Source organism: Hyphomonas sp. NPDC076881 (genome assembly GCF_050269995.1).
GTDB lineage: Bacteria > Pseudomonadota > Alphaproteobacteria > Caulobacterales > Hyphomonadaceae > Hyphomonas.
In genome coordinates this window covers 277,426-333,324 of record NZ_JBNNJJ010000003.1, presented here as the reverse complement: position 1 = coordinate 333,324, position 55,899 = coordinate 277,426, and the positions used below count along the sequence as shown (strand labels likewise).

Sequence of the window (55,899 nt, the reverse complement as noted above, 5' to 3'; positions counted from 1 at the left end):
TTTGCCGAAATCTCAAGCCTGTGCCATGGTGGCCAGGTCCAACTTGCCGCTGGATTTTAACGTCAGGGCCGGACCACCGATCCCAAGCGCGTCAACCGCGATCAATCCGAACAGCCGATCTGGCCCATGGATGGGGATCATGCAGCCCCAAAGGGAACATCACGATAAATTGGCAGCTGATTTTTGCGCCGCGCAAGGTACTGGAATATGTCGTGCTGCATGAGCTTGCCCACTTAAAGGTCCGCAACCACGGCCCTAAGTTCTGGCGTTTTCTTTCAACACTCGAACCCGACTATCAGCGATCAAAAACGTGGCTGGAGAAACATCAGTCCACTCTGTCTGCTGATTTTCTTAGGCGCGGGTAGGACTAAGCTGCGCATGACAACTGGCTATTGCCTTCTCAAGCCCTGGTTTTGCTATGGGGCAAAGTGGTCTGAAATTTCCTGGTTCGCCCATTGGGCGAGCTTGCCAAGAACGCCTTCAGCATGATTTTCATTCCACTGATTCCAAAGATCATCCTTGATTATGCCAATATGGGCTTTTCGAATTTCCGTGAAAGTGGAGGGCATGCCAGGATGGAGCTTGCTTGCGGAAGCGATTCCCCGAGCACTTATACTGTCTGCATACTGAAGCCACTGCTCTTTCGTGAAGTCCTGTGTCTTGGACAGAAGAACAATTGTCCATCCACCAAAGGCAGGCTTCAGTTTAAGTAGGTCTTCGACCGGCTGCTTAGTTACCTGTGATCGTTCGATGCGGATATGTGTTGAATCCCCGTACGGTGGTTCTAGATTTTTTGCGATTTGTTCTGCCCGCTTATCGTAAACTGTCAGGTGGGCTCTCCCGTTCGGTCGAGAAAAGGGCGATTTTTGGTTGCTGTGCTTTATGTAAAATTGTTTTGTCTGAACGCCGGTATCTGGATGCGTCGCAATCCAAATTTTCCAGACTTTTTGGTGGTGAATGAGTATATCGCTAGCATCGCAACCAAGGAGATCGACTGCGGTATCCAAGCGAGTGACTATCGCTTCCTTGAACAGAGCGCGGAAGGGTATGAACTCACCCACTACTGCATCCCAGGTCGATTCCAATTTTATCAGACCATCGAGACCGAGCTTGGCCGGGTTGATCTGCAATCTGACTGGAGCCTTCTTCAAGTTGGAGGGAAAGCTCAGCAAGGGTTGCGTGGATACGCCAGGTAAATTTGCCACAATGTTGTTGCGATATTGAGGGAGCTTACGTTCTTTTGGAGCTGGGAGAAGCTGTTCAAACTCGTCTGAACTTGCAGCTAGTTGCAATTGTTTCCAGATGTGGAGCCAAAACTTATTTGGATCTGTCAGTTGGGTGGGAAGTTTAGCCTCCGCCGTATTGTTGACGATGTAGTCGTATGCAGCTTCTGCCCGGCACGTAATGGCGATGGTGTCGATTATCGGCTTCAGAACGTTTACCGTTGGAACCAACTGAGCCTTGTATGCGATTGGTTTGGGCGGACCGTATTTTATGGTGACTGCCATGGCCCCTCGCATCGGATGCCGTGAAGCTGGCGCCCCTTTGGCAAATTGTGTTTGAGGGGCAAATCAATATTCGTGCCAGTTTAGCCAGCATGGCTGACCCGTCAGTAGGTGCGCAGCAACTGATTGTTTTACATCGCCCGCACCACGACATGTGTGACCATACAGCGGTCAATGTCGGCTGTTAGAAGTATTCACTATCGTTTTCGGACCGTTGCTGCCGCGTGCAACTAGTTGCACGACGTTGCAAAGCACCAAACGCTTCACAATTCGAACCTTAGTGTGATTTGCGAAAGCGCAAAACTCTATTTTTATTTCTGTAAAAACAAGGAGTTACCGCGCGCCAGAAGGACTAGCCCCTCATTGCAGCGAACTGACATCTGAGAAGACGTGCGTGAACGCTGCTCCTATAACCGGACGCCGTTCAAAAAGTGCAACTAGCTGCAATTGCCCTAAAGAACTGAGTTTGCGTCGGTAGGGATAAGGGTGGCCAAAGGGTGGCCACCCCATGTCCACGGTCGCGGACGACAAATTACTGACCAGCCATTTCGGTCTGGCCGTTCTCCCAACGGCAGAGATTGGTGCTTCCCCAGGGGGCGTTTCCGAAGTCGTCGTTGTCAAACCGCTTAAATATGGCGCCGTCTCTCCACAGCAGCGTGTACGGCTGAAACCCGGTATAACCTCCGTAGGAATTCTTGGCATTCACATAAATGTTGGCGGCATAGCCGGTCCAGATGACATCGCCTCCGAGCATATAGCCCTTGTTGCAGTAGGCTTTGCCGACGTAACCAATTCTGAATTGAGCCGATGCGGGGTCCTTGAGCGTTAGCTCAAAATGCGCCTTTGCCTCTTCCTCTACATTTGGCTCCACACCGTAGTCAGCATCCGCCGCGGGCTGTTGAAAGCCACCCGAACCTGAGGCCCCACCACTGGCGCAAGCCGTTGCAACAAAAGCCAACCCAATCAGTCCCAGCCGCATTCTGTACTCCCAATATAATCCTAAAATGGGATTATCCCCAATCAGGATTACGAGGGCAACAGTTTTTTTGTCCTCGAGGCGGCTGTGGGAAAATCCCTACGATCAAAAGCCCATGTTGCCCTTATTGGGGAACTAAAGAAGGCACGCCTGGATGCTGGTCTTTCTCAGCAACAGGTCGCCGAGCGCCTTGGACAGCCGCAGTCCTACGTTGCCAAGATTGAGCTTGGTGAGCGACGTGTGGATGTTGTTGAGTTTCTTCAGCTTACGGCCGTTCTAGGCGCATCGTGGAATGCCATCCTGAAGCGTGTGATTGCAGAATAAAAATTCTGGTTCAACGCTCCCAGAGCGCAAGCCTGGAACTTCCCCGGAAAGTAGCGCATGCGCCTGATTGAAAAAGCCGGGCACGCCTATCTATTTCTTGCGCAACTTGGCCTTCACATCCTCCGAAAGGCCGAGGTCCAGTTGCTCGACATAGCTCCACAACACGTCGATCTTGCTTCCAGAGCCATAGTTGTGCGCCGCTTCACTGTCCGAATGGCCCATAATGAAATGCTGTTCGCCTTCCGGAACCTTGGCATTTCTCAACGCATCCTTGAACGTGTGCCGGAAGCTATGTGCGACGATGCGCGGATCTTTCAGCCCGGCCCGGTCGATATACCGTCCAATGACTTTGGAATAGTAATTCGGAATGGAAGTACCTTCAGAGGTGATGCCTCGAAACAACCGCTCTCCCGGCTTCTGCTTCTGACGATTGCGGACAAAGTCTCCAAAACCGAATGCGATAAGGTCGGGATGGATTGGAACAAGCCTGTCTGACACATCCTGCTTCAGCGTCAGCTTCGCAAGGTCGATATTGAAGTGTGGATGATCACAGTCGACAAATACATCTTGCGCCGCAATCTGAAGGGGTTCCGCCAGCCGCATCCCGGAATAGAGCAGCACCAGCGGCATCCAGAACTGATCGTCCTTGACGCGGTACGGTCCTGGAACATGGCGCTTCTTGGCACTCTTGTATCCAGTGAACATTGGCGAAGAGAACAGCTGATTGACTTCATGCGGCTCAAACGGACGGCGCTTTTCGCTATTCGGCGTCTTCTTGACCTTAACCTGCAGCTTGTTGCCAGGGGCGACATTCACCGCGCCCATTTTCTCAAGCCAGCGGAAGAACGCTTTCGCCGTGTCGAACTTCTTTTTTGCCGTCTTGGTATGGACGCGCTTCGAGCCATCCGGCGTCACTGCCTTCGCCAGAGGCGTTTCGGACGGCGTATTCACCTTCAGCTGAACCAGCAGTTTCTGGAACTCCAGAACGTGTTCATTGGTGATGGCGCGTACATCCCGCTCGGGGCCAAGGTGTTCAGCTAACCAGTTCAGAACCACCCGCTTTTCGCGGATCGTCGCTGGCCTGCTTTCATCTGCCTCCAGGTATTGCTGAATTCGAACGGAGAGTGTTCCGCCTGTACCGCCCTGGAAATAGTCTGATGACGGTGTTGGTGGTGCTGGATTGGCTGAAGCTAGTTGCACGACCTTCTTTTGGAACAAGTTGTCTTCAGGCGAATACGCGCCGAACAGGTCATCCTCCCGATAGATACCGTGGCGAATTTCCTCCATCCTTGCACGGACAATACCCTCCAGAAGTCTCGCGGCCGTCAGCGCTGAAACATCGGCTAGACTGAGCCCCTGATCGGAGAGGAGCTGTTCTGCATCTGCCTGGATGTATGCTGGATAATCGTTCTGCTCCAGCATAGCCGCATACTTGCCGCTTTGCCGTTCTGCAGCCCCCTCTATGTGTATCCGGTGATCAGAACGCTCTCCGGGGGCAAAGCCGCCAGGCGGGGAATAATTCGCCAGCAGGGACTCAAAGAAGCGGTTGAGCAGCGGCTTTACATCGATTTCTATCGTCGGCTTCATGGCATGGAGGCTGGCACAAAAGCCAGCGAAGCGCGAGTGCGACTCAAGGGAAAGCAATCTGGCCTGGGCGTAGTTGCTGGTCCGCAGAGACCGCTGGACCTCCTTGCACCCGAGTACGGCATGGAGATTCTTCGGAACAGACAGGCGCACCTGATACACACCGCCTCGGCGCACGAGGCCTGGAACCCGCCGCCCAGTCATGAGCTCGCCCCGTCACGCACGCATTGGGACAGCCCATCGTGACAGTGTGGTGTTTTCTGTGCCGCCTGAATTTCTAGATCGCTGTTATAAAACGCTTTTCCAGAAAAGTGGCGGAGGGAAAGGGACTGGAATCCAACGTTCTCCACATGCGCGCCAGCGCCAGAAACTCAGGTGGCAGCCTGTAATCGTCTGATCTGCATACTCAGTCGCGCGAGCGCTGATCGGTCGTCGGTGCGCGCGTGGCGGTGGTTTCGTGCTGGAAGAACCAAGCCTTCGCGATCTCCGTGGCCACCATGTAGCCACCGACGATCGCCACCACGGCGACCAGCTCCGTGGCCGAAAGGGGCACGAAGCCGAACAGCGCACTTGCCGCGCCGAGGAACGGCACAGCAGGTGTCGCTGCCGCGACAGCGAGGGTTAACCACAGCAGCAACCGGCTGGGCCGACTGCGGAAGGCTGGCTTGCGGGTCCGCAGGACGAGCATCACCGCCAGTTCGGTCAAGAGCGAGATCATGAACCACGAGGTCTGGAATACCGCCTGTCCGGCGTGGAAGACATAGAGCAGGACGCCGAAGGTCAGCAGGTCGAAGACCGAGCTAATCAGGCCGAAGACGATCATGAACTTCCGGATGTCCCTGACGTTCCAGCGCTGCGGGCTGGACAGGCGCTCGGGGTCCACATTGTCGCTGGAGATGGCCAGCGAGGGCAGGTCCGACAGGAAGTTGTTGAGCAGGATCTGCTTGGCCGCCAGCGGCAGGAACGGCAAGAGCGGCGTCGCGAGCGCCATGCTGATCATGTTCCCGAAATTGGCGCTGGTGGTTATCGAGATGTATTTGAGCGTGTTGGCGAAGGTGCGTCGCCCGTCTTCGACGCCCTGCCGCAGCACATCGAGATCGCGACTGAGCAGGATGATGTCGGCGCTTTCGCGGGCGACATCGACCGCCTCTGCGACCGAAATGCCGACATCGGCGGCATGCAGCGCCGGTGCATCGTTGATCCCGTCACCAAGATAGCCCACCGAGTTGCCGGTCCGCTGCAGCGCGCGGACGATGCGCTCCTTCTGCTGCGGGTCGATCTCGACGAACAGATCGGTGCGGGGGGCGAGGTGCCAAAGTGCCTCGTCCTTCATCCCGGCCAGATCTTCACCCGTCAGCATGTATCTGGCATCCAGCCCGACAGCCTCGGCCATGTGGGCGGTGACATGGCGGTTGTCGCCGCTGATCACCTTGATGGCGATGCCGAGCCGGGCGAGGTCAACGATCGTTTCCCGCGCTTCGGGCTTCGGCGGATCGAGGAACACGAGGAAGCCGCGAAACACCATGTCGCGCTCGTCGTCGCGCTCATAGTCGGGCTTGGAGGCAACCCGGCGTGTGGCCAGCGCAAGAACGCGGAAACCTTCTTCGCCCTTTGCCCGGAAGACTGCATCGAGGTCGGCGCGCGCGGCGGCGTCAAGCGGCAGCTCGGCCCCATCGCGCTCGAATGCCGTGCAGCTGGCCAGAACATTCGAGAACGCACCCTTGGTGACGATCAGGTGATTTCCGGGGTCGGCGCTTTCGGCCACCACGATGGTCAGCCGCCGGCGCACGAAGTCGTAGGGGATCTCGTCGATCTTGGTCAGAGCCGCGGTCGTCAGTCCGGCCGATGCACCGGCAGCAATGATGGCGGCATCAAGCGGGTTATCGATCCCGGTCTCGAGTGCTGCATTGACATAGGCGAGCTGCCGAACCGCGTCCGAAGGTCGGGCCGTCGCATCCAGGACCTCGCTCAGAACAATAGTGCCTTCGGTCAGCGTGCCGGTCTTGTCCGTGCACAGGACGGTCATGCTGCCAAGGTTCTCGATGGCATCCAGCCGCCGCACGATCACCCCGCGCCTGCCCATCGCACGCGCCCCTGCCGACAGCGTGACGCTGATGATCGCGGGCAGAAGTTCTGGCGATAGTCCCACCGCCAGCGCTGAGGCGAACAGCAGCGACTCGACCACCGGGCGATCCAGCAACAGGTTCACCGTCAGCACGAAGAGGACGATCACCACCATGACCCGGATCAGCAGAAACCCGAACTGGCGCACGCCGCGCGCAAAATCCGTCTCGGGCTGGCGCGCGTGCAGCCGTGCCGCGATGGCGCCGAATTCTGTCCGGCGGCCTGTCTTGACGACCAGAACCCTTGCGGTGCCACTGCGCACCGATGAGCCCAGGAAAACCGTGTTCGTCCGCTCGGAAAGCGGGGCATCGGCAGCGGCGATGCCGGGCCGCTTCTCAACCGGAAAGGACTCGCCCGTCATGCTGGCCTCGGTGACGAGGAAATCCTGCGCCTCGAGGATGATTCCGTCGGCAGGGATCAGGTTTCCCGCCGACAGCAGGATCACGTCGCCGGGCACGATCTGCGTCACCGGCAGCACACGTTCCGCACCGCCGCGCAGCACCCGTGCCGTCAGCGCAAGGCGTTTCTTCAGGTCCTCGACGGCCGCCGAGGCGCGGTATTCCTGAAAGAAGCCGAGCAGCGAACTCCCCAGCACGATGGCCAGAATGATCCCCGCATCGACCCATTGCTGAAGGACGAGAGACATGGCCGCCGCGAAGGCCAGGATCAGGACGAGCGGGCTTTCGAACTGTCGCAGAAGAAGGCGCAGGGCGCTCAGGCGCGGCGCATCCTCGACTCTGTTCGGGCCCACGATGGAAAGCTGTGTTGCTGCCTGATCAGGGGTGAGGCCACCCGGTCCCGCGCCCAGGGCCGCTGCCAGCGCGGCCGCATCCAGGCTCCAGTAGCTTGCGTCGCGGGGCGGATCGGCCATCGGACCCTCTTGCACCAGTCGGGGCATGGGCACGGGCGTCATGCGACCACGGTGCCGAAGACGGCGCCGATCCCGGCCGTCAGCGCCATGGCAAGCGCACCCCAGAAGGTCACGCGCAGCGTTGCCCTGGTCACGTTCGCGCCGCCCGCCCGTGCGCCGATGGCTCCGAGCAGGGCCAGAAACAGCAGGGACGCGACCGAAACGCCGACCACCAGCGTCTCTCGCGGCATCACCGGCACCATCGCCAGCGGCATCGCGGCCCCCAGGGCGAAGGTCGCGGCCGAGGTCAGCGCAGCCTGGATGGGGCGCGCCGCCGTCACCTCGGAGATGCCGAGTTCGTCGCGCGCATGCGCCCCGAGCGCATCCTTCGCCATCAGTTGATCAGCCACCTGGTGCGCCAGATCGACCGACACGCCGCGATCGATATAGATCCGCGCGAGTTCCTCGCGCTCGAACTCGGGCTGGGCGACCAGCTCGGCCCGCTCGCGGGCGAGGTCGGCCCGTTCGGTGTCGGACTGCGAGCTTACCGAGACATATTCGCCGGCTGCCATGGACATTGCGCCCGCCACGAGCCCAGCAACGCCCGCCACCAGCACCTCAGGCGTCGCGGCCGAGGCCGCGGCCACGCCGACGATCAGGCTGGCGGTCGAGACGATTCCGTCATTGGCGCCCAGCACCGCCGCCCGCAACCAGCCGATGCGCGAGACGAGGTGGGATTCGGGCTGCGTGTGAAGTCGCGGCATGTCTTGTCCCGGAAATGATTTCGTTCTTTCGCTTCTACGCTTGCTGCCTTGGCTTTGATAGCTGGCGCAGGAGAACCGGGAACAAGAAGGCAATCGAGAAACCGGAATGGACGGGTCAGGCAAGAAAGCCGGCAAATTCGGCGGTTCCGACTTGCGATCAACTCTCGGGTAAACTCCCGCCCGTCGGGAGCTTGCCTTCATCTGCCGCCTGATCTCCCTTTTTGCCAGCCGACCCGTGTAACGGAATCAACCCGGCGATGGTAAGAGCCGCAAACACGGCCCCGGCCAGAAAGGTCCATTCCGCGCCGAAGGCATCCCACAGCACCCCGGCGATGACGCTTGCGGCCAGAAGCGCCGCGCCGGTCACCAGATTGAACATGCCGAAGGCCGTGCCCCGCAGTTCCGGCGGCGCGCTGTCGGCCACCAGCGTGGCGAGGATGCCCTGGGTGAAGCCCAGGTGCAGCCCCCAGAGCACCAGACCGGACATGATGCCCCAGAGGCCCGGCGCAAAGGCCAGCACCAGGTCGGCGGCAATCAGCAGCACCAGGCCGACGATCAACAGACCGATGCGGTTCATGCCGTCCGACAGCACACCCACCGGATAGGCCGACAGCGCATAGGCGATGTTCAGCACGACCAGCACCAGCGGCACGAACATCAGCGACAGGCCCATTCCCTCGGCCCGCAGGATCAGGAATGCCTCGCTGAACCGCGCCAGCGTGAACACCGCCGCCACCGCGACCACCCACCAGTAGATCGCGCCCAACCCCCCGAGTTCGTGGTGGCTGAGCGGGTTCCTGACCTTCCGCAGCCCCGCGGGGCGCGCGGGTTCGTGCACGACGAACAGGATCAGCGCCAGCGCGGCAAAGGCCGGGATCACCGCCACCCAGAAGACCGAGGCGAAATCGTCCGCGAAAAGCCACATCAGACCGATGGCGAGCAAGGGCCCGATTAAGGCCCCGACAGTATCCAGCGACTGGCGCAGCCCGAAGGCGGCGCCGCGCAATTCGGGCGGGGCGATATCGGCCACCAGCGCGTCGCGCGGCGCACCGCGGATGCCCTTGCCCACCCGGTCGATGAATCGCGCCGCCACAAGCCAGCCGACGGACGGCGCCAGAGGAAAGATCGGCTTGGTGATCGCAGCCAGCCCATAGCCGAGCGCCGCGAGTTCCTTGCGCTTGCCGATCCGGTCGCTGAGCGCCCCGGAAAAGACCTTGGTGATCGCGGCGGTTGCTTCCGCGATCCCTTCTATGATGCCGACCGTCAACGCGGTCGCTCCAAGGCCCACGACCAGATAGACCGGCAGCAGCGCGTGGATCATCTCGGAGGAGACATCCATCAGCAGCGAGACGAACCCCAGCGCCCAGATCCCGGCTGGCAGGCGGCGCCAGGCCGCGCGGCTGTCGCGGCGATCGCCCGGTTCGGATGTCGATCCGCCGTCAGTCATGGTGGCGGCCTTCGCGCTCGGCCTGCTCGCGGCTCAACCCGACGTCGCGCAGGAGGCGGGCGTCGAGACCCCCAGGTGCCGCCCTCTGCCTCCGGCGGTCCTGCCAGGGCAGGAACCGGTCGAGCCGCGCGCGGCCCTGGCGTCCGCCCGCGGACAGAAGGATCGCGCCGGCCCCGGCAAGGCCGACGACGATGGAAACCGGAACAGTTGGCGACAGCAGCATGACACCCTCACTTGTTCTCGTCATGGGCGTCGAAGACGCGGTGGGCATAATCGTCGAGAACCGCCTCGCAGCCCGTCAGCCGGCTGCGGCGTGCTTCCTCGGCCTTCTCGCCGCCGTAGAATCCAGCTTCTCGATCCTGGAAAGCCAGCCCTGAAGCTTCTTCAGGTCGCGATCGCTCTCGTCGAGCTCGGCGTAGGTATAATGGCTCAAGGCGAGTCAGTCAAGGCGAGTATCTGCCGACCGGGGAGAGAGTTGTCTTCACTTCCTGGTCAACCAACGCAGTCATGGCACTCCAACCAGAAGTGGAGATGCATGACCATGACCGACACGGTTCTGGCCCGGCTGGCGGCTTTGAAGGCCACGCCCACGCCGGACCTCAAGAAGCTCTGGCGCGATCTCTTCGACGCTGAGGCGCCACCTTACAATCGTCGTTTCCTCGAAAGCCGACTTGCCTATCGGATTCAGGAACTGGCCTATGGCGGGCTGAAGCCCACCACCGTCGAGCGCCTCGAGGCTTTGGGCGAACAACTCGACGGCGGCAACATCGTGCTGCGGCGGGTCCGCGCCGATGACAAACCGATCACCGGCACCCGACTCATTCGCGAATGGCAAGGGGTCGAGCACACCGTCACCGTTCTGAATGTTGGATATGAATGGCAGGGAAGGCCCTATCGCTCCCTCTCCGCCATCGCCCGCGCCATCACCGGCACGCGCTGGAACGGCTGGGTCTTTTTCGGCCTCAAGAACCGGCGAGGTCAGGCATGACGAGATCGCCCGCATCCGCCAAACCCATCCGAAAGCTGCGCTGCGCGGTCTATACGCGCAAGTCGACGGAAGAAGGGCTGGAGATGGAATTCAACAGCCTCGACGCCCAGCGCGAGGCTTGTGAGGCCTATATCGCCAGCCAGAAGGCCGAAGGCTGGGTGCTCTATCCCGAGTCCTATGATGACGGCGGCTTCTCGGGCGGCACGCTGGACCGGCCGGCGCTGAAGCGCCTGCTCGCCGACATTGAGGACGGCCGGATCGACGTGGTCGTCGTCTACAAGATCGACCGGCTCAGCCGCTCGCTGATGGATTTCGCCAAGCTGGTCGAGGTGTTCGATCGCGGCGGGGTCACCTTCGTCAGCGTGACCCAGTCGTTCAACACCACTACGTCCATGGGGCGGCTTACGCTCAACATCCTGCTCAGCTTCGCCCAGTTCGAGCGCGAGGTGATCGGCGAGCGCATCCGCGACAAGATCGCCGCCTCGCGCAAACGCGGCATGTGGATGGGCGGCTTCGTGCCGCTCGGCTACGAGGTCAGGGACCGCAAGCTGGTGATCAATGATGCCGAGGCCGCGACGGTCCGGATGATCTTCGAGCGCTTCGTCGAGGTGGGTTCGGCGACGGCGTTGGCCCGAGCGCTCGCTGCCGAAGGCGTGCGGACGCGGCGCGGTCGGCTCGTCGACAAAGGCTTTCTCTACAAACTGCTCAACAACCGGGTCTATATTGGTGACGCCGTACACAAGGGGACTGCTTATCCCGGCGAGCACGAAGCCATCATCTCTCGCGCCTTGTGGGACAAGGTTCACGGAATCCTGCGCGAGAGCCCGAGGGTGCGCGCGGGCCGGACGCGCGCAACGACGCCGGCCCTGCTGAAGGGGCTCATCTTCGGGCCGACCGGCTGCGCGATGACGCCGACGCACACGCGGCGCGGCGACAAGCTCTACCGCTACTACGTCAGCCAGTCCGTTCTGAAGCGCGGAGCCGATGCCTGCCCGGTGGGCCGCGTGCCCGCCGCCGAGATCGAGGGCGCGGTGGTCGACCAGCTGCGCGGCCTCCTTCGTGCCCCGGAAGTGATCGTCGGCACATGGCGGTCGGCACGACCCGAGATCGATAGCTTGTCCGAGGCTGAGGTCAGGGAAGCGTTGGAGGGGCTCGACCCGCTCTGGGATGAGCTATTCCCGGCCGAGCAAGCACGCATCGTTCAGCTTCTCGTCGAGCGCGTCGAGGTCGGACAGGAAGGCGTCGACATTCGCCTCCGCGTCGATGGGCTGGCTTGTCTGGTTCATGAGCTCGGCGGCATGGCCGACAATCCGCGGAGGGCAGCATGAGAGCCGGCGACGCCGCCACCGATGACGGGCGCACACTGACGGTCCGCGTACCCCTGACCCTCCGGAAGCGTGGCGGGCGCAAGCAGGTGGTCATGCCCGACGGGGCGTGTTGGGGCCAGCCCCGCCCGCGCGTCGACAACACCATGGTGAAGGCGATCGCCCGGGCCCACCGCTGGAAGCGCCTCATGGAGAGCGGCCGATTCGCCTCGGTGACCGAGCTGGCCGAAGAGGAGAAGATCAACCAGTCCTATCTGTGCCGGGTCCTGCGCCTGACCCTGCTGGCCCCGGACATCGTGGAGATGATTCTCGACGGAAGGCAGCCGGCCGCCTTGCAGATGGACGCTCTGTTGAAGCCCATGCCGCTAGAGTGGGCGGCACAGCGGGCTGCGCTGGGCCTCTGATGTCGATCGCCGGCCACGAAACCGCGCGCCCGTCAAGTTTCTATTGCCCGGCGATCATCTCTCCACTAGCGTGATCGAAGAGCCCAGTAACTAGGCATGCCTAGTTAACGGACGGATCATGTCATTGGGAGTCCAGGGTGGCGACAGAGAAGGCCGATCTGCGATGGGGGGTCGAGCAACGGCTCGAATTCATCGAGTTCCGGCTGTTTTGGGAGGGGCATGTGAACCGGGGCGATCTGATGGAGGCGTTCGGTGTTTCGGTGAACCAGGCGTCCACCGACCTGAACCGCTATATTGGAATGGCGCCGCAGAACATGCACTACGACAAGAGCGCGCGTGCGTATGTCCGCAGCGCGGAGTTCACCCCACAGTTCCTGAAACCCGACGCGAGCCGCTATCTCGCGCAGCTTAGATCTGTCGCCGACGGAATTCTGGATCGCGCCGATGCGTGGATCGGCCAGTTTCCCCCCTACGATGCGGCGCCGACGCCCGTGCGGGGCGTCAATGCCAAGACGCTGCGCGCAGTGGTCGCTGCGATCCGCCGGTCCGAAGCGATCGAGGTCAAGTATCAGTCGCTGTCGCGGCCGGAACCGCGCTGGCGTTGGATTGCGCCACACGCAATCGGCTTCGACGGGTTCCGCTGGCATACCCGGGCGTTCTGTCTCAGCGACCGAAGCTTCAAGGACTTCCTGCTCTCGCGGATCATCGAGACCCGCGGCACCAAGCCGAGCGAGATCGGAGCAGAGGCGGATCACGATTGGAATGACGAAGTGGTGCTTGAGATCGGACCCCATCCCGATCTCTCGGATACCCAGAAGAAGGTGATCGCCCTGGATTACGGGATGCGTGGAGGAAAAACGAAAATCCGGGTTCGAAAGGCGCTGCTCTACTACGCGCTGCGCAGGCTCGGTCTGGATACCGATCCGATGGCGCGGCGTCCACAGGATCAACAGATCGTTCTGCTCAATCGGGATGCAGCTGGCCCGGGCTTGGCGCGGCGGGACAATGGGGAGGCTCGGGCATGAGCGAGACATTCTTCGAACGCCCGATCCTGAACTCGCCTTACGAGTATCCCCGCCGACATTGGGAGCTCGACGAGGACGGGCAGCCAACCAATCGCGTCATTGAAATACGGCGCCGATCCGACCTCATCACCCCGGTGCCGAAGCCGAAGAAGCGCCGCCAGGGACGCGGCAATCAGGCTCAGATGATCTTTGGCGACGAAGCCGGCCTGTCATCGGAGGAGCAGGAGTACAATCCCACCCCGATCATCAACGAGGTCCGCACCTATGTCGAAACCTGGCGCAGGCTTCCGAACCCCGACCAATGGCTGGTCACGCCGGAAACCGCGCGCCTTCTGACGCATTGGCGTCACCACAACTTCGAGGGCATCCGCCCCTTCTTCTGCCAGATTGAAGCGGTCGAAACCGCGATCTGGCTGACAGAGGTCGCGCCGAAGCTCGGTGCACGGACGAGGAAATTCTGGTCCCATATCGAGGGCGCCAACGCCCAGGCCAATCCGGAGCTCATGCGCTTGGCGCTGAAGCTCGCCACCGGCGCAGGCAAGACGACCGTGATGGCGATGCTGATCGCCTGGCAGACGGTCAACGCGGTCCGCCATCCGAACAGCAAGCAATTCTCGCGCGGGTTTCTGATCGTCGCGCCAGGCATCACCATCAAGGACCGACTGCGTGTCCTGCTGCCCAACGATCCGGAAAGCTACTACCGGCACCGCGAGATCGTGCCGCCCGACATGCTCGCCGATATCGATCGGGCGAAGATCGTCATCACCAACTATCACGCCTTCAAATTGCGCGAGCGGATCTCCGTCTCCAAGGGCACCCGCACCACCCTGGAAGGCTGGCGCGGCGAGACGCTGCAGACGCTGGAAACCGAAGGACAGATGCTCCAGCGCGTCATGCCCGAACTCATGGGGCTCAAGAACATCGTCGTTCTGAACGACGAGGCGCATCACTGCTATCGCGAGCGGGTGAAGGACGCCGAAGGCGAAACCGAGGCCGACCTCAAGGGTGAGGAGAAGGACGAGGCCAAGGCCAACAACGAGGCGGCCCGGATGTGGATCTCCGGGCTCGAGGCGGTCAAACGCAAGCTCGGAATACCGCTCGTCTACGACCTGTCGGCCACGCCCTTCTTCCTGCGCGGCTCGGGTTATGCGGAAGGCACCTTGTTCCCCTGGACCATGAGCGACTTCTCGCTGATGGATGCGATCGAATGCGGCATCGTGAAGCTGCCGCGCGTGCCGGTCGCCGACAACATCCCCGGCGGCGACACCCCCAAGTTCCGCAATCTATGGGACCACATCGGCAAGAAGCTCCCGAAGAAGGGCCGCAGTGCCGGGAAGTCGCTCGACCCGCTGAGTCTGCCGGCCGAGCTTCTGACCGCGCTCGAAGCGCTCTATGGCCATTATCAGAAGACCTTCGAACTCTGGGAGCATGAGGGCATAGGCGTGCCGCCGGTCTTCATCGTCGTGTGCAACAACACCTCGACCTCGGAGCTGATCTACAAGTACGTCTCCGGCTTCCACCGCGAGAATGATGACGGGTCGAGCACGCTGGAGAACGGCCGCCTGGCGCTGTTCCGCAATTACGACGACTACGGAAACCGCATCGCTCGTCCGAACACGATCCTGATCGACTCGGCCCAGCTCGAATCCGGCGAAGCCCTCGACAAGGACTTCCGCGAGATGGCGGGCGACGAGATCGAGCGCTTCCGCCGGGAGATGATCGAGCGTACCGGCGACGTCCACGCCGCCGACAGCATTGACGACGCCACGCTCTTGCGCGAGGTCATGAACACCGTCGGCAAGAAGGGTCGGCTTGGCGAACAGGTGCGCTGTGTCGTCTCGGTCTCGATGCTGACGGAGGGATGGGACGCCAACACCGTCACCCATATCCTCGGCGTTCGCGCCTTCGGCACGCAGCTGCTGTGCGAGCAGGTGGTCGGCCGCGGCCTGCGTCGTCAGTCCTATGACCTCAACGAGGAAGGGCTGTTCAACGTGGAGTATGCCGACGTGCTCGGCATTCCGTTCGACTTTGCTGCCAAACCGGTCGTCTCCCCACCCGCCAAACCGCGCGAGACGGTGCGGGTCCATGCCGTCAAACCGGACCGCGATGCGCTGGAGATCGTCTTTCCGCGCGTCGAGGGCTACCGCGTCGAACTGCCCGACGAGCGGCTGGAGGCGGCTTTCGGGCCGGACCACGTCCTCCGTCTGACGCCGGAGCTTGTCGGTCCGTCGGTCACCAAGAACCAGGGCATCATCGGCGAGGGCGTCGATCTGACGGTCGCGCACCTGGAGGACATGCGGTCCTCGACCGTCCTGTTCCACCTCGCGCGACACCTTCTCTACAACAAGTACCGCGATCCGGGAGAGGAGCCGAAGCTCCATTTGTTCGGCCAGCTCAAGCGCATCACGCGCCAATGGCTCGAAGGCGGCTATCTCAAGTGCTCGGGCGGAACCTATCCCGCGCAGCTGATCTACAAGGAGATCGCCGACATGGCGGCCGAACGGATCAAGGCAGCCATCACCGAAACGCTCGCCGGCGACCGGCCGGTCAAAGCGATCCTCGACGCCTACAACCCCACCGGCTCGACGGCCTTCGTCAACTTCACGACGTCGAAGGAAACGCGCTGGCAGACCGACCCGCGCAAATGCCACGTGAACTGGGTCGTCTGCGACAGCGACTGGGAGGCGGAGTTCTGCCGCGTGGCGGAGGCGCACCCCAAGGTTCGCGCCTATGTCAAGAACCAGAATCTCGGTCTCGAGGTGCCCTACCTGATGGGCTCGACCCCCCGAAAATACATCCCGGACTTCATCGTCCAGGTGGACGATGGCCATCCAGACCCGCTGAACCTCATCGTCGAGATCAAGGGTTTCCGCGGCGAGGACGCCAAGGAGAAGGCGAACACCATGCGCGCCTATTGGGTGCCGGGCGTCAACAACCTCGAGAGATACGGCCGCTGGGCCTTCGCCGAATTCACCGCCGTCTACGAGATCGAGGCGGAGTTCAACAAACTGATCGCTGCGCAGTGCGAACACGCTGCCGCAGACGTCGTCGATCACGAGGTGTGACCTTGGGGAAGCAGGCAGCATTCAAGACCAATCCGGTCAGCCTTGAAGAACTGCTCCGGCATTGCGGAAGCGGGAAGATCCAGCTTCCCGACTTTCAGCGTAGCTGGGTTTGGGACGAGGAACGGATCAAGGGCCTCATCGCGTCGATCTCGCAAGCCTTTCCGGTCGGCGCCTTGATGACGCTGGAAGTGAAGCCGGGAGCCGCCGATACCTTCGCGCGGCGCCCGATCCAGGGCGCCGATCCAATCGCAGCCGCTGGCGCGCCGGACCAGCTCCTCCTCGACGGCCAGCAGCGCATGACGTCGCTCTACCAGACCTGCCTGCGGCGTGAGGTGGTGCAGACGGTCACGCCGCGCCTCAAGCTCGTGAAGCGCTGGTTCTACATCGACATCCGCAAGGCCATGAACCCGTCCGAGGATCGCGAGAACGCCATCGTCTCGGTGCCGGAGGATCGGCGGATCAAATCGGATTTCGACCGGAAGATCGAACTCGATCTCTCCACGCCGGAGCTCGAATACCAGAACCTCATGTTCCCTCTGAACCAGGTCTTCGACTGGGACGAATGGCAGGACGGGTTCAACGAGTTCTGGCTGGAGAAGGACCCAGAGACACGCAAGCTCTTCAAGCCGTTCAAGGACGAAGTCCTCCAGAACTTCAAGGCTTACCAGCTGCCGGTCATCGCACTGGGCCCCGACACCTCCCACGAAGCGGTCTGCCTCGTCTTCGAGAAGGTGAACACCGGTGGCAAGCCGCTCGATGCCTTTGAGCTCGTCACCGCCATGTACGCCGCCCGCGGGCATCGCCTCCGCGACGACTGGCTCGGCGCTGATGGCCAGGCCGGGCTGCAGACACGGCTGCAGCTCTACGGCCGCGCGGCCGAGCAGAAGTTCGGTGTTCTGGAGAAGGTCGCCGCGACAGATGTCCTGCAGGCGATTGCGCTCCTGCACGGCGTCGAGAAGCGCGCGGCCGAAATCGCCGCGGGCCGCAAGGAGTCCGAGCTCTCCGCCGTCCGGGCGACGCGCCAGTCGCTGCTGGACCTGCCGCTGGAGGCCTATCTGAAGCACCGTGGTGCGGTCGAGGAAGGGTTCAAGACGGCTGCCCGCTTCCTCCGCCAGAACCACATCTACCGCGTCATCGACTTGCCCTATCAGGGCCAGCTCGTCCCGTTCGCCGCGATCCTCGCGATCATCGGCCCGAAATTCGACCATGGCGCGGTTCGCGACCGGCTGGCGCGCTGGTTCTGGTGCGGCATCTTCGGCGAGCTGTACGGCTCCGCCATCGAATCCCGCTTCGCGAAGGACGTGCTCGAAGTCCCGGCCTGGCTCGATGGCGGGCCCGAGCCCAGCACCATCACCGAAGGGCGTTTCCGCCCCGAACGGCTGCGCACGCTGCGCACTCGGCTCTCCGCCGCCTACAAGGGCATCCACGCCCTGCTGATGGCCGAGGGCGCGATCGATTTCCGTTCGGGCCAGCCCTACGGCCAGACTGTGTTCTTCGACGAGTATGTCGACATCCACCACATCTTCCCGCAGGACTGGTGCAAAAAGCAGCAGATCGAGCCGAAGGTCTTCGACACCGTCGTCAATAAGACCCCGCTCAGCTACAAGACCAACCGCATCCTCGGCGGGGTCGCGCCTTCGGAGTATCTCTCCCGGCTGGAGAAGGGCGGAAAGGACACGCCGCCCATCGCACCCGACGCGCTGGACGAATACCTCGCCAGTCACGCGATGGACCCTGCACTTCTGCGCGCCGACCATTTCGAAGGATTCATGGCGGATCGTGAGGCGCGCCTCCTCGCCATGATCGCGAAGGCGACCGGCCACCCGGTCATCAAGGCCGGCGTGGCGCCCGAGGAAGGCGAAGATATCCCCCAGGATGACGAGGGCTTCGATCTGCCCGACGCGCAAGCAGAGGAGGCCGCGTAATGGCGAAGAAACCGATCGAGGTCGAGGCGCTGAAGCATAAGGCCGCCACGCGGCTGAACATCCCGACCGCCGAGTTCGAGAGCGTGATGCGCGAGGCGGACAAGACGCCGATCCAGCTCGCCTATGAGCGTCGCAACCGCGATCTCGATCCGCAACTCGTCTGGCGCGGCAAGGACGAGCAGGACTGGTCGGACCTCATCGTCTCCGCCCCGCCGCTCTACATCCAGGAGAAGGTGCACCCCAAGGTCATCATCGACGACCTCAAGCGCGAGACGAAGGCGCGCGCCGACGAGGCCGCGCCGCCGATGGCGGACCTCTTCGCCGATTTCAACGGCCTGCCCGATGCCGAGGCCGCGACCGAGTTCTACCAGCACGACGCGCACTGGTCGAACCGGATGATCTCGGGCGATTCGCTCTCGGTGATGGCCTCGCTGGCCGAGCGCGAGGGGCTGCGCGGGCAGGTGCAATGCATCTATTTCGACCCGCCCTATGGCATCAGGTTCAACTCGAACTTTCAGTGGTCCACCACCAGCCGTGACGTGAAGGACGGGGCGAAGGACCACATCACGCGCGAGCCGGAGCAGGTCCGCGCCTTCCGCGACACCTGGCGCGACGGCATCCACTCCTACCTGACTTACTTACGCGACCGGCTGACCGTAGCGCGCGACCTGCTGCACGAGAGCGGCAGCATCTTCGTGCAGATCGGCGACGAGAACGTCCATCGCGTGCGGGCGCTGATGGATGAGGTGTTTGGGGAGGGGAATTTCTGTTCTCTGATCCAAGTTCAGAAGACCGGGAGCCAAGCCGGTAATCTCCTAGCGTCAACCGTGGATTTCGTCCTTTGGTATGCTCGTTCCAAGGATAAGACGAAGTACCGGCAACTCTACAATCAGAGGATTGCGGGGCATGTGTCCTCTGATCGCTACGATCAGGTTGAGCTACCGGACGGTTCTGAACGCCGCTTAACGAGAGAGGAGCTAACGCGCTCGGACGAGACTCCGGAGGGCCGAATTTTTCGGCAAACCAGCTTGATCAGCTCCGGTCAAGCCTCCCAAGAACAAATTTTCTATTTTGACGGCAGAAAGTTCGGGCCTGGATCGGGCAGCCACTGGAAAACGACCATTCCTGGAATGGGCATGCTCAGCAAAGCTGGGCGGGTCACAGCCGGAAGATCTACTGTTCGGTACAAACGCTACATGGATGATTTCGCGGTGTTGCCGATCACTGATCGTTGGGAATCTATGCAGATCGGTACTGGTTTGATCTATGTCGTACAGACCAGCACATCGGTTGTGGAACGCTGCATCCTGATGACCACCGATCCGGGCGATCTGGTGCTCGATCCCACCTGCGGCTCGGGCACCACGGCCTATGTCGCCGAGCAGTGGGGGCGGCGCTGGATCACCATCGACACCAGCCGCGTCGCCATCGCGCTCGCCCGCTCGCGCCTGATGGGCGCGCGCTATCCCTATTACCTGCTGGCCGACAGCCCCGAGGGCCAGCAGAAGGAAGGCGAGGTCACACGCACGGCCCGGAAGACGACGCCGACCCGCGGCGACATTCGCATGGGCTTCGTCTATGAGCGCGTGCCGCACATCACCCTGAAGAGCATCGCCAACGATGCCGAGATCGACGTGATCTGGGAGCGCATGCAGCCGGCCGTCGAGGAGGCGCGGGCTGCCCTCAACGCCGCGCTGAAAGGACACCCGGAGCCTTATCCGGTCGAGAGCGGCGGCCGCGCCGGCAAGGTGATCGACTTCCGTGAAGCAGGCGAGGTGACGCTGCCCTCCGGCGAGCCCGCCCCCGCCGGCGGCTTCATGGAATGGGAGATCCCGCGCGAGGCGCCCAAGGCTTGGCCCGAGCCGGCGAAGGCCGCGCTCGCCCGCTTCTGGGAGGCGCGGATCGCGCGGCAGAAGAAGATCGACGCCTCGATTGCCGCCAAGGCCGAGTTCGAATATCTCTACGACAAACCTTATCCGGACAATTCAAAGGTCCGCGTCGCCGGCCCGTTCACGGTCGAGAGCCTCTCGCCCCACCGCACTCTGGCGGTGGACTGGAACGACGAGCTGATCGACGTGCTGGAGGCCGCCGAGGGCAAGCGCAAGGCCCCGGACAAGGGCATGGGCCGCGACGAGGCCGCGACCGACTTCGCGCAGATGATCCTCGAAAACCTCAAGGTCGCCGGCGTGCAGCAGGCGCACAAGGAGGACCGCATCACCTTCACCAGCCTGACCGGCTGGCCCGGCCGCTTCATCTGCGCGGAAGCGCTTTTTATGGAAGGCGAGAAGCAGAAGCGCGCAGGCATTTTCATCGGCCCGGAATTCGGCACCGTGTCCCGCCCCGATCTGGTCGCCGCCGCGCGCGAGGCGGGGGATGCCGGCTTCGACGTGCTGATCGCCTGCGCCTTCAACTACGACGCCCATTCCGCCGAGTTCGACAAGCTCGGCCGCGTGCCGGTGCTTAAAGCCCGCATGAACCCCGACCTGCATATGGGCGGCGACCTGAAATCGACCGGCGCCGGCAACCTCTTCGTGATCTTCGGCGAGCCCGACATCAAGATCGAGGAGGTTGATGGTCCGGGGGGCGACGGCATGATCCGGGTGAAGGTGTTCGGCGTCGACGTCTTCAAGCCGCAGACCGGCGAGGTGGTGAGCGAGGGCACCGACGGCATCGCGCTGTGGATGCTGGACACCGACTACAACGAGGAAAGCTTCTTCGTCCGCCACGCCTACTTCCTCGGCGCGAACGATCCCTACAAGGCGCTGAAGACGACGCTGAAGGCCGAAATCGACCAGGAGGCGTGGGAAAGCCTGCACAGCGACACGTCACGCCCCTTCCCGAAGCCGGCGTCGGGTCGCATCGCGGTCAAGGTCATCAACCACCTCGGCGACGAGGTGATGAAGGTGTTCTCGGTGGGGTGAGCACATGGAATTCCGGATCGCGGACACCTTCACCGACAGCTTGTCCAGGCTGACGGCGCAGGAGCAGAAGGCGGCGAAAACCACCGCCTTCGACCTGCAGCTCGATGCCTCTGCGCCCGGGCTTTCCTTCCACAAGCTCGACCGCGCCAAGGATCCGAATTTCTGGTCGGTGCGGGTGAACGCCGACATCCGGCTGATCGTCCACCGCACGCAATCGAGCCTGCTGCTCGTCTATGTCGATCATCATGACGACGCCTACAAATGGGCCGAACGGCGCAAGATCGAGCGGCATCCGACAACCGGCGCCATGCAGCTCGTCGAGGTGCGTGAGCGCGTCGAAGAGGTGGAGATCTTCGAGCCGAAGGAGGTTGCGGAGCCGGTCGCCGCTACGCCGGCTGCGAAGCCGAAACTCTTCGACAATCTGCGCAAGTTCGAGCTGATGGGTTTCGGGGTACCTGAGGAGTGGGTGGACGACGTTCGCCGGGCGACCGAGGACACCCTGTTCGACATCATTTCCCATCTGCCGCAGGAGGCGCAGGAGGCGCTCCTGAAGCTGGCGGTCGGCGAGAAGCCGGAGCCGCCCGTGACGGCTCCCGTGGAGGCGGACCCCTTCGCCCATCCCGATGCGCAGCGACGTTTCCGTGTCCTGACCAACATCGAGGAACTGCAGCGCGCGCTCGACTATCCCTGGGAGAAATGGGCGGTCTTCCTGCATCCCGACCAGCTGCAATATGTGGAGCGCAGCTATTCGGGGCCAGCGAGGATTTCGGGGTCCGCGGGCACGGGCAAGACGGTGGTCGCGCTGCATCGCGCGGTGCATCTGGCGCGCAACGATCCACAGGCGCGAATTCTGCTGACGACCTTCTCAAAGGCGCTAGCCAATGCGCTGAAGGTGAAGCTGCAGCATCTGGCCGGAAACGAACCGGCCGTGTTGGCGCGGATCACCGTGCAGTCCATCACGGGCGTCGCCTATGATCTCTATTCCAGTCTTTTCGGACAGCCGAACATCGCCTCGCCGTCCCTCGTTCACACTCTGCTCACCAAGGCGGCGGGACAGGACGATGGCCAGAAGTTCTCCTTGCCCTTCCTCGCCGGGGAATGGTCGGAGGTCGTCGATGCCTGGCAGATCGAGAACTGGGAGGGCTACCGGGACGTCTCGCGCCTTGGCCGCAAGACACGGATCGGCGGCAAGCAGCGGGAATCCCTCTGGTCGATCTTCGAGCAGTTGCGCGCCGGTCTCGCCGAGCGCAAGGCGGTGACATGGTCCGGCGTGTTCGGCCGCCTTGCGGCGCATTATGGCGCGACGGAGAAGCGGCCGTTCGATTTCGCGGTCGTCGACGAGGCGCAGGATATCAGCGTGGCCGAGGCCCGCTTCCTGGCGGCGCTGGTTTCGCACAGGCCCGACGCGCTGTTCTTCGCCGGCGATCTCGGACAGCGCATCTTCCAGCAGCCCTTCTCGTGGAAATCGCTCGGCATCGACGTGCGCGGACGCTCCCACACATTGAGGATCAACTATCGCACCTCCCACCAGATCCGCGCCCAGGCGGATCGGCTGCTGCCGCCGAACATCTCCGATGTCGACGGCAATGCCGAGAGCCGCCGTGGCACCATCTCCGTGTTCAACGGGCCGGCGCCCGAGATCTGCACCTTCGATACCGCCACGGAAGAGAGCGAAGCCGTCGGGCACTGGCTCGCCGATCGCCTGAAAGAGGGTTGCCAGCCGCATGAGGTCGGCCTGTTCGTTCGAACCGGCGAGCAACTGAAACGCGCGCGGGCCGCGATCAAGATCGCTGGCGCGTCGGGTGTCGAGCTGAGCGACAAGGTAGAGGCGGAAGCAGGCAAGGTCGCGATCAGCACCATGCACCTCGCCAAGGGCCTCGAATTCCGCGCCGTCGCCGTGATGGCGTGCGACGACGAGGTGCTGCCCTTGCAGGAGCGGATCGAGACCGTTGCCGATGAGTCTGATCTGGAGGAGGTCTACAACACCGAACGCCATCTGCTTTATGTCGCCTGCACCCGCGCCCGCGACCGGCTCCTGATCACCGGCGTCGATCCGGCCTCCGAGTTCCTCGACGATCTGGCGCGATAGGCGAGAGGGCGCGGGAGGCAAGCGTATGGCATTCCGTTTTTGGCGCCGCATCCGACTTGCGCCCGGGGTCACGCTGAACCTCTCGAAATCGGCGGCTTCGCTATCCTTCGGGCCGCGCGGGGCCAAGTACACGATAAGCCCCCGCGGAAACCGCGCGACGGCAGGCATTCCTGGCACCGGCCTCTTCTACACGATGCGCGATCCAGGGGCCGGACGCGGGCAAGAGCGCGGTGCATCCGCACCAATGGTGCGCGCGAGAGATCGTCTGACGCTCGGATTTTTCCAGCGCCTGATCACACCCGCGGCGGAGCGGGCCTTCGTCGATGGGCTAAAGGCGCTGAATGAGGGCGATGACAGCGAGGCGCTTGTCCTGCTCGACCGTTCGGCTTCTCTGGCCGACGCCGCATGGCTTGCCGGGATGCTTCACCTGAAGAGTGAGAACTTCGATCAGGCGGAGCGTTGCCTGCTCGATGCCTTGGAACGGAGACACGAACTCGATTCGCTGTTCAGCAAGTACGGAGTCAACGCGACCATCAGCCTGCCGATCACTCCCGAAATATCGGCGCATGTGCGGCCTCGCGAACGGGGGACACTTCTGGCCCTGGTCGAGGTCTACCAGTTGCAGGGACGTTCGGGCGACGCATTGATCCGTCTGGATCAGCTGCTCGATCTGGACAAGTCGGATCCCGTCGTCCTGCTCTCCTTCGCTGAACTTGCGCTCGATCATCCGAACCCCGAGCACTTGCGACGCATCGCAGAGCTGAGCGCGTCTGTCGAAAACGAGACTCCGGTCCATACGGCGTTGCTGCTCTATCGGGCCCGCGCGCTGGTCAGCTTGGGCTTGCCCGATGCGGCGATCGACGTTCTCACGTTGGCGCTCCGGCGGCGCAAGGATCGCCCGGACGAGCTGCTGCGGCAGGTTCGATATGAGCGTGCGTTGCTCTACGATGGCCAGCGCCGCCAAGCACAGGCCCGACGCGAGTTCGAGCGCATTTATGCCGAGGATCCGGGGTTCGAGGATGTCGCCAAACGACTCGGGCTTTGATGTCCGATTTCGGCGCCGATCGCGCTTGCCGACGAGGATATCAACCACCGCGAGGGGCCGGAGGCATTTTCACATTATATTTCAATGATATATAATTCCGTACTGGCGTCGGTTCAGTCCAGAGGTCGAGAGAAAAAGGGCGGAGAGAGAACGCTCGGAGCCGAGTGTGCCGACGTCGCAGTTCAGAGGTTCGCGCCAGAACCGCGCGGTTCCTTGGCGTTTTCAGCGCCGCGTCCGCGCGCGGAGAACGTTCGACGGGATAGAAATGGCGGAGAGGAAGGGATTCGAACCCTCGATACGCGTTAACGTATACGCCCTTAGCAGGGGCGCGCCTTCAGCCACTCGGCCACCTCTCCAGCGCTCGGAATTCCCTATAGATGAGGGGGAATTGGGGCAAGTCTGAATTGCGGTGATTGGGCGCCATCAGGCCGGAAAAGTGGTCAGACCACCCAAAGGGGCAGCAGAAAGCGACGCGCCGCGCCGGAGTACCAGGCCGCCACCCCGGAATTCCACAGCCCTGCCTGGCGCCTCAAAAAGCCCGCCAGCCCCCCATTCGCGGATTACCCGCAGGCGCGCGGCCGGATTTCAACCGGTTCATGACGACCCCGATCACATGCCCCCCCGCCGCTTCGACGGCCGCGCGCAGGTCCTCCACCTCCTCTGCGCCCGCCGCTTCAGCCTGCACCACCAGCACCACGCCGTCGGCCAAAGGCGCATAGATCAGCCCCGCTGCCGAGCGCGACAACGCCGGCGCATCGATGATGGCCCAGTCCGCACTACGCCGCAGCGCGTCCCACCATCCCGGCGCCGCCAGCATGCGCACACTCTGCCCCGGCGACAACCGCTCATTCCGGAAGCGCGTCACCAGAAGGCGCAGACCATCAATCTGATGCGCCGTCAGCAGCTTTGACAGGGCCAGCGTCTTTTCTGATCCGGAGACAGAGTAAATCTGCTCCACGCCAAGGGAGGCGTCCAGCGGACGTCCCGGCCGGCCCACGCCGTTGAGAACTCCTTTTGAAAAGGCCGTATAAAGAGGGTTATCGCGCAGATCGAGATCAATCAGCCACGTCATGCGGGCGGCCCGGGCGGCGGCCATCAGAGCAAAGGAGGCCGCAACACTGCTCGTGCCTTCGCCTTCCTGGGCCGACATGAACATCAGGACGCGGCCGCCCGAGCGCGGTGTAATCCGCGTTGCGGCCTGCCAGAGGCCGGAAAGATCCTGCCGCAGATCGCGCATGACTTGCCTTCGCTTCTTCCTGCAGGAGCGCTAGCATGCGATGGTTAATGCGTCTTTAGGAAAATCGCCCGCCGGCGCTCAGCGTGAACGGACGGTGGCAAGCACGGGCAGTCCCACTGTCCGCTCCAGGGCGGCGGCCGTGGCAAAGCCCCGCCGGCTGAACGCATGCGCAAGGCCGGCCCCAAGCGCGGCCAGCGCCGCCAGCAGGAACGCAGCGAAGGAAGCGAGACTCCGCAGACTTTCCCCGCGCAGGGGCGGCGCGGCGTTCTCTACAAGGCGAACACCTCCGGCACCCTCCCGGGCAAGATCACTGCGCGCCCGCGCTTCGGCGGCCCGGGCCCCAAACTGGCGCGCCGCATCGGCCGCCACATCCCGCCGGCGAACCAGCTCCGCCAGCCCCGGCGCCAGTTCCCGCAATTGCTGATCGCGCGCTTCAAGGCTGGCGATCTGCGCATGCAGCTCTGCCTGCTGACGGGTTGCCGCCTGCACTTCTGCCTCAAGCCGCGCAATGGCCAACCGAACTTCCTGATACAGTGGATCAGGCCCGCGGCGCGCAGCACTCGCCGTATCCCCCTGCGCCGCCACCAGCCCCTCGATCCTCTCGATACGGTTGTCCAGATCGCGCAGCGCCAAAGCATTGGGCGCCAGCCGGGCCCGCAACTCTTCGCGCTGAACATAAAGTTCCTGCAGGCGCTGTTGGGCGGTGTCTTCCGTATACATCACCTGCTCGGCCGGCAGCCCGGCAAGTTTCCGCCGATAACTTTCCAGCTCTGCCTCCAGCTGCGCTTTCTGGGCCCCCGCCATCATCAGCTCAAGGCTCGCGGCCTCATACAGGCGCTGCTGTGTGCTGCGTTCGGTTTCAAGGCCGGTCAGGCCGTTCTGCGAAAGATAGGCCCGGATCGCCGTTTCGGCGTCGGCTACCTCGCGTTCAAACCGCTCACGCTGGGCGCCAAAGCTGAGGGCAGGTTCTTCGCCCAGCACCGCCGGGCGATAATCGAGATAAGCGCGCGCCAGGGCGTTGAGCAGGGCCGCGGCCATTTCAGGATCAGCATGGCCAAACTGCAGCCTGACGGCCCTTCCGCCCGGCATAACATCCGTCTGAAGATTATCCACCAGAATATCCGCGCCGATACGGGCGCAGTCCTTCCGGGCGCATTGGGCGGCAAGTGCCGGATAGGCCCGCGCCAGGGTCACTTTCTCCAGCGCCGCGCGCGCCACCACCGGGCTGCGCATGAGTTCGATCTCGGACCGGGCGGCGCTCTCCGCGTCCGCGCGCTCGGTTGGCGGTGAAATGAGTACCCGCGCCTGCGCCACATAGCGTTCGGGCAGCATCAGCGCCGCAAACAGGCCGAGCGCGAACAGCGGCAGAAACATCAGCAGCATCAGCCATTTCGCCCGCCACAGATGCACCAGCACATCTCCCGCGCCCAGGCGTGGCCGCAAGCGCGGCAGCGCTGCCCGCGCTTCAGTTTGGCCGGCATCGGCTGGAGACATGGGTTCGCGCCGCTCCCTGCGGGTACTCAACCTGTCACAGATGCCATGGCGCGTTTGAGATTTCGTTAAGCATCAGGGCGCTGTAGAGAGAGGCTGGAATCCCCCGCGTCAGGCCGCCATCTATCGGCGCGGCGCTACTTCTGGCAGACTTTCCCAATGACCCAATATTTCGAACCCATCCCCTATCCCCTCTGGCACGCGGACAAGGCTGCCTTCGCAGACAAGCTCGGAAAATCCTTCCGGGAAACAGGCTTTGCCGTCATCACCGGCCACCCCGTGGCTCAGTCCGTGATTGATGCAAACCTTGCCGCCACCAAGGCGTTTTTCGCCCTCTCCGAGGATGTGAAGGAAAAATATCACGATGCTCCCGGCGGGCGCCAGCGCGGCTACACCCCCTTCGGCACGGAAAACGCCAAGGGGCAGGCACAGGCCGACCTGAAAGAGTTCTGGCATACCGGCCGCGACCTTCCCCCCGGCTCGCCCTACCGGGCCACCATGAAGGATACTCCCAGCGTCGCCGAAGTGGCAGACTTCGACCGGGCTACCCGCGCCCTCTATGCCGCTCTGGATGATTTTGGCGCTGACCTCCTCAAGGGCGTCGCGCTGCATCTGAACCTTCCGGAAACCTGGTTTGCCGATAAGGTCAACTTCGGCAACTCCATTCTGCGCCTGCTCCACTATCCCCCGCAGATGAACCCGCCGCCGGAAGGCTCGGTCCGCGCCGGCGCGCATGAAGACATCAACGTCATCACCCTGCTCCTCGGCGCTGAGGAAGCCGGTCTCGAAGTGAAACACCGCTCTGGCGCATGGCTGGCCGTCAACCCGCCACCGGGCGCGCTCGTGATCAATTGCGGCGACATGCTCCAGCGTTACACCGGCGGCGTCCTGCCATCCACCACCCACCGGGTGGTCAACCCGGCCCCCGAACGCTCCCGGTTCCCGCGCTACTCCACTCCCTTCTTCCTTCATTTCAATCAGGATTTCCTGATCGAAGCCCTCCCCGGCTGCCTCGCCGAAGGGGGCAAGGCACAACCACCGATCACCGCTCAGGACTTCCTGATGGAACGCCTGCGCGAGATCGGCCTGGTCAAGGAACGCAGCTGAAGACCGGCCCTCCTCAGGGGGCCAGTCTACTCGACACTCCCGGACTTCCCCTATGGCACAGAAATTGAGTGTTCCCTGGATGGCCTGAACCAATCTGGGAGGCGCCGAAATGCCAGCCATGGGTATCTGCGAATGGATCGCCGCCGGCCGCGCGATCGCGGAGGGGCAACTCACGCGCTATTCTGAGAAGGCTCACTTCACCGAAGAGTTCGAGCAGGACCTCTGCCGGCTGACAGGCGCCCGGCACAGCCTGGCTGTCACGTCCGGCACCGGCGCGCTGATCGCCGCCCTCGCCGCCGCCGGCATCGGCCCCGGCGATGAGGTCCTCGTGCCAGCCTATACCTGGATGGCCACGGCGGCAGCGCCCGTCATGGTCGGCGCGGTTCCGATCCTGGTGGACATTGACGAGTCCCTCACCATTGATCCGGAAGACATCGAGCGGAAGATCACCCCCTACACCCGCGCCATCATCCCCGTGCACATGGGCAACGCCCCCTGCGACATGGACGCGATCATGGCGATTGCGAAGAAACACGGCCTGATCGTCATCGAAGACGCCTGCCAGTCCGTTGGCATCACCTATAAGGGCCGCGCCCTGGGCACCATCGGCCATCTCGGCGCCTTCAGCTTCAACAAGATGAAAAACGTCAATATCGGTGAAGGCGGCGCCGTCCTCACCAATGACGACCAGTTCTTTGCCCGCGCCCGCTCCTATCACGATCTCGGCGCGATGATCCGCGGCCATGAGGAACGCTACAACGAGCCCGCCTTCGTCGGCGTCAACATGAAGGTCAACGAGATCCAGAGCGCGATGGCGCGTGTGCAGCTGCGCAAGGTTGTCCCCATGCTGGAGCGCAAGCGCAAACGCCGCGCCGCCATGGCGGAAATTCTCGCCACCGGCACGGATTATCAGCTCACCCCTCACAATGATGCAGATAGCGCCATCAGCCTCACCCTGCTTGCCCCCACCGTCGAGGCGGCCGTCGCTCTGCAGCAACGTAAAGGCATCTGGAACCGCCTGCGCGACAGCTCCAAGCACATCTACACCAACTGGGAACCCATTCTCGCCAGACGCACCTTCCATCCGAAGATGAACCCCTGGGCCTGGGCCAAGCGTGAGATCAGCTACACCCCGGATATGTGTGCCCGCACGCTGGATATTCTGGACCGCACCTGCGTCGTCAATCTGGGGCTGGATTATCCCACCTTCCTGATGCGCCGCGTCGCCAAAGGCATCGCCGCCTGAACCCTGCACCCATAAAGCAAAGCCCCGGCCGGATATTCTTCCAGCCGGGGCTCCTCATTTTATTCCGCTGGCGGATTACTTGGCTTCGTAGGTGCGCGACAGCTCGTCGAACAGGCGCACGCCATAGCCCACCGCGCCTTTCGGGTCGACGGCATTACCCGAATTCTGCCAGGCCATTGACGCAATATCGAGGTGAACGAAGGGCGTCTCTTCCTTCACCCACTCCATGATGAACGCCGCGCCCACCGAGGCGCCCGGCGCGCCCTCGCCGCCATTCTTCACGTCTGCCACATCACTGCGGATCGCCTTGAACGTATTGGGATGCACCGGCAGGCGCCACAGCCCCTCGCCTGACGCATCCGCCGCCGCCAGGAACCTCTGGGCGAGCGCGTCATCGTTCGTGAACAGGCCCGCATAATCAGACCCCAGAGCACCACCAACAGCGCCTGTCAGCGTCGCAATCGTCACGGCCAGCTTCGGCTTGTACTGCTCCTGCGTCCACCAGAGGCCATCGGCCAGCACCAGGCGGCCCTCCGCATCCGTGCTCATGATCTCAATGGTCTTGCCGCTCATCGAGGTCAGCACATCACCGGGCCGGATCGCATTGCCGTCCGGCATGTTCTCCGCTAGCGGAAGAACCGCCACCACGTTCACCTTTGCCTCGCGCTTGGCCAGCGTCAGAACCGCGCCAGCCGATGCCGCCGCCCCGGCCATGTCCATCCGCATACGCCACATATTGGCGTTCGGCTTGATCGAGATCCCGCCGGTATCAAAGGTGATGCCCTTGCCGACGAACGCAATCGGCGCCTCGCCTGCCTTGCCGCCCTTGTATTCCACCGCCACCAGGCGCGGCGGGCGGACAGAGCCCTGCCCTGTGCCGTAAAGCGCGCCCATACCGAGGGCCTCGATCTGCGTCTCGTCCAGCACCGTCACCGTCACATTCGGCAGGCCCTGGAACTTTTCCACCACCTGATCGGCAAACCAGGCTGGCGTCTTGATGTTCGACGGCGTGGAAACAAGGTCGCGCGCAAAGAACACGCCTTCCGCCACGGCGCGGGCATCGGTTTCCCAGGCGCGCCGTGCGGCATTGGCGTCCGGCGCCAGGAAGGTGAGTGTCACTTTGGGCTCGGTGACCGGCGCAGCCTTGCCCCATTTGCCGAAATCATAGGCGCCCAGCATCGCGCCCTGCGCAGCAATGGCCGCGTCATTGGCCACATCCTTTGCGTCCGGAACGGCCACATTCACTGTCGCCGTCCAGCCTGCGGTCCCCTTGGCCACTGTGGCGCCATAGGTCTGCAGGTCGGTGGCGGATTTCAGGCCCTCGCCTGTGCCCACCAGCAGCACCGCCCCGTATGGGCCCACGCCGTAAAGCGTCAGCGTCTGCCCGGTTGCGCCCTTGAAACCGGCCGTCTTGATCGCCTCGGCAATCGCCCCCTTCGCGGCGCGGTCGGCGTCGCGGGAAATCCCCTCCAGCGCGCCATCCTTGCCCACAGGCAGCGCTACAGCGCCCGTGGCTGGACGTTCCGCTTTGGCAAAATCGATGCCCGGCACTTCGGCAAGCGCCGGCATCGCCAGCGCCATCGCGGAAACAGCGGCAGTGATCCATATTTTCATGGGCGATGTCCTTCTCTGTTCTAATATTACATTTGCCTCGGAAAAATCTGGCCGCCTGTCCAGCCCTTTTGGGGCATGGGCGCAACAGATTCCGCACGCGGGCAACCAAGCGCTGCCTCAGCCGGCCAGAAAAGCCTTGAGGTCTTCCCCGCAGTCAAAGGCATGGTCGGGCCGCGCGGCCGTCAGGGCCTCGCGCGGCGCAAATCCCCAGCTCACGGCCACACAGCGGATGCCCACTTCGCGCGCCGCATCAATGTCGCGGATCTCGTCGCCCACCGCCAGCGTCCGCGCCGGGTCTGCCTTCAGGCGCTTTATCACATCGCGGAAATGCTTCGCCTTGCCGAACATGCCCGCCCCGCAGCTCCAGGCAGAAATCCGTGAACTGATCTCCGGCCCCAGCGCCCGGCGCACAACCGCTTCGGAATTGGATGATACCACCGCCACAGGAATGCCTCGCGCCATCAGCGTATCGAGCAGGTCCAGCGTGCCTTCAAACAGCGGAAAGGTCTCCGCCGCCTTTGCCCTCTTGCGGGCATGCACGGCAATCAGCGGCAACTTCCACCCCGGAATGCCCAGAGACTGCATCACCTCCCGCGGCGGATGCCCGCGCATCGCCTCCTGCTCCTCAAAGCTCGGCAACCGGAACCGGAACTTCTGCGACAGCTCCGGCAAAAGCTCACGGAAAAACCCCACGCTATCTGCCAGCGTGCCGTCAAAATCAAAGATGATGAGGTCAGGTTTTGTGGTCATGTGCTCCCCCCTCACACTCCCCTCAGATCAGCCCCGCCAGCGGTGAACTTGGATCAGCATACCGCTTCTTCGGCATCCGGCCAGCCAGATAGGCTTCGCGTCCGGCAATCACCGCATGCTTCATCGCCCGCGCCATGCGGATGGGGTCTTTGGCTTGCGCGATGGCCGTATTCATCAGCACACCATCACATCCCAGCTCCATCGCAATCGCGGCGTCCGACGCGGTCCCCACGCCCGCGTCCACGATGACCGGGACCCGCGCTGCCTCGATGATCAGGCGGATGTTCACCGGGTTCATGATGCCCAGGCCCGAGCCGATCAGGCTGCCCAGCGGCATGATCGCCACGCAGCCCGCCTCTTCCAGAAGCCGCGCATAGACCGGATCGTCCGAACAATAGACCATCACCTCGAAGCCATCCTTGATGAGGGCTTCAGCCGCCTTCAGCGTCTCCGGCATGTTCGGATAAAGCGTCTTCTGATCGGCCAGCACCTCCAGCTTCACGAGGTTCCAGCCCCCCGCCTCGCGCGCCAGGCGCAGCGTGCGAACCGCCTCGTCGGCCGTGTAACAGCCTGCAGTGTTGGGCAGATAGGTGAACTCGTCGGGCTTCACATGATCGGTCAGGCGCGGCTCGTTCGGGTTCGACAGGTTCACCCGGCGCAGGGCCACGGTGACGATCTCCGCCCCCGCCGCGCGCGCGGCCTCAGCATTCTGCTCATAGGAGGCATATTTGCCCGTGCCGACGATCAGGCGCGAGGCGTAGGTCTTGCCGGCGATCACCAGCGGGTCGTTGACGGGGCTCTGGGCGGCGGTGTCGGGCACGGGCTGTGTCTCCTGACTGAACTTGCAAATGGGGCGCGGAAGGGCGCTGCGGTTGGAGTTTTGTTGGAGGAATCCGGGCGCTCGTTGGAGGAACCGTTGGAGTTTTTTTTCGCCCCTTATCCACCCCCTACGAACTGCACGATCTCCAGCCTGTCCCCCTCGGTGAGGACGGTCATGGCGTGTTCGGATTTGGGCACAATCTCGCGATTGCGCTCCACGGCAACCCCGCGCGGATCGCGGCCGGTCTCGCCGGATATCCGGTGGACAAGCTGCGCAACCGTCGTGCCGGGGGCGATCTCGAGCGCCTCACCGTTCAGCGTGATCTGCATCCGTAAAATTCCCTGACTGTTGCCCTCTTGCCACGCTGGCCGTTACAGCGCAAACGAAGGCGCATGTCGAAACCGGTATATGTCCTCGGCGGGCCGAACCTCAACCTTTTGGGTACGCGCGAGCCGGAAATCTACGGGCGGGATACGCTCGAAGATATCCACGCCCGACTCAGGGCGCTCGCAGGCGACGTGGCAATTGTCGCGCGTCAGACGAATTCTGAAGGTGAACTCGTGTCCTGGGTGCAGGAGGCCGCCCGTGAGGGCCGGGCTCTGATCCTCAATGCAGCGGCCTACACACACACGTCGATCGCCCTGCATGATGCCTTGAAAACGCTCAAGATTCCGCTGATCGAAGTGCATCTGTCGAACCCCGCCGCGCGCGAGGCTTTCCGGCATGTCAATTACGTGGCGCCTGTTGCAGTTGGTACAATTGCCGGGCTAGGTGCCTATGGATATGAACTCGCGCTGAGCGCGGCCCTGAGGCTATCGGGAGAGGCGAGGAGCTAAAAAACATGAGTACTGCCAAGAACAAGCTGGACACCGGCCTGATCCGGGAACTGGCTGCAATCCTGCGCGAAGCCGATCTGGGCGAGCTGGAAGTCGAACATGAAGGCCTGCGCGTGCGGGTCTCGAAACCTGCGCCCGCCGCCGTGGTTCAGACGGTTGCGGCGCCCGCCCCGGCTGCCATGCAGGCTCCGGCAGCGATTGCTGCTCCCGCCCCCGCTCCAGCGGCGGCTGCGTCTTCAGACAATGCCGTAAAATCTCCAATGGTCGGAACGGTTTACCTCTCACCCGATCCGAACTCCAAGGCGTACATCACCATCGGCGACAAGGTGAAGAAGGGCGATACGCTCATGCTCATCGAAGCCATGAAGACGTTCAACCCCGTCGAGGCAGACCGCGCCGGCACCGTGAAGGCAATCTATGTCGAGAACGCCCAGCCGGTTGAATTTGGCGAAGCCCTGGTCCTGATCGAGTAGCATGTCGGCTCCCCGTCCCATCCAGAAGGTCCTGATCGCCAATCGTGGTGAAATCGCCCTGCGAATCCACCGCGCCTGCAAGGAAATGGGCCTTTCCACCGTCGTCGTTCACTCCGAAGCTGACCGTGATGCCATGGCCGTGCGCCTGGCAGATGAAAGCGTCTGCATCGGGCCTGCGCCTTCTTCGGAAAGCTATCTGAAGAAGTCGCGCATCCTCGCTGCTGCCGAGATTACTGGCGCTGACGCGATCCATCCCGGCTATGGCTTCCTGTCGGAAAACGCCCAGTTCGCCGAGATGGTTGAAGCCCACGGTATCGCCTTTATCGGCCCGACGGCAGAACATATCCGCGTGATGGGCGACAAGATCGCTGCCAAACAGGCCATGATCGAGGCCGGCGTGCCCTGCGTGCCCGGCTCTGATGGCGCGGTCGAAACCATCGCCGAAGCCAAGAAGGCTGCCAAGAAAATCGGTTTCCCGGTGCTCGTGAAGGCGTCTGCCGGCGGCGGTGGCCGCGGCATGAAGCTGGCGATGACCGAGGCTGACCTCGAAAACGCCGTGAAAACAGCGAAGACCGAGGCCAAGGCCGCCTTCGGTGACGACGCTGTCTATCTGGAGAAATACCTCCAGGGCCCGCGCCACATCGAAATCCAGGTGATTGCGGACACGCACGGCAACGTCGCCCATCTCTGGGAACGCGACTGTTCCCTCCAACGCCGCAACCAGAAAGTCTTCGAAGAAGCCCCCTCGCCGGCACTCAATCAGGTGCAGCGCGAGGAAATCGGCGGCATCGTCGCCCGCGCCATGCAGAAGCTCGGCTATCGCGGCGCCGGCACCATCGAATTCCTCTACGAAGACGGCCGCTTCTATTTTATCGAAATGAACACCCGTCTGCAGGTGGAGCATCCCGTCACCGAGATGATCACCGGCATCGACCTGGTGCGCGAACAGATCCGCATTGCCGAAGGCAAGGCGCTTTCCTTCCGCCAGGAAGATGTGATGCTCGTCGGCCATGCTATCGAATGCCGCATCAATGCCGAACATCCGGAAACCTTCGTGCCCTCGCCGGGCCTCATCACCGAGTTCCATGCGCCGGGCGGCCCGGATGTGCGCCTCGATAGCGCCGCCTATGCCGGTTACCGCATCCCGCCGCATTACGATTCGCTGATCGGTAAGCTGATCGTTCACGGCCGCACCCGCCGGGAGTGCCTGATGCGCCTCAAGCGCGCGCTGCAGGAAATGGTGGTTGGCGGCGTCCACACCACGCTCGACCTGCACCGCCGCCTTGTGGAAAACGACGATGTTCAGGCCGGGGATTACAACATCCACTGGCTCGAAAAATTCCTCGCCGAGAACAAGATCCAACCCGGCGAATAAGGACCCGTCATTGCGCCGCGTTTACAGTCCACGCGGCGCAACCCATACTTTGATTTGATGTCCGCCCGCTTCGGCCCTGAAGACCTGCTTGCCTGCTATCGCCGGGGCGTTTTTCCCATGGCCGACTCGCGGGATGATCCGCGCCTGTTCCTTGTCGATCCGGATTTCCGGGGCATCCTGCCCCTGGACGCCTTCCACATTCCCAAACGCCTGAAGCGGCGGGTCTGCCAGGACCCGTTCCGGGTGAGCTTTGACACCGCCTTCACGCGCGTCGTTGAGGCCTGCGGCGAGCCGCATGACAACCGCCCGAACACCTGGATCAACTCGCCCATCGTGAACCTCTACAGCACGCTGCACCGGCAAGGCTTCGCCCATTCGGTGGAATGCTGGGACGGCGACGAGCTTGTGGGCGGCCTCTACGGTGTTGCCCTCGGCGGCGCCTTCTTCGGCGAGAGCATGTTCTCGCGCGCCACGGACGCCTCAAAGATTGCGCTGGTGCATCTCGTCGCCCGGCTGATCGACCGGGGCTATGTGCTTCTGGACGCGCAATTCCACAACCCGCACCTCGTACAGTTCGGCCTGATCGAGATCAGCCGCGATGCCTTCAAGGCGCGCCTGAAAGCGGCGCTGAAGGTGGATGCTGATTTTCACGGAGCCCCGCCGGAGGTGCCCTCCGATCAGTCGATCGGGATGTCCTCGTCCGGCGGAGTTTCAGTTTCGGTTACGCCGGCCGGCATGTCATCATATAGCGGCTCGACACTTTCCGGGATGGTTACTCGTTCCGGCAGCTTTACCGGCTCCGGCGCCGTGCAACGGATCACCCAGATATCATAAACCGGGTGCTCCAGCGCGTTGAGGCCCGGCGAAGAGGCATACATCCAGCCTGAAAACAGGGTGGGGTTCTGGGCGGCCGCAGCGGGCGCGTCCTTGGCCGCGACAGCTTCCATCGTTTCCACAGCCACAGGCTGGGTCGAAGCAATCCGCAGGAAGGCAGCGCTTTCGGGAACTTCTTCAGGCGGCGCCTGATAACAGGTTTTCAGCTCCACCCGCAGCGACCCGAAGGTCACCGGCTCGCCCACCTTCACGACTATGTCCGTCGAGCGCCCGGTAATCTTGTCCAGAGCGCGCAGCGTCGCCTGGTTCTTCTGCGCCATCGTGCTCGCCGAAGCGGTCAGAGCCACCACTACAGCAAAGCCGGTAGCTGCCAGAAGGCGCGAAGCAGTTTTCATTCACCAGCTCCATCAGAGGGAACTTCCGGGGGATCCACAGGGCCAAAATCATCCGCAGCCGAAGAAGAGGCGCCGCTATCGCTGCTGCCGCCACCGCCGCCTGATGCGAAGGATGCAAACAAGGTCAGCAGATCGACGCTGCCGCGCGTGAACTGGATTTCGCCAGTGCCGTCCTGCGCGATGTTGTCAAAGCCAGCGCCGGGCTCAAGCGCAACATAGGCGCCGCCGAGCAGACCATCCGTTGAAATCCGCGCGTCTGTGTCGTCGGGCAGCTCCCATTTCGTATCGAGCGCCAGCTTGAGGACTGCTTCAAATGTCTGCGGGTCGCCATCAATGGATTTCACAACCCCGGCCTTTACGCCCGCGATCCGCACGTCTGATCCGCGCGAGATGCCTGACACGCTGTTGAAGCGCGCCGTCACTTCGTACTGGTTGGCGCCCATGCCGCTCGAATCGCCACCACGTGCCAGTGCAAACCAGAGGAAGAAGCCGGCAACACCGACGACCACGGCCCCGATCAGGGTCTCAAAAAACGATTCACGCATCCGGGTTCCATGCCTCGTAATCGGAGTCGGAGCGTTGACGCTCGCGCTGGGTGGAAAGAGAGCCCTTGGGCTTCACCGCATAAGGCGTGCCGGTCATGTTCGGCATGTGGTCAGTCTCCCACTCGCGGCGCTCCAGCGGCATCTTGGTCGGCGGCGCGTCCAGCGTGTGGTGCAGCCAGCCATGCCAATCAGCGGGCACCTTGGAGGGTTCTGCCAGCCCGTTATACATCACATACCGGCGGCGGCGGCCTTCGATCGAGGGTTTCTTCTCTTCGAAATAGCGGTTGCCGTATTCATCGGTGCCGACAAAGGTCGAACGCCGCTTGATGTCGAAGGCGGCTCCGACGGTGTTTCCGCTCCACCAGGTGAATATCTGCTTCAGCATCTGAGGCTTTCCTGACCGTGTTTGATGGCCGCAATATGGCGATGCCACGGCGATTAATCCATCCATGGCAGGCAGGCAATGCGCCCTGGGGGCGCGGGGCGCGTCATTACAGGCAATCCACTGCTTTGAGCGCCTGAAAAGCGGTTGCCGCCAAGAGGGCAAGCAGGCACCCTGATCCGGACTGATTCGGCAGGAGCACGAGACAGATGGCGGCAAAATCGCATTCGGAAATCCTCGAAGCAGCAGAAGCAGATGGGCTGATCTCCCGAGAGGTAAGGATGCGGGACATTTCCCGCTCTGCCGGACGCGCCCTTCAGCCGCTGACGCCCTCCGCGCTGGAACAGGTGCGGGCCGCCTGGTCGGCCGCCAATCTCCTTGGTGTATCCCAGTTGGCCACCGCCGAAATGCTTGAACGCCTGGGGGATGCGCCCCGCAATGCCGAGCTTGCCGAAGCCATTGCCGCCGGTCTGCCGCAGGATGTTCTGGAAGAAGCCCTCCGCCAACCAGGCGGCATCCAGAAAACGGCGGCCGCTCTGCGCGCGGCGGCCGTCAGCACACCCTCGCCCCGCCCCGGAATGTTCGAAACCGGCCATCTCGACGCGCCCGTCCGCGCCGCCCTCGATGCGGTGCTGGACGAAGGCGCCGAGATCCATCTCGCCCGCGCGCCCCTGCCCGACGCGGCCACCCGCTGCCGCGTGATAGATGTGGCTGCTGCCATCGGCCCTGGCGGGCTGGAGGCGGATTATCTGGTAAGCGCGGCCGACGCCGCTGCCCGCTCGCTGCCAGATGGCGTGCTGGTCATCGCCGGGCTTGGCGCAGCGGTCATGTCCCTGGGGCTCGACTATGCTTCCGAAGCCGGCATCGCAGCTGGCGCAGCGTTGACCGCGCTGGTTCGCAGCGCCGCCACTGGCGCTGCCTTGCCGGCCGCCCATGCCCGGGTGCTGGGCCTTGAAGCCATCAAGGCTGCCGGGCGGCGTGGCTGCCAGGTGGCCATCCTGCCGCTGAGCGACCTTGGCGGCATCCTGCCAGATTGCGAAAGCGAAGGCGCCGCTCCGGTCCGCACGGTGCTCGCCTATGGCGAGGAATCTCCTTCCCTCGGCCGCGCCGCCCGTCTCGGCCTTGCCCGCCGCGCGCCCGAACAACTGCCGGTCCTGCTGGGCCGCCTTGCCAGTGCCGGCGAACAGGATCTGGATGCCGCCCTCGGCCGCTCCAAGCTGCGGGATCGCGGCTTCAGCGACGATGCCATTGAGCGCGTCACCCGCGCCATTGGCGATGGCCTGCCGCTGAATGCCGCCTTCTCCCGCTGGGTGCTGGGCGACGAGATCATTACCAACGACCTGCGCCTCTCGCCCGAGCGTTTTGACTCCGATGGCCGCGCGCTGCTCTCCGCCGTGGGCTTCTCCAAGAAAGACATTGCCTCGGCAGAAGCCGCCATCGACGGCGCTGTGGAAGACATTGCCGGAAAGGGCCTTGCCAATGCGGGCTTCTCGCTGAACGTGTCGATGGATGCCGAGCTGCGCTTCACCTCAGCGGCCGCCCGCGCCCTGAACGGCATGGCCATGCTGCGTGTACCGGCCCGCGAAGGGCTCGCCATGGCCGAAGCTGCCATGGCCGCTGGCCTTTCCGTGCTGCTGACCGGCCACCGCACGCCGCCCTCGGAAGACGTACGCGAGCGCATGGAACAGATCCTCTCGCTCGCCGAAGAGCTTGCCGAGGACGCTGACGCCCTGCCCGCCCTGCCGGTGCTCACGGAGCAGGGCCCGCCCGTGCGCCGCACACGCCTGCCGGATCGCCGTAAGGGCTACATCCAGAAAGCCACCGTCGGCGGCCACAAGGTATATCTCCACACCGGCGAATTCGATGATGGCAGCCTCGGCGAAATCTTCATCGACATGCACAAGGAAGGCGCCGCCTTCCGCAGCCTGATGAACAATTTCGCCATCTCCGTCTCGCTCGGCCTGCAATATGGCGTACCGCTGGAGGAGTATGCGGATGCCTTCGTGTTCACCCGGTTTGAACCGGCCGGGGAAGTGACCGGCAATGACCGGATCACCAAGGCAACCTCCATTCTCGACTATATCTTCCGCGAACTTGCCCTCTCCTATCTGGGCCGCGATGATCTTGCTGAGGCCGATGTCACCCATGATGGCCTCGGCCGCGGCGCGGGCGACGCCACACGCGGCGCGCAGACGGCTGCCTTCACCACCGAAGCGGCCCAGATCATCTCCCGCGGTTTTTCCCGTGGCCAGCTGCCCGACAACATCGTGATTCTGAACAAGCGGCGGGCCGAGAAGGCTGCGGAGGGGCCGGACGCCGATGAGGACGGCGTGGTTGACCTCACCCCCACCTATCTCGCCCAGGCTTGCCCGGCCTGTGGAAGCTTTACCCTTTTCGAAGCGGGCCCGGACGGACACCACGCCTGCGACACCTGTGGCGAGGAAAGCAGGGCCACCCAATAATCCCGACGCGCGAGTGACTGGCTGCAATTTGCCCCTCAAAGCGGGCAATTAACCATGCGGCAAGTGCAAGAGTTATTGCACGCATGCAACAGTTACGCGGCTTTTACACTTCTTACTGTTTGTTCAGTTTAGAGTTTTCAGAATTGCCATTATCCAAGTCATATGTTCGCGCCACAAATGCGTCTTATCTCTCTGGCCGGTCTCATGACGGCTGCGTTTGCCAACACGGCTCTGGCTCAAAGCCAGCCCGTTGCATGGTCTCCCAGCTATATTGGGGCATGTGCTGATTGTGATCTCTCCGGACGCAACCTCGCCGGATGGACCCTGAACGGCGCCAACTATTCCGGCGCGCGCTTCGATTACGCCTTCATGCGCGGCGTGCGGGCCACTGCCGTCAATATGCAGAACGCCAATGTCACCGGCGCCGACCTGCGCGGGGCAGATCTGACCAGCGGCCGCTTGGCTGATGCCGTCTTCAACAATGCCCGTATGCAGGATGTGCTCGCCTCTGGCGCTGATTTCCGCCGGGCGCGCATGCAAGGCGCAAACCTCGAAAAGGCCCGCCTGATCGGCGTGAATTTCGAAGGCGCCACGCTGCTGTTTGCACGGCTTGAAACCGCAGACCTCTCCGGCGCCAACTGCACCGACACCGTGATGGACCGCGCCAATCTGCGCGGCGCCATTTTCAATGGTGCCAATCTGACCGACGCCAGCTTCACCGGCGCAGACGTGTCCAATGCCTCCTTCCGGGATGCCCGCCTGCCGGGCGCAGACCTTACCGGCATCACCGGAGTATCTACAGCGGACTTTGCCGGCGCTTGCGGCTCGCTCACCACCCGCCTGCCGACAGGTATGAGCCTGCCTCCTTGTACGATGCCCGATAGCGGGCAAGAGCTTGCAGACGAAAATTGAATCGTACTGCCCCCTGCGGGTACCTGCGAGGGCTTGATACGCTGCCAGCGCCAGACTCCGGTTCCATGCAAAGAGCCGCGTCCCAATCAGGAACGCGACTCAAGTACAGGCGGAATAAAGCTTTGTACTGATTATTTGCCGTGTTTCTTGCCCAGCACGTAGGACGCGCCAGCAGCAGCACCAACGCCCAAGGCCAAGGCCCAGCCGACAGGCGTTAGGGCAAGACCAGCAAGCGCCAAGCCGGCTGCAGCCCCGCCCCCGGTAGCGAGTGCACCAGCACCTGCGCCAACGGCGGGGTTTTCGGTTTCCTTAACCGTCTCCATCGCTTTGTGAGCGCCATGGGCCATGTGTACGATGTGTTGAATTGACATAGGATATTGTTCCCCAAAAATGCATCTAAGCGGAACTCTACTTGTAGGAGAACATATCCTATAAATTTGCTCCCAAACAGAGGTTTGGAAAGACAGCAGTCTAAATTTTGGTTAATATCGCAGGCAAACTTAAAGCGCCCACGACTCGCTTCGTGGACGCCTTGCGTTTCAAATATCTCAGGATGCAGCTAAGCCTTCACTACCGGCGCGAGGCGGATGTTGAGTTCCTTCAGCTGGCGCTCGTCCACCGGGCTCGGCGCACCCATCAGCAGGTCGCGGGCCTGCTGGTTCATCGGGAACAGGATCACGTCGCGCAGCGAGTCGGTTTCGGCCAGCAGCATGACGATGCGGTCAACGCCCGGCGCAATGCCGCCATGGGGCGGCGCGCCATAGCGGAAAGCGTTCAGCATCCCACCAAACTTCGCCTCAACCACTTCCGGGCCGTACCCTGCCAGCTCAAATGCCTTCAGCATCACCTCCGGGCGATGGTTTCGGATGGCGCCGGACGACAGCTCCACACCGTTACACACGATGTCATACTGGAACGCCTTGAGGGCGAGTTGTTTCTCAACCGTATCGGCCGCCAGCAGCGCTTCCATGCCGCCCTGGGGCATCGAGAACGGGTTGTGGCTGAAATCCACCTTCTTGTTGTCTTCATCCCATTCATACATCGGGAAATCGACAATCCAGCAGAAACGGAACACGCCGGGTTCAATGATGCCCAGTTCCTCGCCAATGCGGATGCGGGCCTGGCCTTGCAGTTTCACGGCGGCAGTCTTGTCACCGGCTGAGAAGAACAGGGCGTCGCCCGCCTTGATGCCAGCGCGCTCAGCCAGCGCGGCCAGCGCAGCCGGCTCAAAGAACTTGGCAATCGGGCCGGTCGCGGCCAGCTGGCCGTTCTCTTCCACGAAACGCATGTAGCCGAGGCCCGGCGCCTGCATTTCCTTCTTCGCCCAGGCGTCCATCTTGTCGAAGAAGCTGCGGGGCTGCTCAGCGGAATTCGGTGCCGGAATGGCGCGCACGATGCCGCCACCCGCCACAATCTTCTTGAACACGGCGAGGGTCACGTCATCGCGCGTCACGATGCCGGAAACATCCGAGCAGATGATCGGGTTGCGCAGGTCCGGCTTGTCGACGCCGTATTTCAGCATCGCTTCAGCGTAGGGAATGTGCGGGAACGGGCCGGCGGGCACAGTGCGCCCCTTGCCTTCCCAGTCCGCAAACTCCTCGAACACGCCGCGCATGACCGGCTCGATGGCGCCGAACACGTCTTCCTGCGTCACGAAGCTCATCTCGATATCGAGCTGGTAGAACTCGCCGGGCGAGCGGTCTGCCCGGGCGTCTTCGTCCCGGAAGCAGGGCGCAATCTGGAAGTAGCGGTCAAAGCCCGACACCATCAGGAGCTGTTTGAACTGCTGGGGCGCCTGCGGCAGGGCGTAGAACTCGCCGGGGTGCAGGCGGCTCGGCACGAGGAAGTCGCGCGCGCCTTCCGGGCTGGAAGCGGTCAGGATCGGCGTCTGGTATTCGGTGAAGCCTTCAGCGACCATGCGGCGGCGCAGGCTGGCGATCACCTGGCTGCGCAGGATCATGTTCTTGTGCAGCTGCTCCCGGCGCAGGTCCAGATAGCGGTGTTTGAGGCGTATTTCTTCCGGATAGGAGTGGTCGCCAAAAACGGGCATCGGCAGCTCGGCGGCTTCGGACTGGACCGAGACTTCCCCGCCAACCACTTCGATCTCGCCGGTGGCAAGGTTTGCGTTCACCAGCTCGGCGTCGCGGGCAACCACCTTGCCTTCAACCGTGATGACGCTTTCCGCGCGCAGGCGCTCAACCGTGGCAAAGCCCGGCGAACCCGGATTGAACACAATCTGGGTGAGACCGTAATGATCGCGCAGGTCGATGAACATGACCCCGCCATGATCCCGGCGGCGGTGCAGCCAGCCTGAAATCTTTACGGTTTCTCCCACATGGGATTTGCGCAGCTCCCCGCAGGTATGGGTGCGATAGGCATGCATCGGGCGAAATCTCCGGAAAATCGCTGAATCAGAAAGAAGCGGCGTAGGGCACAGACCCCCTCGCCTTTGTCAAGTTGGTGCGATAAGCGCTCAAGGGATGACTGACAACACCCTGACCCCCATCACAGAGCAGTCCGCACTGGAAGATCTGTGCGGCGCGCTCGCCGAATCGGAATTTGTCTGCGTGGACACCGAGTTCCACCGGGAGACAACTTACTGGCCGGAACTCTGCCTGATCCAGGCCTCCGCCCCCGGCGTTGAAGGCCTGATCGACCCCCGGGCCGAAGATCTGGATATCCGCCCCTTCCTCGACCTGATCGCCTCTGACCGGCAGACGAAAGTGTTCCACGCCGCCCGGCAGGATATTGAAATCTTCAATCGCCTGATCGGCCACCCTCCCGGCCCGGTGTTTGATACCCAGGTTGCCGCCATGGCGCTCGGCTTTGGCGATTCGATTTCCTACGACAATCTGATCCAGCGCGTCCTGCGCAAGCATATCGACAAGTCCAGCCAGTTCACTGACTGGATGCGCCGCCCGCTCAGCCAGAAACAGCTGGTCTATGCGCTGGGTGACGTGACCCACCTGCGCGACGCCTATCAGAAGATGCGCGACGAGCTGGAGAAGACCGACCGCCTCAACTGGGTGCGCGAAGAGATGGCCGAGCTTGAAGACCCGGCCACCTATGACACCGACCCGATGAATGCCTGGCAGCGCCTGAAACTGCGCATGCCCAAGAAAGACTATGCCGCCATCGTGGTCGCCGTTGCCGCCTGGCGCGAACGCACGGCGCAGGAGCTGGACAAGCCGCGCCGCCGTATCCTCAAGGACGACGCCATCCAGGAAATCGCCGCCCAGAAACCGCGCACCGAAGAAGACTTCAACCAGTTGCGCGCCGTGCCCAACGGCTTCATCCGCTCCAAGCATGGCCAGGGCCTGATCGAGGCCATCAAGGAAGCGCTCGCCAATCCGGACGCCTTCGCGCCGGAGCTCTCCCGCCCGGTGCAAAACCCCCAGATCCCGGCGGGCGCGCCGGAGCTGCTGAAAGTGCTGCTCAAGCACGTCTCCGATGAACACGACGTCGTGCCACGCCTGATTGCCAACTCCAGCGACATCGACCGGATCGCCCGCGGCGAGACCAGCGAAGACATCCCGGCCATGACCGGCTGGCGCTATGACATGTTCGGCAAGAAGGCGATCGCACTCCTGTCAGGCAAGCTCGCTGTGTCCTTCGCCGGCGGTCAGGTTCGTCTGTTCGACGTCTAACGCGCTTTAGCGCACCACGGTCGTTGATTTCAGCCGCAGGACGCTGGCTGCCTGTGAAAGTCGCCGCTCGACCGTTTCTGAAATGAGGTTGGCGTCCTTGCGGTGGACTTCCAGCGCCAGAACGTCACCTTCCCGGCGAAGCGAAGCGCGCTGCAAAATGGGGCCGGAACGGCCGGAAAACACGGCGCCAAGCCGCATCAGCAGGCCGATCTGCTTGGCCCGTTCCGCCTGCTGCTCCGTGGTCAGCGCCACATGTTCGGCCGGGCGTTTGAAATCCTTCTCATAGCGGCAGCCGATGGCATGTGCGATCATCGCGCGCTCAGGATGCGTCACGCCCAGATAAGGCGCGCGCAGCGCCTGATCATAAGCCATCTCGGCGCGGTGATCAGGATGGAACCGTCCCGCGCTGTCCGCCATCATGCAGGCAGCCATCTCTATACGGATGTCTGCCGCAGGCGACCCGAACAGATCATGCTCCGGAATGAGTGCGGGCGAGATGAAATCGTGCAACGCACGCCCGAAGGCAATCTGGTTGTGATCCAACCGCGCATAGGCGACTATTCCATCCGTCAGCGGATCATCCAGACTCATGCTCAGAAGGTCATGCAGCACGCCCTCACGCACACCCGCCGCAGAAATCGTCACCCCTTCCAGCGCGCTAACAGAAAGGATCTCTTCTATCAGCACCGCCGCCATCGGGAAATGTTTTGCGCGTTTCTTGTCAATCGTCTCGATCTGCTGGCGGGCAGCCGGGTTGGTCAATGAATCGAGGCAGAGTTTTGCCGCCCGCGCCACCTGCCCTTCATTGATCTGAAACCCCTGCAGCACATGCAGCGGATACTTGTCCATCTCCATCACGAGCCGGCCGAACGCGCGCCATGCGCCGCCCACGGCATAAAATCGTCCCTTGGCTCCCTTGATCACCTCGCTGGCCTTGAGTGCCTCGCGCACCCGTTTGCGCAGCTCCTTGGGATCGTTGACGATATCGCCCAGCGCCAATGGCCCCAGCATCAGGCTCTCGCCCGCTTCCGGCCCCTTCTCCAGACCGATGCGCTTCAGTTCCAGGCTGGAGCCCCCCAGATCGCCGATCAGTCCCATGGGGTTGTGGATGCTCAGATCAACGCCGCGCGCAGAAAGCCGCGCCTCATCCTCCCCGCTCAGCAGCCGGACGGGCCGGCCAAGCACCCTGCCAGCATGCTTCAGGAATGCCTCGCCATCGCCCGCCATCCGAACGGCAGCCGTCGCGACAGCCTGATACGTCTCCACATTCAGCGCGCGCAGAATCGCGCGGTAGCGGCTCAAGGCCTGCAGAGCCGCTTCAACGCCCTTGGGGGAGAGATGGCCCGTCTTCGGCAAGCCCTCGCCAAGACCCGCCATGACCTTTTCATTGAAGGTCTGCAGGATCGAGGCGCCCATGACCTCGCAGATCACCAGGCGCACCGAGTTCGACCCGATATCGATAACGCCCGCGAGCCTGGATTTGGGAAAACTCATTTAGGCTGGATCTCGCGATAGGAAAGGCGCGGCGGAAGGCTGACCTCCAGCGCGCTGCCCCGTCCAGATAGGCTGGGATTGTCCATAAAGTATCCGTGCGCTGTGAAGGCGGTTTCAGGTGAAGACACAGGAAACCGCTCATAGGTGCCGTCCGAGTGCATAAGCCACGTCTGGCGCTCATCGTTGAGATTGGCAACCATGATCTGATTGAGCACCTGCCGATGAACGGTGGGGTTCGTCAGGGGCACGAGCACTTCCACGCGGCGCGTCAAGTTGCGTGGCATCCAGTCCGCCGAGGACATGAACACCTTCGCATTCGCCGAAGGAAGCGCTTCGCCATTGGCAAAGCAGAGGATGCGCGAATGCTCCAGGAAACGGCCAACGATGCTCTTCACCGTGATGTTTTCCGACACGCCGGGAATGCCCGGCCGCAGACAGCAGATGCCCCGCACCACCAGAACAATCGGAACGCCCGCCTGGCTGGCCTTGTAAAGCGCGTCGATCACATCTGGATCAACCAGGCTGTTCATCTTGGCCCAGACGCCGCTCGGCTTGCCCTTCCGCGCAGCCTGAGCTTCCGCCTCGATCATTTCGATCAGCTGCTTCTTCAGCGTCACCGGCGACATGCCGATCACCTCAAAGGGCGGCGCCACTTCCGGCGGCTCGCGATACGCCGTCACATAGTTGAACAGGCGGTTGGCGTCCCGCCCCAGTGCCTGATCCGCCGTGAACAGGGAAAGATCGGTATAGATACGCGCATTGATCGGGTGGTAGTTTCCGGTTCCATAGTGCGTGTACGTGCGAAGTTCATTGCCCTCGCGGCGCACCACAAGCGACACCTTCGCGTGCGTCTTGTATTCGATGAAGCCATACACCACCTGCACCCCGGCGCGCTCAAGGTCGCGCGCCAGCCGAAGGTTTGCCTCTTCGTCAAAGCGCGCCTTGATCTCAACCAGCGCCGTCACCGTCTTGCCGGATTCCGCCGCCTCGATCAGCGCGCCTACAATGGGAGAATTAACGGTCGTTCGGTAAAGCGTTTGCTTGATCGCCACCACCAGCGGGTCTGCCGCCGCCTGGCGCACAAATTCCACCACCACGTCAAAGCTCTCGAAGGGGTGGTGAACCAGAATGTCCTTCGCCCGGACGGCCGCAAATATATCCCCACCCATCTCGCGGATGCGCTCGGGATAACGCGGCTCGTATGCCGGGAACAACAATTCGGGCCTGTCATCCACGATCAGCTCGGACAGGCGCGCCATGCCGAGAATGCCATCATAAAGCACGATATCGGAGGGCTCCGCCCCCATCTCGCGCATGATGAACTCGCGCAGCTTCTCCGGCGCGCTCGCCTGCATCCGTAGGCGGACAATACGCCCCCGGCGGCGCTGCTTCAGCAACACCTCGAATTCGCGGATAAGGTCTTCAGACTCTTCCTCGATCTCGATATCGCTGTCGCGCACGATACGGAAAAGACAACGCCCCACCTCTTTGAATCCCGGAAACAGGGTTCCCAGGAACATCCCGATCACATCCTCCAGAGGAATAAACCGGATGCCAGGCTTGGTGCCCGTCTGCAGGCGGATGAACCGGCGAACGAAAGTCGGCATCGGCACGATGCCCACCTGCCCCTCGCCCCCCATTTCTGATTCAAGATCGAACGCGATCGTGAAGCCGAGATTGGGAATGAAGGGGAATGGATGCGCCGGGTCCACCGCCAGCGGCGTCAGGATCGGGAAGATATTGATATTGAAATATTCCTGCAGCTCAGCCCGTTCCTTGCGGGTCAGCTCTTTGGGCTCAAGCACAAAGATGCCCTGCTCGGCCATCTCGGTTTTCAGCTTGCGCCACTGATCAAGCTGCGCCGCGATCAGGCGCAGCGACGCCGTCTCGATTTCAGCTACCTGCTGAGCTGGCGTCAGCCCGTCCTGGCTTGGCCGGGTGACACCCGCCCGCACCTGCTCGCGCAGGCCCGCATAGCGCACCATGTCGAACTCATCGAGATTGCTCGCCGAGATCGACAGGAACCGCAGCCGCTCCAGCAGCGGGTGGGCGGGGTTATCCGCCTCGTCCAGCACACGCTGGTTGAACTGAAGCCAGGAAAGCTCCCGGTTCAGGAATCTCTGCGGCGACGCCATGAGCTGTCTGATTGCGCGCTGCTGTTGCCCGTCCGGCATCGGTCACCCCTGCTCCGGCGCCCGGCTTTCAGCCTGCGCCCTCGTCTTCTTCGCCGTCTTCATCCAAACCTTCAAGCACCGCGCGGGCAAGTGCCAGCCCCGGCGCCTTCCCGGCCATGCTCACTGCCCCGCTGAGCCTGTCCATCAGGGTCTCAATCGCCTCATAGGAAAGGTCAATACGGGGCATGAGGTAATTGACCGTCTCCGGCGACAGTTTCATGAAACGCTGCGCCGCTGCGGCCCGAAGCCGCGCCCGCAGGTGATCCTCGTCCGGCTGGCTGATTTCAACCACCGGCATGGCGTTAAGCCGCGAGCGCAGATCGGCAATGCCCGTGCGCCAGGCCGCCGGCCCGGAATGGGCCACCAGCAGCAATCGCCCGCCTTTGGCGCCGACCATGTTGTAGAAGGAGAGAAACTGCTCCTCCCGCTTGGCCACGATCAGATCGGCATCATCAAGCGACACATAGCCCGCCGCCAGCGCGTCGAGCGCGCCGAGCTTCAGCGTATTGAACTCTGCCGCGGTCACAAACTGCCCGCCAAACCGGCCCGCCCAGGCCCGCGCCAGATAGCTCAGCCCGCAGAAGGCCGGGCCCGTCACGCTGAGGGCATGGGTCGCCCACGCCTCCGGCCGGCTTGCCAGCCCGGCGGCCACATCATTGGGCACGCCGCGCACCAACCCATCCCAATGCGCCTCGGGCGGCGGGAAGGAAAGCAGGGGCTGCGCCGGACTGTCCTGCGGTCCGTTAGGGTCAGATGTCACTGGATACCGGTCGTTGAAACAGCCGAACGAAGTGTCAGCCTGCCGTCTTCCCGGCCGATGCTGACACCGCGCTGAACCAGATCGCTGCGCAGACGGTTTTCATCACCGGCATAGGCAAACGATACCAGCGCGCCTTCGCGCGCCACAGCCTTGGTGCGGAAATCCGAGACCAGCGGAGAGCGCGCCAGCGCCCCGCGCAGCGTATTCCACTCGGCAAGCGAGGTATAGCGCACCGAGGCTTCCACGCTGGTGCGGCTGCCATCGCGCACGATGGACGCCTCTTTCCAGCTTTCGCCCAGCAGGGTCGAAACGGCGTTGGCTGCATCCGTAAGGGTCGCGACCGGCGGAGTTGCGCCGACAGGTTCGTTGCTAACCGCAGTCACCGACGAAACCACAACGCGCCAGGCGCCTTCGCGGCCCTGAAGGTCAGCGATCAAGGCGCGGCGGGCGTTCACCGGCACAGCTTCGGCCGAGATTTCGGGCCAGGCGCTGTAGGCCGTGTAGAAATTGCCCACGGCGGTCACATACGGCACGAGCGCGCCATTGTTGCGTTCCCCGAAGGCCTGGCGCCAGAGATCTGCCGAAGCCGCGTTGGAGGTCACCGGCACCATCAGCGCCAGCGGGGCTTGGGCGTCCAGGTAGGGCACTTTCAGGGAATCCAGATGCGCCCGCACGATCTGCGGGTTCAGCACCACGGCCAGCTTGCCGCGATACCGGCCCGCGCCAGCGGTCTCTTCCTGAACATCGACAGCCGCCGTCATGCGGGCCGCCAGCGCACCATCAATCGGGATGCCACCGGCGGCATTCCGGTCAGACGCCAGCGTGATTTTGTTGATGAGGGCCCGCGCAGCGGCAGAACGGGCCGAGGCCATCGCCGCTTCGCGCGCTTCAATCACCGTGGCGGCCTGCTGATCCACCTCAATATCGCGGATCGTGTAGACATCGCGGATGTCAGCGAAAGCCAGCGGCGTTGCGGCGAAAATCAGGAACGCGGCGGCAAGTACCCATCGAATCATCGTGGTTAAACTCCTTGTCGGTGCCCCTTCTAACAAGCCATCCGGGCTGCGGGAACCTGCTGCTTCACTTCTGAAGCTTCACTGGAACTTGGCCCCTGCTCATGCTAACGCGCCGATTCAGGCAAACCGAGGGGCTAGAATCCGATGAACACTCCGTCCAAGACGCCTCTCTCTTACCGTGACGCTGGTGTCGATATTGAGGCAGGCGAGCGCCTCGTCGATGCAATTTCGCCCATGGCGAAGGCCACCGCCCGCGCCGGCGTGATGGGCGGCCTCGGCGGCTTTGGCGCCCTGTTCGATCTGAAGGCCGCTGGCTATGAGGATCCGATCCTCGTTTCGGGTACAGATGGCGTTGGCACCAAGCTGATGCTCGCCTTCGAGACCGGCATCCACAACACTGTCGGCATCGATCTGGTCGCCATGTGCGCCAATGATGTGCTGGCGCAAGGCGCTGAGCCTCTGTTTTTCCTGGATTATTTCGCCACCGGAAAACTGGAAGGGGGCATCGCCGAAGCCGTCATCTCCGGCATCGCCGAAGGCTGCCGCCGCTCTGGCTGCGCCCTTGTGGGCGGGGAAACCGCCGAAATGCCCGGTATGTATCCCCCCGGCCATTATGATCTTGCCGGTTTCGTCGTCGGCGCGGTGGACCGCGCAAAAGTGCTGCCCCGCATGGGCGACATGAAACCGGGCGATGTGCTGATCGGCATCGCTTCCTCCGGCCCCCACTCCAACGGCTATTCGCTGATCCGCCGCATCGTGGAGCGCGAGGGCTTGTTCTATGGCGGCGCCTCGCCTTTCTCCAATTCCGAGACACTTGGCGAAGCGCTGCTGACGCCCACCCGGCTTTATGCGCCCATCGTTATGCCGCTGATCCGCGCGGGAAAACTGAAGGGCCTAGCCCACATCACGGGCGGTGGCCTTACCGAGAACACCCCCCGCATGTGCCCTGATGAGCTTGTGCCGCGCATCGACCGCGCCGCCTGGACGCCCCCGCCGGTGTTCCAGTGGCTGCAGGCTGCCGGTCAGGTCGACTTGGAAGAGATGCACCGCACCTTCAACATGGGCATCGGCCTCGTCCTCGCCGTTGCCCCGGATGAGGCAGACGCCGTGATGGCCGAGCTGAAAGCTGCCGGTGAAGACCCGCGTGTGGTCGGCGAGCTCGCCAGCGCATGAACCGCCTCAAACTGGCGATCCTGATTTCAGGGCGCGGCTCCAATATGGAGGCGCTGCTGAAAGCCGCCGTAGACCCGGCCTTTCCGGCAAAGCCCGCGCTGGTCCTCTCCAATCGCCCGGATGCCAAAGGTCTCGAAACGGCCGCCCGCGCCGGCGTGCCTACGCTCGCCATCGACCACAAGCTCTACGGCAAGGACCGCGAAGCCTTCGAACGCGAACTGGACAAGGCGCTGAGCGATGCTGGCATCGAGATCATCGCGCTGGCGGGCTTCATGCGCGTACTGACGCCTTGGTTCGTCACCCGCTGGGAAGGCCGGATGATCAACATCCACCCCTCCCTGCTGCCGAAATACAAGGGCCTCGACACCCATCAGCGCGCCATCGAGGCGGGCGACCGCGAAGCCGGCTGCACGGTCCACTGGGTCAGCGCCGGGGTCGATGAAGGCGAGATCATCGCGCAAGCCGTCATCCCCATCCTGCCGGGCGACACGGCAGACACCCTCGCCGCCCGCCTGCTGCCGGAAGAACACAGGCTCTACCCCCGCGCCTTGGCGATTGCCTGCGCGCGCCTGAGGGGTTGAAACCCAGGCCACTACAAGCAACGCTCATCCTGAGCGAAGTCGAAGGATGTGCCACGCAGAACTGCCGCAAGCCCCGGCTCGTCCTTCGACTTCGCTCAGGATGAGCCGTTCTCAGGACCAGAGCAGACTGCCCTCCCTACCGACCGACGCACCGCCCGAGCCCTTGTGGACACCGCTGCCCCCAGCCGCTATCCCCGAAGGCATTGCGGAACAGGCATCGGAGGCTGGCTTGAGCGACATCGTGATCACACGCGAGGACGGCGAACGCAAAGGCCGCTACGTTGCGCGCATCGAAGGCATCGCCGCCGAAGGCGAGATCGAGTTTACCTATCCCCGACCCGGCATCATCAGTGCCAACCACACCCGCGTTCCGGAAGCCATGGGCGGGCGCGGCGTGGCCCGCGCGCTGCTCGACTTCATGCTTGAAGACGCCCGCACGAACGGCTTCAGGATCGTCCCGGTCTGCCCCTATGTGCGCGGCCAGTATGCCAAGCATCCCGAATGGGCCGATCTGTTCATAACGAAGCCGGGTGAAGATCCGTGAGGCGCGACCACCCCATGCAACAGATCGTACTGGCCCAATACTGCGAGGGCGCCCCCAAACCATCCGACTTCCGCCTCGAAACCCTGCCCCTGCCAGAGCCGAAGGACGGCCAGTTCCGCGTGGCGCATGTCTGGTGCTCGGTTGATCCAGGCACGCGCTCCCGCCTCTCTGGCGGTGACAGCTACGCCGCCGCCCTGCCGCTCGGCAAACCCATTGATGGCTTCAGCGTGGGTGTGGTCGATGCCTCCAATCATCCCGATTGGCCAGTGGGCACGAAGGTGTTCTGCGCCGGCGGCTGGAAAACCCATTCGCTCCAATCCGGCAAAGGTTTCATCGCCAGGGTTGCCGATGTTCCGGGCGTGCCGCTCTCGGCCTGGATCGGCGTGCTGGGCGTGCCGGGGCTGACGGCGTGGTTCGGCCTGAAAGAGGTCGCGCGCTTCAAGGAAGGCGACGCGGTGCTTGTCACTTCCGCCGCTGGTCCGGTGGGCGCCACGGCGGGTCAGCTCGCCAAAGCCTGGGGCGCCTCAAAGGTTGTCGGCGTGGCAGGAAGTGACGAGAAATGCCGTTGGCTGACGGAAACGGCAGGCTTTGATGCCACCATCAACTACAAGACCGCCGCAGACCTCTCCGCCGCCATCGCTGCCGAATTTCCCAAAGGCATCGACATCCTGTTCGACAATGTCGGCAACGCCATGGTCAACCGCGCGCTGCCGCTGATGGCCCTGAATGGCCGCATCTGCATTTCGGGCCAGGTGGCCGATTACAACCTCACGCCAGAGGAAACGCCCGGCATCGTCAACACCAAACCCTTCATCACCCACCGCGTGAACATGCAGGGTCTCGTCGTGTTCGATTTCGCGCGTGGTTTCCCGGAGGCGCTGGAAACGATGGCGAAGATGATCGCCAGTGGTGCCCTGAAAATCCAGGAAGAACGGTTTGAAGGCATCGCCGCAATGCCGGAAGCCTTCTGCGGACTTTTCAGGGGCGAGAATACCGGCCGCCGGGTGGTGAAGGTCGGCGCGTACTAATCGTCGTCGGCATCGCCCTTGCCGATCAGGCTGGAAAGCACGATGCCAGCAATCGCAGCGATCACCATTGCCTGCTTGCCGCCGCCTTCCCCGCCGGTGAGGGCCGAAAGCATCTGCTGCTGCGCGTCGTGACGAGCTTTGGCAGCGGCCTCTTCGGCGCGCTTGTCCGCGTCATTCTTCATCGACATGACCAGCAGGATCGCCCCTGCCATCAGGGAAAAGCCGAGCGCGATGAAGGCAGCGGCGGCCCAGGGGCTCATCCGCTCCGCCAAGAACAATGCCAGCGCCGCAACAGCCGCGATGTAAGCCGTGAGCAGCATGACGCCGACAACGGCAAGCGTGCCAAGGCCCTTGATGCCCCGGTTCACCTGCTCGCCTACCTGGCCCTGCAGCAACGACGACAGGAAAGACAGCATCAGCGGCGCGTCATCAGCAGCGAAACAACGAAGCCAGCGCCAAAGGCGATCAGCAGTGTCTGCAGCGGGTTGGCGCGGGTCTGCACGCCCAGCGTCTTTTCCAGCGAATTGGCCTGCTTGTGGATCTGCTTCAGGGCGCGGCGGGCTTCCTTGAGAACTTCCTCGCCAATGTCTTCTGCAGTATCTGCAGCAGATTGCGTGGCCTCTTCAGCCTCAGCCTGTGCCTTTTCCGCAAGAGCCGCCATGATCTCATCAATCTCGGCACGCAGCGATACCAGCCGGGCTTCCAGGTCTTCTGATCCTTGTTTTATTTCGGTATTCTTTGGCGCTTTGGACATGGGACATACTACCTGAAAATTTACTTCCAGCATTTGCAATATCAGATTTTTATTGTTTTTGGATGAAGGTTAACCGGCCAATTTTACTCTGAACGGGAAAAGCTGATGGCTTCGGATACTGGCGACGTTACCTGCGCAGTATGTAACAAGACCTTCTCTCTCGCCGAGGTCCGGCGTGTGTGTGACTCAACACCGGGCACCCAGGCGGCCTTGCGCGCCCAGTTGCCCAACATCCAGCCGGACCAGCATGTCTGCCTGCCTGACATTGCGCGGATGCGGCGGCTGTATCTTGAGCAGTTGCTGGAAAAGGAACGCGGCGAGCTGACAGCACTCGACGAACAGGTTCTGCAGAGCCTGGAGACGGGCACTCTGGTGGCCGATGAACCAGATGCCGGCTGGGACGATGCGCGCAGCTTTGGCGAACGGGCCGCTGACGCTGTGGCGCGGTTCGGCGGTTCCTGGACGTTCATCCTGCTGTTTTGCTTCATCCTGATAGTCTGGATGCTGGTGAACGCCACCGGATTTATCCTGGGCAGGTTTGACCCTTACCCCTTCATTTTATTGAATTTGGTGCTCTCCTGTATTGCGGCCTTGCAAGCGCCTATCATCATGATGAGCCAGCGCCGCCAGGAGGCGAAAGACCGGCTGCGCTCGGAGAACGACTATAAGGTGAACCTCAAGGCAGAGCTGGAAATCCGGCACCTGCACGAGAAGCTGGACCTTCACCTGCACCGCCAGTGGGAGCGGCTTGCCTCGATCCAGAGGCTTCAGATCGAGCTTCTCGAAGAAGCGGCGCGGGGCGACGGCGCCCGCAATTAGGCCTCAGAACCGGGTCAGCGGGCGTCATTCCCGTGCCAGCCCCGGCCATCTCATGGACAAATCCGGACAGTTTCGGACAGCCATGGGACAATTCCGGACACAAAAAACCGGAGGCGGGCGGGCCCAGCCTCCGGCTTGATATTTTCGCCCTGGGGCGCGCCGTTTAGGCGGTGATGTCAGCTTCGGAGAAGAACTGAGCGATCTCGATGGCGGCGTTTTCAGCCGAGTCCGAACCGTGGACCGAGTTCTCGCCGATCGACTTGGCGAACAGCTTGCGGATGGTGCCTTCAGCGGCGTCGGCCGGGTTGGTGGCGCCCATCACTTCGCGGTATTTTGCGATAGCGTCTTCAGCTTCCAGAACCTGGACGACGACCGGGCCGGAGATCATGAAATCCACCAGCTCGCCGAAGAAGGGGCGCGCGGAGTGGACCGAGTAGAAACGCTCAGCCTGGGCGCGGGTCATCTGGATGCGGCGCTGGCCAACGATGCGCAGGCCGGCTTTCTCGATCACGGCGTTGATGGCGCCGGTGAGGTTACGCTCGGTGGCGTCGGGCTTGATGATGGAAAAGGTGCGCTGCACGGCCATGAGGGGCTTCCTGTAGGTCTGGTTGTTTCCGGGGATTTGCCGGGCCTATAGCGGCGCCTGCCCGCGGGGGCAAGCGGGGACATAGCGGGGGTTGCAGTGGTGCCCGCCGGGGATTAGGGGCGGTGAGGCCCCGTCGTTTGAAAGACCCCCGCCGATGTCCGATCTTCCCCCCTGCCCGAAATGCGGCTCCGCCTACACCTATGAGGACGGCCCCCTGCTGATCTGCCCGGAATGCGCGCATGAATGGGCACCGGGCGAAGCGGCCGCTGAAGACGGGCCGAAGGTGGTGAAGGATTCAGTTGGCAATGTGCTGGCCGATGGCGACACGGTGACGGTGATCAAGGATCTCAAGGTCAAGGGCTCGTCCCTGGTCGTGAAGCGCGGCACCAAGGTGAAGAACATCCGCCTCGTGGACGGGGATCATGACATTGATTGCAAAATCGACGGCGTGGGCGCGATGGGGCTCAAGTCGGAGTTTGTGAA

The 55,899-nt window shown here is 62.9% G+C and carries 51 protein-coding genes, 1 tRNA gene and 2 pseudogenes (1 of these 54 only partly in view); 27 read left to right on the top strand and 27 right to left on the bottom strand.

Annotation, left to right across the window (positions count from 1 at the left end; genetic code table 11):
* Positions 1–365, top strand: a 365-nt coding sequence (locus ACQKI2_RS05300) for a M48 family metallopeptidase (protein WP_427378656.1), incomplete at its 5' end; no start/stop codon positions are given.
* A gap of 51 nt (positions 366–416) precedes the next feature.
* Here ACQKI2_RS05300 and ACQKI2_RS05295 read toward each other — a convergent pair.
* Both ACQKI2_RS05295 and ACQKI2_RS05290 read right to left on the bottom strand, forming a co-directional pair.
* Entirely contained in the window at positions 417–1,508 is a 1,092-nt protein-coding gene (locus tag ACQKI2_RS05295) for a hypothetical protein (RefSeq protein WP_427378655.1), read from the bottom strand.
* A gap of 529 nt (positions 1,509–2,037) precedes the next feature.
* Positions 2,038–2,484, bottom strand: a complete 447-nt coding sequence (locus ACQKI2_RS05290) for a hypothetical protein (RefSeq protein WP_427378654.1) — start codon at positions 2,482–2,484, stop codon at positions 2,038–2,040.
* 84 nt (positions 2,485–2,568) lie between these two features.
* Here ACQKI2_RS05290 and ACQKI2_RS05285 point away from each other — a divergent pair, with 84 nt between their 5' ends.
* On the top strand, positions 2,569–2,805 hold the full coding sequence (locus tag ACQKI2_RS05285; RefSeq protein WP_427378653.1) for a helix-turn-helix domain-containing protein: 237 nt from the start codon (positions 2,569–2,571) through the stop codon (positions 2,803–2,805).
* Between the two features lie 90 nt (positions 2,806–2,895).
* On the opposite strand, the gene ACQKI2_RS05280 is transcribed toward ACQKI2_RS05285, so the two are convergent.
* The 6 genes and pseudogenes from ACQKI2_RS05280 to ACQKI2_RS05255 all read right to left on the bottom strand — a co-directional run bounded on the left by ACQKI2_RS05280 (position 2,896) and on the right by ACQKI2_RS05255 (position 9,797).
* The gene (locus ACQKI2_RS05280; RefSeq protein ID WP_427378662.1) at positions 2,896–4,392 is read right to left on the bottom strand and encodes a site-specific integrase; all 1,497 of its coding nucleotides are present in this window, start codon (positions 4,390–4,392) and stop codon (positions 2,896–2,898) included.
* A gap of 60 nt (positions 4,393–4,452) precedes the next feature.
* Positions 4,453–4,593, bottom strand: a pseudogene (locus tag ACQKI2_RS05275) (DUF6538 domain-containing protein); the annotation flags it as partial.
* Between the two features lie 202 nt (positions 4,594–4,795).
* Complete coding sequence (mgtA, locus tag ACQKI2_RS05270) at positions 4,796–7,384, bottom strand: magnesium-translocating P-type ATPase (protein ID WP_427378652.1); 2,589 nt, start codon at positions 7,382–7,384, stop codon at positions 4,796–4,798.
* A gap of 38 nt (positions 7,385–7,422) precedes the next feature.
* Positions 7,423–8,127, bottom strand: coding sequence for a VIT1/CCC1 transporter family protein (locus ACQKI2_RS05265; protein WP_427378651.1), 705 nt, complete (start codon positions 8,125–8,127; stop codon positions 7,423–7,425).
* Between the two features lie 157 nt (positions 8,128–8,284).
* On the bottom strand, positions 8,285–9,574 hold the full coding sequence (locus ACQKI2_RS05260; RefSeq protein ID WP_427378650.1) for an MFS transporter: 1,290 nt from the start codon (positions 9,572–9,574) through the stop codon (positions 8,285–8,287).
* The gene (locus ACQKI2_RS05255; RefSeq protein WP_427378649.1) at positions 9,567–9,797 is read right to left on the bottom strand and encodes a DUF1127 domain-containing protein; all 231 of its coding nucleotides are present in this window, start codon (positions 9,795–9,797) and stop codon (positions 9,567–9,569) included. Before ACQKI2_RS05255 ends, ACQKI2_RS05260 begins: the two co-directional genes overlap by 8 nt.
* On the opposite strand from ACQKI2_RS05255, the gene ACQKI2_RS05250 reads away from it, so the two are divergent.
* The 10 genes from ACQKI2_RS05250 to ACQKI2_RS05205 all read left to right on the top strand — a co-directional run bounded on the left by ACQKI2_RS05250 (position 9,796) and on the right by ACQKI2_RS05205 (position 24,361).
* Positions 9,796–9,951, top strand: a complete 156-nt coding sequence (locus ACQKI2_RS05250; protein ID WP_427378648.1) for a hypothetical protein — start codon at positions 9,796–9,798, stop codon at positions 9,949–9,951. The genes ACQKI2_RS05255 and ACQKI2_RS05250 overlap by 2 nt on opposite strands.
* Positions 9,952–10,109: 158 nt before the next feature.
* Positions 10,110–10,562, top strand: a complete 453-nt coding sequence (locus ACQKI2_RS05245; RefSeq protein ID WP_427378647.1) for a DUF2924 domain-containing protein — start codon at positions 10,110–10,112, stop codon at positions 10,560–10,562.
* Positions 10,559–11,890 carry a recombinase family protein gene (locus ACQKI2_RS05240; protein WP_427378646.1) on the top strand — a complete coding sequence of 444 codons (1,332 nt, stop codon included), beginning with the start codon at positions 10,559–10,561 and terminating at the stop codon, positions 11,888–11,890. Before ACQKI2_RS05245 ends, ACQKI2_RS05240 begins: the two co-directional genes overlap by 4 nt.
* Positions 11,887–12,291, top strand: coding sequence for a hypothetical protein (locus tag ACQKI2_RS05235; RefSeq protein WP_427378645.1), 405 nt, complete (start codon positions 11,887–11,889; stop codon positions 12,289–12,291). Before ACQKI2_RS05240 ends, ACQKI2_RS05235 begins: the two co-directional genes overlap by 4 nt.
* Before the next feature lie 137 nt (positions 12,292–12,428).
* Positions 12,429–13,316, top strand: a complete 888-nt coding sequence (locus ACQKI2_RS05230; protein ID WP_427378644.1) for a WYL domain-containing protein — start codon at positions 12,429–12,431, stop codon at positions 13,314–13,316.
* Positions 13,313–16,381: a BPTD_3080 family restriction endonuclease gene (locus ACQKI2_RS05225; RefSeq protein WP_427378643.1), complete on the top strand. Its 3,069-nt coding sequence runs from the start codon at positions 13,313–13,315 to the stop codon at positions 16,379–16,381. Before ACQKI2_RS05230 ends, ACQKI2_RS05225 begins: the two co-directional genes overlap by 4 nt.
* A gap of 2 nt (positions 16,382–16,383) precedes the next feature.
* Positions 16,384–18,306 carry a GmrSD restriction endonuclease domain-containing protein gene (locus ACQKI2_RS05220; RefSeq protein ID WP_427378642.1) on the top strand — a complete coding sequence of 641 codons (1,923 nt, stop codon included), beginning with the start codon at positions 16,384–16,386 and terminating at the stop codon, positions 18,304–18,306.
* Complete coding sequence (locus tag ACQKI2_RS05215; protein ID WP_427378641.1) at positions 18,306–21,227, top strand: site-specific DNA-methyltransferase; 2,922 nt, start codon at positions 18,306–18,308, stop codon at positions 21,225–21,227. Before ACQKI2_RS05220 ends, ACQKI2_RS05215 begins: the two co-directional genes overlap by 1 nt.
* A 4-nt stretch (positions 21,228–21,231) precedes the next feature.
* Positions 21,232–23,316 carry a 3'-5' exonuclease gene (locus tag ACQKI2_RS05210; RefSeq protein ID WP_427378640.1) on the top strand — a complete coding sequence of 695 codons (2,085 nt, stop codon included), beginning with the start codon at positions 21,232–21,234 and terminating at the stop codon, positions 23,314–23,316.
* Between the two features lie 25 nt (positions 23,317–23,341).
* On the top strand, positions 23,342–24,361 hold the full coding sequence (locus tag ACQKI2_RS05205; protein WP_427378639.1) for a DUF4236 domain-containing protein: 1,020 nt from the start codon (positions 23,342–23,344) through the stop codon (positions 24,359–24,361).
* A 266-nt stretch (positions 24,362–24,627) separates the two neighbouring features.
* Here ACQKI2_RS05205 and ACQKI2_RS05200 read toward each other — a convergent pair.
* From ACQKI2_RS05200 to ACQKI2_RS05190, 3 genes are all read right to left on the bottom strand, one after another.
* Positions 24,628–24,717: transfer RNA gene (locus tag ACQKI2_RS05200), tRNA-Ser, on the bottom strand.
* A gap of 173 nt (positions 24,718–24,890) precedes the next feature.
* A complete protein-coding gene (locus ACQKI2_RS05195) occupies positions 24,891–25,598 on the bottom strand; it encodes a hypothetical protein (protein ID WP_427378638.1) in 708 nt (235 codons plus the stop codon).
* A 78-nt stretch (positions 25,599–25,676) separates the two neighbouring features.
* On the bottom strand, positions 25,677–27,092 hold the full coding sequence (locus ACQKI2_RS05190) for a hypothetical protein (RefSeq protein ID WP_427378637.1): 1,416 nt from the start codon (positions 27,090–27,092) through the stop codon (positions 25,677–25,679).
* 156 nt (positions 27,093–27,248) lie between these two features.
* Between ACQKI2_RS05190 and ACQKI2_RS05185 the strand changes: the two genes are divergently transcribed.
* Both ACQKI2_RS05185 and ACQKI2_RS05180 read left to right on the top strand, forming a co-directional pair.
* Positions 27,249–28,196 carry an isopenicillin N synthase family dioxygenase gene (locus tag ACQKI2_RS05185; RefSeq protein ID WP_427378636.1) on the top strand — a complete coding sequence of 316 codons (948 nt, stop codon included), beginning with the start codon at positions 27,249–27,251 and terminating at the stop codon, positions 28,194–28,196.
* Positions 28,197–28,305: 109 nt separating this feature from the next.
* Positions 28,306–29,442, top strand: a complete 1,137-nt coding sequence (locus ACQKI2_RS05180; protein WP_427378635.1) for a DegT/DnrJ/EryC1/StrS family aminotransferase — start codon at positions 28,306–28,308, stop codon at positions 29,440–29,442.
* A 75-nt stretch (positions 29,443–29,517) separates the two neighbouring features.
* On the opposite strand, the gene ACQKI2_RS05175 is transcribed toward ACQKI2_RS05180, so the two are convergent.
* The 4 genes from ACQKI2_RS05175 to thiS form a co-directional block, all read right to left on the bottom strand.
* Positions 29,518–31,056 (bottom strand): leucyl aminopeptidase, encoded by a 1,539-nt coding sequence (locus tag ACQKI2_RS05175; RefSeq protein WP_427378634.1) that lies wholly within the window; start codon positions 31,054–31,056, stop codon positions 29,518–29,520.
* Between the two features lie 117 nt (positions 31,057–31,173).
* On the bottom strand, positions 31,174–31,806 hold the full coding sequence (locus tag ACQKI2_RS05170) for an HAD hydrolase-like protein (protein ID WP_427378633.1): 633 nt from the start codon (positions 31,804–31,806) through the stop codon (positions 31,174–31,176).
* 22 nt (positions 31,807–31,828) lie between these two features.
* Entirely contained in the window at positions 31,829–32,626 is a 798-nt protein-coding gene (locus ACQKI2_RS05165) for a thiazole synthase (protein WP_427378632.1), read from the bottom strand.
* 116 nt (positions 32,627–32,742) lie between these two features.
* Positions 32,743–32,955 carry a sulfur carrier protein ThiS gene (thiS, locus tag ACQKI2_RS05160; RefSeq protein ID WP_114105303.1) on the bottom strand — a complete coding sequence of 71 codons (213 nt, stop codon included), beginning with the start codon at positions 32,953–32,955 and terminating at the stop codon, positions 32,743–32,745.
* Between the two features lie 63 nt (positions 32,956–33,018).
* Between thiS and aroQ the strand changes: the two genes are divergently transcribed.
* From aroQ to aat, 4 genes and pseudogenes are all read left to right on the top strand, one after another.
* Positions 33,019–33,462, top strand: coding sequence for a type II 3-dehydroquinate dehydratase (gene aroQ / locus ACQKI2_RS05155; RefSeq protein ID WP_035594597.1), 444 nt, complete (start codon positions 33,019–33,021; stop codon positions 33,460–33,462).
* A 5-nt stretch (positions 33,463–33,467) separates the two neighbouring features.
* Positions 33,468–33,935, top strand: a complete 468-nt coding sequence (accB, locus tag ACQKI2_RS05150; RefSeq protein ID WP_427378631.1) for an acetyl-CoA carboxylase biotin carboxyl carrier protein — start codon at positions 33,468–33,470, stop codon at positions 33,933–33,935.
* A 1-nt stretch (position 33,936) separates the two neighbouring features.
* On the top strand, positions 33,937–35,310 hold the full coding sequence (gene accC / locus ACQKI2_RS05145) for an acetyl-CoA carboxylase biotin carboxylase subunit (protein WP_427378630.1): 1,374 nt from the start codon (positions 33,937–33,939) through the stop codon (positions 35,308–35,310).
* Between the two features lie 57 nt (positions 35,311–35,367).
* Positions 35,368–35,964, top strand: a pseudogene (aat, locus tag ACQKI2_RS05140) (leucyl/phenylalanyl-tRNA--protein transferase); the annotation flags it as partial.
* Positions 35,965–35,987: 23 nt separating this feature from the next.
* Here aat and ACQKI2_RS05135 read toward each other — a convergent pair.
* Genes ACQKI2_RS05135 through ACQKI2_RS05125 form a run of 3 tightly spaced genes read right to left on the bottom strand, consistent with a single transcriptional unit; the run spans position 35,988 to position 37,469 of the window.
* On the bottom strand, positions 35,988–36,539 hold the full coding sequence (locus tag ACQKI2_RS05135; RefSeq protein WP_427378629.1) for a DUF2155 domain-containing protein: 552 nt from the start codon (positions 36,537–36,539) through the stop codon (positions 35,988–35,990).
* Entirely contained in the window at positions 36,536–37,084 is a 549-nt protein-coding gene (mlaD, locus tag ACQKI2_RS05130) for an outer membrane lipid asymmetry maintenance protein MlaD (RefSeq protein WP_427378628.1), read from the bottom strand. The genes ACQKI2_RS05135 and mlaD overlap by 4 nt, the downstream gene beginning before the upstream one ends.
* Positions 37,077–37,469 carry an NADH:ubiquinone oxidoreductase subunit NDUFA12 gene (locus tag ACQKI2_RS05125; RefSeq protein ID WP_427378627.1) on the bottom strand — a complete coding sequence of 131 codons (393 nt, stop codon included), beginning with the start codon at positions 37,467–37,469 and terminating at the stop codon, positions 37,077–37,079. Before ACQKI2_RS05125 ends, mlaD begins: the two co-directional genes overlap by 8 nt.
* 206 nt (positions 37,470–37,675) lie before the next feature.
* Here ACQKI2_RS05125 and ACQKI2_RS05120 point away from each other — a divergent pair, with 206 nt between their 5' ends.
* A complete protein-coding gene (locus tag ACQKI2_RS05120; RefSeq protein WP_427378626.1) occupies positions 37,676–39,928 on the top strand; it encodes a hypothetical protein in 2,253 nt (750 codons plus the stop codon).
* A gap of 177 nt (positions 39,929–40,105) precedes the next feature.
* Positions 40,106–40,840 carry a pentapeptide repeat-containing protein gene (locus ACQKI2_RS05115; RefSeq protein ID WP_427378625.1) on the top strand — a complete coding sequence of 245 codons (735 nt, stop codon included), beginning with the start codon at positions 40,106–40,108 and terminating at the stop codon, positions 40,838–40,840.
* A gap of 131 nt (positions 40,841–40,971) precedes the next feature.
* On the opposite strand, the gene ACQKI2_RS05110 is transcribed toward ACQKI2_RS05115, so the two are convergent.
* Both ACQKI2_RS05110 and aspS read right to left on the bottom strand, forming a co-directional pair.
* Positions 40,972–41,211 (bottom strand): hypothetical protein, encoded by a 240-nt coding sequence (locus tag ACQKI2_RS05110; protein WP_427378624.1) that lies wholly within the window; start codon positions 41,209–41,211, stop codon positions 40,972–40,974.
* A gap of 188 nt (positions 41,212–41,399) precedes the next feature.
* Complete coding sequence (gene aspS / locus ACQKI2_RS05105) at positions 41,400–43,223, bottom strand: aspartate--tRNA ligase (protein ID WP_427378623.1); 1,824 nt, start codon at positions 43,221–43,223, stop codon at positions 41,400–41,402.
* Between the two features lie 97 nt (positions 43,224–43,320).
* Here aspS and rnd point away from each other — a divergent pair, with 97 nt between their 5' ends.
* The gene (rnd, locus tag ACQKI2_RS05100) at positions 43,321–44,487 is read left to right on the top strand and encodes a ribonuclease D (protein WP_427378622.1); all 1,167 of its coding nucleotides are present in this window, start codon (positions 43,321–43,323) and stop codon (positions 44,485–44,487) included.
* Between the two features lie 6 nt (positions 44,488–44,493).
* On the opposite strand, the gene ACQKI2_RS05095 is transcribed toward rnd, so the two are convergent.
* From ACQKI2_RS05095 to ACQKI2_RS05080, 4 genes are all read right to left on the bottom strand, one after another.
* Positions 44,494–45,981: a Ppx/GppA family phosphatase gene (locus tag ACQKI2_RS05095; protein ID WP_427378621.1), complete on the bottom strand. Its 1,488-nt coding sequence runs from the start codon at positions 45,979–45,981 to the stop codon at positions 44,494–44,496.
* Positions 45,978–48,116: an RNA degradosome polyphosphate kinase gene (locus ACQKI2_RS05090; protein ID WP_427378620.1), complete on the bottom strand. Its 2,139-nt coding sequence runs from the start codon at positions 48,114–48,116 to the stop codon at positions 45,978–45,980. Before ACQKI2_RS05090 ends, ACQKI2_RS05095 begins: the two co-directional genes overlap by 4 nt.
* A 67-nt stretch (positions 48,117–48,183) precedes the next feature.
* Complete coding sequence (locus ACQKI2_RS05085) at positions 48,184–48,915, bottom strand: hypothetical protein (RefSeq protein ID WP_427378619.1); 732 nt, start codon at positions 48,913–48,915, stop codon at positions 48,184–48,186.
* Complete coding sequence (locus tag ACQKI2_RS05080; protein ID WP_427378618.1) at positions 48,912–49,931, bottom strand: hypothetical protein; 1,020 nt, start codon at positions 49,929–49,931, stop codon at positions 48,912–48,914. The genes ACQKI2_RS05085 and ACQKI2_RS05080 overlap by 4 nt, the downstream gene beginning before the upstream one ends.
* Positions 49,932–50,075: 144 nt before the next feature.
* Between ACQKI2_RS05080 and purM the strand changes: the two genes are divergently transcribed.
* From purM to ACQKI2_RS05060, 4 genes are all read left to right on the top strand, one after another.
* Positions 50,076–51,104 (top strand): phosphoribosylformylglycinamidine cyclo-ligase, encoded by a 1,029-nt coding sequence (gene purM / locus ACQKI2_RS05075; RefSeq protein ID WP_427378617.1) that lies wholly within the window; start codon positions 50,076–50,078, stop codon positions 51,102–51,104.
* Entirely contained in the window at positions 51,101–51,685 is a 585-nt protein-coding gene (gene purN / locus ACQKI2_RS05070; RefSeq protein ID WP_427378616.1) for a phosphoribosylglycinamide formyltransferase, read from the top strand. The genes purM and purN overlap by 4 nt, the downstream gene beginning before the upstream one ends.
* Positions 51,686–51,914: 229 nt before the next feature.
* Positions 51,915–52,229: a GNAT family N-acetyltransferase gene (locus tag ACQKI2_RS05065; protein ID WP_427378615.1), complete on the top strand. Its 315-nt coding sequence runs from the start codon at positions 51,915–51,917 to the stop codon at positions 52,227–52,229.
* Positions 52,230–52,243: 14 nt separating this feature from the next.
* Positions 52,244–53,257, top strand: a complete 1,014-nt coding sequence (locus ACQKI2_RS05060) for an NADP-dependent oxidoreductase (protein WP_427378614.1) — start codon at positions 52,244–52,246, stop codon at positions 53,255–53,257.
* Here the strand turns inward: ACQKI2_RS05060 and ACQKI2_RS05055 are convergent.
* Positions 53,254–53,673 (bottom strand): phage holin family protein, encoded by a 420-nt coding sequence (locus ACQKI2_RS05055; protein ID WP_427378613.1) that lies wholly within the window; start codon positions 53,671–53,673, stop codon positions 53,254–53,256. The two genes, ACQKI2_RS05060 and ACQKI2_RS05055, sit on opposite strands and share 4 nt — an antisense overlap.
* On the bottom strand, positions 53,673–54,011 hold the full coding sequence (locus ACQKI2_RS05050; RefSeq protein ID WP_427378612.1) for a DUF883 family protein: 339 nt from the start codon (positions 54,009–54,011) through the stop codon (positions 53,673–53,675). Before ACQKI2_RS05050 ends, ACQKI2_RS05055 begins: the two co-directional genes overlap by 1 nt.
* A 105-nt stretch (positions 54,012–54,116) precedes the next feature.
* Between ACQKI2_RS05050 and ACQKI2_RS05045 the strand changes: the two genes are divergently transcribed.
* Positions 54,117–54,830, top strand: a complete 714-nt coding sequence (locus tag ACQKI2_RS05045) for a DUF1003 domain-containing protein (RefSeq protein WP_427378611.1) — start codon at positions 54,117–54,119, stop codon at positions 54,828–54,830.
* Positions 54,831–54,993: 163 nt separating this feature from the next.
* Here ACQKI2_RS05045 and ndk read toward each other — a convergent pair whose 3' ends face one another.
* On the bottom strand, positions 54,994–55,416 hold the full coding sequence (ndk, locus tag ACQKI2_RS05040) for a nucleoside-diphosphate kinase (RefSeq protein WP_035594557.1): 423 nt from the start codon (positions 55,414–55,416) through the stop codon (positions 54,994–54,996).
* A 154-nt stretch (positions 55,417–55,570) separates the two neighbouring features.
* Between ndk and ACQKI2_RS05035 the strand changes: the two genes are divergently transcribed.
* Positions 55,571–55,899, top strand: partial view of a zinc ribbon domain-containing protein YjdM gene (locus ACQKI2_RS05035; RefSeq protein WP_427378610.1) — the 5' portion only. It continues 10 nt past the right edge of the window; the window shows 329 of its 339 coding nt (coding positions 1–329); the start codon lies at positions 55,571–55,573; the stop codon falls past the right edge of the window.

Bases quoted from the DNA above. Each gene is read 5' to 3' on its own strand.
- ACQKI2_RS05060 (WP_427378614.1), top strand. From the start codon at position 52,244: ATGCAACAGATCGTACTGGCCCAATACTGCGAGGGCGCCCCCAAACCA.
- ACQKI2_RS05120 (WP_427378626.1), top strand. From the start codon at position 37,676: ATGGCGGCAAAATCGCATTCGGAAATCCTCGAAGCAGCAGAAGCAGAT.
- ACQKI2_RS05170 (WP_427378633.1), bottom strand. From the start codon at position 31,806: ATGACCACAAAACCTGACCTCATCATCTTTGATTTTGACGGCACGCTG.
- ACQKI2_RS05240 (WP_427378646.1), top strand. From the start codon at position 10,559: ATGACGAGATCGCCCGCATCCGCCAAACCCATCCGAAAGCTGCGCTGC.
- purM (WP_427378617.1), top strand. From the start codon at position 50,076: ATGAACACTCCGTCCAAGACGCCTCTCTCTTACCGTGACGCTGGTGTC.
- ACQKI2_RS05090 (WP_427378620.1), bottom strand. From the start codon at position 48,116: ATGGCGTCGCCGCAGAGATTCCTGAACCGGGAGCTTTCCTGGCTTCAG.
- ACQKI2_RS05185 (WP_427378636.1), top strand. From the start codon at position 27,249: ATGACCCAATATTTCGAACCCATCCCCTATCCCCTCTGGCACGCGGAC.
- ACQKI2_RS05290 (WP_427378654.1), bottom strand. From the start codon at position 2,484: ATGCGGCTGGGACTGATTGGGTTGGCTTTTGTTGCAACGGCTTGCGCC.
- purN (WP_427378616.1), top strand. From the start codon at position 51,101: ATGAACCGCCTCAAACTGGCGATCCTGATTTCAGGGCGCGGCTCCAAT.
- ACQKI2_RS05175 (WP_427378634.1), bottom strand. From the start codon at position 31,056: ATGAAAATATGGATCACTGCCGCTGTTTCCGCGATGGCGCTGGCGATG.
- thiS (WP_114105303.1), bottom strand. From the start codon at position 32,955: ATGCAGATCACGCTGAACGGTGAGGCGCTCGAGATCGCCCCCGGCACG.
- accB (WP_427378631.1), top strand. From the start codon at position 33,468: ATGAGTACTGCCAAGAACAAGCTGGACACCGGCCTGATCCGGGAACTG.
- ACQKI2_RS05295 (WP_427378655.1), bottom strand. From the start codon at position 1,508: ATGGCAGTCACCATAAAATACGGTCCGCCCAAACCAATCGCATACAAG.
- ACQKI2_RS05095 (WP_427378621.1), bottom strand. From the start codon at position 45,981: ATGAGTTTTCCCAAATCCAGGCTCGCGGGCGTTATCGATATCGGGTCG.
- ACQKI2_RS05255 (WP_427378649.1), bottom strand. From the start codon at position 9,797: ATGCTGCTGTCGCCAACTGTTCCGGTTTCCATCGTCGTCGGCCTTGCC.
- ACQKI2_RS05050 (WP_427378612.1), bottom strand. From the start codon at position 54,011: ATGTCCAAAGCGCCAAAGAATACCGAAATAAAACAAGGATCAGAAGAC.
- mlaD (WP_427378628.1), bottom strand. From the start codon at position 37,084: ATGCGTGAATCGTTTTTTGAGACCCTGATCGGGGCCGTGGTCGTCGGT.
- ACQKI2_RS05280 (WP_427378662.1), bottom strand. From the start codon at position 4,392: ATGAAGCCGACGATAGAAATCGATGTAAAGCCGCTGCTCAACCGCTTC.
- ACQKI2_RS05210 (WP_427378640.1), top strand. From the start codon at position 21,232: ATGGAATTCCGGATCGCGGACACCTTCACCGACAGCTTGTCCAGGCTG.
- ACQKI2_RS05190 (WP_427378637.1), bottom strand. From the start codon at position 27,092: ATGTCTCCAGCCGATGCCGGCCAAACTGAAGCGCGGGCAGCGCTGCCG.
- ACQKI2_RS05265 (WP_427378651.1), bottom strand. From the start codon at position 8,127: ATGCCGCGACTTCACACGCAGCCCGAATCCCACCTCGTCTCGCGCATC.
- ACQKI2_RS05225 (WP_427378643.1), top strand. From the start codon at position 13,313: ATGAGCGAGACATTCTTCGAACGCCCGATCCTGAACTCGCCTTACGAG.
- ACQKI2_RS05055 (WP_427378613.1), bottom strand. From the start codon at position 53,673: ATGCTGTCTTTCCTGTCGTCGTTGCTGCAGGGCCAGGTAGGCGAGCAG.
- ndk (WP_035594557.1), bottom strand. From the start codon at position 55,416: ATGGCCGTGCAGCGCACCTTTTCCATCATCAAGCCCGACGCCACCGAG.
- ACQKI2_RS05045 (WP_427378611.1), top strand. From the start codon at position 54,117: ATGGCTTCGGATACTGGCGACGTTACCTGCGCAGTATGTAACAAGACC.
- ACQKI2_RS05235 (WP_427378645.1), top strand. From the start codon at position 11,887: ATGAGAGCCGGCGACGCCGCCACCGATGACGGGCGCACACTGACGGTC.
- ACQKI2_RS05250 (WP_427378648.1), top strand. From the start codon at position 9,796: ATGACACCCTCACTTGTTCTCGTCATGGGCGTCGAAGACGCGGTGGGC.
- rnd (WP_427378622.1), top strand. From the start codon at position 43,321: ATGACTGACAACACCCTGACCCCCATCACAGAGCAGTCCGCACTGGAA.
- ACQKI2_RS05205 (WP_427378639.1), top strand. From the start codon at position 23,342: ATGGCATTCCGTTTTTGGCGCCGCATCCGACTTGCGCCCGGGGTCACG.
- ACQKI2_RS05215 (WP_427378641.1), top strand. From the start codon at position 18,306: ATGGCGAAGAAACCGATCGAGGTCGAGGCGCTGAAGCATAAGGCCGCC.
- mgtA (WP_427378652.1), bottom strand. From the start codon at position 7,384: ATGGCCGATCCGCCCCGCGACGCAAGCTACTGGAGCCTGGATGCGGCC.
- ACQKI2_RS05115 (WP_427378625.1), top strand. From the start codon at position 40,106: ATGCGTCTTATCTCTCTGGCCGGTCTCATGACGGCTGCGTTTGCCAAC.
- ACQKI2_RS05080 (WP_427378618.1), bottom strand. From the start codon at position 49,931: ATGATTCGATGGGTACTTGCCGCCGCGTTCCTGATTTTCGCCGCAACG.
- ACQKI2_RS05125 (WP_427378627.1), bottom strand. From the start codon at position 37,469: ATGCTGAAGCAGATATTCACCTGGTGGAGCGGAAACACCGTCGGAGCC.
- aspS (WP_427378623.1), bottom strand. From the start codon at position 43,223: ATGCATGCCTATCGCACCCATACCTGCGGGGAGCTGCGCAAATCCCAT.
- ACQKI2_RS05180 (WP_427378635.1), top strand. From the start codon at position 28,306: ATGCCAGCCATGGGTATCTGCGAATGGATCGCCGCCGGCCGCGCGATC.
- ACQKI2_RS05260 (WP_427378650.1), bottom strand. From the start codon at position 9,574: ATGACTGACGGCGGATCGACATCCGAACCGGGCGATCGCCGCGACAGC.
- accC (WP_427378630.1), top strand. From the start codon at position 33,937: ATGTCGGCTCCCCGTCCCATCCAGAAGGTCCTGATCGCCAATCGTGGT.
- ACQKI2_RS05135 (WP_427378629.1), bottom strand. From the start codon at position 36,539: ATGAAAACTGCTTCGCGCCTTCTGGCAGCTACCGGCTTTGCTGTAGTG.
- ACQKI2_RS05245 (WP_427378647.1), top strand. From the start codon at position 10,110: ATGACCATGACCGACACGGTTCTGGCCCGGCTGGCGGCTTTGAAGGCC.
- ACQKI2_RS05110 (WP_427378624.1), bottom strand. From the start codon at position 41,211: ATGTCAATTCAACACATCGTACACATGGCCCATGGCGCTCACAAAGCG.
- ACQKI2_RS05195 (WP_427378638.1), bottom strand. From the start codon at position 25,598: ATGCGCGATCTGCGGCAGGATCTTTCCGGCCTCTGGCAGGCCGCAACG.
- aroQ (WP_035594597.1), top strand. From the start codon at position 33,019: ATGTCGAAACCGGTATATGTCCTCGGCGGGCCGAACCTCAACCTTTTG.